The organism is Bacteroidales bacterium (assembly GCA_013141385.1).
GTDB lineage: Bacteria > Bacteroidota > Bacteroidia > Bacteroidales > Tenuifilaceae > UBA8529.
Genome location: JABFRB010000033.1, coordinates 1 through 46,822, shown reverse-complemented (window position 1 = coordinate 46,822; position 46,822 = coordinate 1). Strand labels below are relative to the sequence as shown.

General features: G+C 32.6%; 43 protein-coding genes and 1 pseudogene. 29 read left to right on the top strand and 15 right to left on the bottom strand.

The features are described from left to right. Window positions 1–47 precede the first annotated feature (47 nt). The 24 genes from HOO91_17380 to HOO91_17265 all read left to right on the top strand — a co-directional run bounded on the left by HOO91_17380 (window position 48) and on the right by HOO91_17265 (window position 25,117). A complete protein-coding gene (locus HOO91_17380) occupies window positions 48–293 on the top strand; it encodes a transposase (GenBank protein ID NOU19332.1) in 246 nt (81 codons plus the stop codon). An 11-nt stretch (window positions 294–304) separates the two neighbouring features. Beyond that, window positions 305–1,177, top strand: coding sequence for an MBL fold metallo-hydrolase (locus tag HOO91_17375; GenBank protein NOU19331.1), 873 nt, complete (start codon window positions 305–307; stop codon window positions 1,175–1,177). A gap of 24 nt (window positions 1,178–1,201) precedes the next feature. Beyond that, complete coding sequence (locus HOO91_17370) at window positions 1,202–2,119, top strand: ABC transporter ATP-binding protein (GenBank protein ID NOU19330.1); 918 nt, start codon at window positions 1,202–1,204, stop codon at window positions 2,117–2,119. A gap of 7 nt (window positions 2,120–2,126) precedes the next feature. Then, complete coding sequence (locus HOO91_17365) at window positions 2,127–3,209, top strand: ABC transporter permease (GenBank protein ID NOU19329.1); 1,083 nt, start codon at window positions 2,127–2,129, stop codon at window positions 3,207–3,209. 23 nt (window positions 3,210–3,232) lie between these two features. Continuing rightward, on the top strand, window positions 3,233–4,375 hold the full coding sequence (locus HOO91_17360; GenBank protein ID NOU19328.1) for a DUF4872 domain-containing protein: 1,143 nt from the start codon (window positions 3,233–3,235) through the stop codon (window positions 4,373–4,375). A gap of 12 nt (window positions 4,376–4,387) precedes the next feature. Then, on the top strand, window positions 4,388–5,404 hold the full coding sequence (locus tag HOO91_17355; GenBank protein ID NOU19327.1) for a DUF4872 domain-containing protein: 1,017 nt from the start codon (window positions 4,388–4,390) through the stop codon (window positions 5,402–5,404). 6 nt (window positions 5,405–5,410) lie between these two features. After that, a complete protein-coding gene (locus HOO91_17350) occupies window positions 5,411–5,875 on the top strand; it encodes a hypothetical protein (protein NOU19326.1) in 465 nt (154 codons plus the stop codon). 8 nt (window positions 5,876–5,883) lie between these two features. After that, window positions 5,884–6,810 carry a glycosyltransferase family 2 protein gene (locus HOO91_17345; protein NOU19325.1) on the top strand — a complete coding sequence of 309 codons (927 nt, stop codon included), beginning with the start codon at window positions 5,884–5,886 and terminating at the stop codon, window positions 6,808–6,810. Then, window positions 6,807–8,123: a radical SAM protein gene (locus HOO91_17340; protein NOU19324.1), complete on the top strand. Its 1,317-nt coding sequence runs from the start codon at window positions 6,807–6,809 to the stop codon at window positions 8,121–8,123. Before HOO91_17345 ends, HOO91_17340 begins: the two co-directional genes overlap by 4 nt. Before the next feature lie 190 nt (window positions 8,124–8,313). Beyond that, window positions 8,314–9,033: a hypothetical protein gene (locus HOO91_17335; GenBank protein NOU19323.1), complete on the top strand. Its 720-nt coding sequence runs from the start codon at window positions 8,314–8,316 to the stop codon at window positions 9,031–9,033. A gap of 122 nt (window positions 9,034–9,155) precedes the next feature. Then, window positions 9,156–10,235, top strand: coding sequence for a hypothetical protein (locus HOO91_17330; GenBank protein ID NOU19322.1), 1,080 nt, complete (start codon window positions 9,156–9,158; stop codon window positions 10,233–10,235). 11 nt (window positions 10,236–10,246) lie between these two features. After that, window positions 10,247–10,996 carry a 3-oxoacyl-ACP reductase FabG gene (locus HOO91_17325; protein NOU19321.1) on the top strand — a complete coding sequence of 250 codons (750 nt, stop codon included), beginning with the start codon at window positions 10,247–10,249 and terminating at the stop codon, window positions 10,994–10,996. A 22-nt stretch (window positions 10,997–11,018) separates the two neighbouring features. Next, window positions 11,019–12,251, top strand: a complete 1,233-nt coding sequence (locus tag HOO91_17320) for a beta-ketoacyl-[acyl-carrier-protein] synthase family protein (GenBank protein ID NOU19320.1) — start codon at window positions 11,019–11,021, stop codon at window positions 12,249–12,251. Window positions 12,252–12,278: 27 nt separating this feature from the next. Further along, window positions 12,279–13,307, top strand: coding sequence for a radical SAM protein (locus HOO91_17315; protein ID NOU19319.1), 1,029 nt, complete (start codon window positions 12,279–12,281; stop codon window positions 13,305–13,307). 1,342 nt (window positions 13,308–14,649) lie between these two features. Further along, window positions 14,650–15,087, top strand: a complete 438-nt coding sequence (locus tag HOO91_17310) for a hypothetical protein (protein ID NOU19318.1) — start codon at window positions 14,650–14,652, stop codon at window positions 15,085–15,087. A gap of 217 nt (window positions 15,088–15,304) precedes the next feature. After that, on the top strand, window positions 15,305–16,384 hold the full coding sequence (locus HOO91_17305) for a class I SAM-dependent methyltransferase (GenBank protein NOU19317.1): 1,080 nt from the start codon (window positions 15,305–15,307) through the stop codon (window positions 16,382–16,384). Continuing rightward, on the top strand, window positions 16,381–17,064 hold the full coding sequence (locus HOO91_17300) for a 4'-phosphopantetheinyl transferase superfamily protein (GenBank protein NOU19316.1): 684 nt from the start codon (window positions 16,381–16,383) through the stop codon (window positions 17,062–17,064). The genes HOO91_17305 and HOO91_17300 overlap by 4 nt, the downstream gene beginning before the upstream one ends. Window positions 17,065–17,099: 35 nt before the next feature. Further along, window positions 17,100–18,608: an NAD(P)/FAD-dependent oxidoreductase gene (locus tag HOO91_17295; protein ID NOU19315.1), complete on the top strand. Its 1,509-nt coding sequence runs from the start codon at window positions 17,100–17,102 to the stop codon at window positions 18,606–18,608. A 40-nt stretch (window positions 18,609–18,648) separates the two neighbouring features. Further along, window positions 18,649–19,509: a glycosyltransferase gene (locus HOO91_17290; protein ID NOU19314.1), complete on the top strand. Its 861-nt coding sequence runs from the start codon at window positions 18,649–18,651 to the stop codon at window positions 19,507–19,509. 178 nt (window positions 19,510–19,687) lie between these two features. Next, window positions 19,688–20,407, top strand: a complete 720-nt coding sequence (locus HOO91_17285; GenBank protein NOU19313.1) for an FkbM family methyltransferase — start codon at window positions 19,688–19,690, stop codon at window positions 20,405–20,407. A 296-nt stretch (window positions 20,408–20,703) separates the two neighbouring features. After that, window positions 20,704–21,420: an ABC transporter ATP-binding protein gene (locus HOO91_17280; protein ID NOU19312.1), complete on the top strand. Its 717-nt coding sequence runs from the start codon at window positions 20,704–20,706 to the stop codon at window positions 21,418–21,420. Further along, window positions 21,413–22,642, top strand: coding sequence for an ABC transporter permease (locus tag HOO91_17275; protein ID NOU19311.1), 1,230 nt, complete (start codon window positions 21,413–21,415; stop codon window positions 22,640–22,642). The genes HOO91_17280 and HOO91_17275 overlap by 8 nt, the downstream gene beginning before the upstream one ends. A gap of 41 nt (window positions 22,643–22,683) precedes the next feature. Then, on the top strand, window positions 22,684–23,949 hold the full coding sequence (locus HOO91_17270; protein ID NOU19310.1) for an ABC transporter permease: 1,266 nt from the start codon (window positions 22,684–22,686) through the stop codon (window positions 23,947–23,949). Between the two features lie 79 nt (window positions 23,950–24,028). Continuing rightward, on the top strand, window positions 24,029–25,117 hold the full coding sequence (locus HOO91_17265) for an efflux RND transporter periplasmic adaptor subunit (protein ID NOU19309.1): 1,089 nt from the start codon (window positions 24,029–24,031) through the stop codon (window positions 25,115–25,117). A 217-nt stretch (window positions 25,118–25,334) separates the two neighbouring features. Here the strand turns inward: HOO91_17265 and HOO91_17260 are convergent, their stop codons facing one another. From HOO91_17260 to HOO91_17240, 5 genes are all read right to left on the bottom strand, one after another. Then, a complete protein-coding gene (locus HOO91_17260) occupies window positions 25,335–25,619 on the bottom strand; it encodes a hypothetical protein (GenBank protein NOU19308.1) in 285 nt (94 codons plus the stop codon). Window positions 25,620–26,302: 683 nt separating this feature from the next. Beyond that, window positions 26,303–27,754, bottom strand: a complete 1,452-nt coding sequence (locus HOO91_17255) for a cation/H(+) antiporter (GenBank protein ID NOU19307.1) — start codon at window positions 27,752–27,754, stop codon at window positions 26,303–26,305. 73 nt (window positions 27,755–27,827) lie between these two features. Beyond that, entirely contained in the window at window positions 27,828–28,085 is a 258-nt protein-coding gene (locus HOO91_17250; GenBank protein NOU19306.1) for a hypothetical protein, read from the bottom strand. 460 nt (window positions 28,086–28,545) lie between these two features. Then, entirely contained in the window at window positions 28,546–29,061 is a 516-nt protein-coding gene (locus tag HOO91_17245; protein ID NOU19305.1) for a hypothetical protein, read from the bottom strand. Between the two features lie 3 nt (window positions 29,062–29,064). Then, a complete protein-coding gene (locus tag HOO91_17240; protein ID NOU19304.1) occupies window positions 29,065–29,934 on the bottom strand; it encodes a hypothetical protein in 870 nt (289 codons plus the stop codon). Window positions 29,935–30,286: 352 nt separating this feature from the next. Here HOO91_17240 and HOO91_17235 point away from each other — a divergent pair, with 352 nt between their 5' ends. Further along, entirely contained in the window at window positions 30,287–30,997 is a 711-nt protein-coding gene (locus HOO91_17235) for an ATP-binding cassette domain-containing protein (GenBank protein ID NOU19303.1), read from the top strand. A 188-nt stretch (window positions 30,998–31,185) separates the two neighbouring features. Here the strand turns inward: HOO91_17235 and HOO91_17230 are convergent, their stop codons facing one another. The 5 genes from HOO91_17230 to HOO91_17210 form a co-directional block, all read right to left on the bottom strand. Continuing rightward, on the bottom strand, window positions 31,186–32,289 hold the full coding sequence (locus HOO91_17230; GenBank protein ID NOU19302.1) for a GNAT family N-acetyltransferase: 1,104 nt from the start codon (window positions 32,287–32,289) through the stop codon (window positions 31,186–31,188). Beyond that, window positions 32,282–33,298: a polysaccharide deacetylase family protein gene (locus HOO91_17225; protein ID NOU19301.1), complete on the bottom strand. Its 1,017-nt coding sequence runs from the start codon at window positions 33,296–33,298 to the stop codon at window positions 32,282–32,284. The genes HOO91_17230 and HOO91_17225 overlap by 8 nt, the downstream gene beginning before the upstream one ends. Next, window positions 33,295–34,203: a hypothetical protein gene (locus HOO91_17220; GenBank protein ID NOU19300.1), complete on the bottom strand. Its 909-nt coding sequence runs from the start codon at window positions 34,201–34,203 to the stop codon at window positions 33,295–33,297. Before HOO91_17220 ends, HOO91_17225 begins: the two co-directional genes overlap by 4 nt. Window position 34,204: 1 nt before the next feature. Next, window positions 34,205–35,512 (bottom strand): hypothetical protein, encoded by a 1,308-nt coding sequence (locus tag HOO91_17215; GenBank protein NOU19299.1) that lies wholly within the window; start codon window positions 35,510–35,512, stop codon window positions 34,205–34,207. 130 nt (window positions 35,513–35,642) lie between these two features. After that, complete coding sequence (locus tag HOO91_17210) at window positions 35,643–38,138, bottom strand: endonuclease MutS2 (protein NOU19298.1); 2,496 nt, start codon at window positions 38,136–38,138, stop codon at window positions 35,643–35,645. Between the two features lie 211 nt (window positions 38,139–38,349). On the opposite strand from HOO91_17210, the pseudogene HOO91_17205 reads away from it, so the two are divergent. Continuing rightward, window positions 38,350–38,801: pseudogene (locus HOO91_17205) on the top strand (DUF3795 domain-containing protein). Window positions 38,802–38,903: 102 nt separating this feature from the next. Here the strand turns inward: HOO91_17205 and HOO91_17200 are convergent. Continuing rightward, a complete protein-coding gene (locus HOO91_17200; GenBank protein ID NOU19297.1) occupies window positions 38,904–39,482 on the bottom strand; it encodes a rubrerythrin family protein in 579 nt (192 codons plus the stop codon). A gap of 167 nt (window positions 39,483–39,649) precedes the next feature. On the opposite strand from HOO91_17200, the gene HOO91_17195 reads away from it, so the two are divergent. Further along, a complete protein-coding gene (locus HOO91_17195; GenBank protein NOU19296.1) occupies window positions 39,650–40,672 on the top strand; it encodes a hypothetical protein in 1,023 nt (340 codons plus the stop codon). 397 nt (window positions 40,673–41,069) lie between these two features. Further along, entirely contained in the window at window positions 41,070–41,483 is a 414-nt protein-coding gene (locus HOO91_17190) for a DUF4440 domain-containing protein (protein ID NOU19295.1), read from the top strand. Between the two features lie 37 nt (window positions 41,484–41,520). On the opposite strand, the gene HOO91_17185 is transcribed toward HOO91_17190, so the two are convergent. Then, window positions 41,521–41,922 carry a hypothetical protein gene (locus HOO91_17185; GenBank protein ID NOU19294.1) on the bottom strand — a complete coding sequence of 134 codons (402 nt, stop codon included), beginning with the start codon at window positions 41,920–41,922 and terminating at the stop codon, window positions 41,521–41,523. Window positions 41,923–42,336: 414 nt separating this feature from the next. On the opposite strand from HOO91_17185, the gene HOO91_17180 reads away from it, so the two are divergent. Continuing rightward, on the top strand, window positions 42,337–43,107 hold the full coding sequence (locus tag HOO91_17180; GenBank protein NOU19293.1) for a hypothetical protein: 771 nt from the start codon (window positions 42,337–42,339) through the stop codon (window positions 43,105–43,107). A 140-nt stretch (window positions 43,108–43,247) separates the two neighbouring features. Here HOO91_17180 and HOO91_17175 read toward each other — a convergent pair whose 3' ends face one another. The 3 genes from HOO91_17175 to dgt all read right to left on the bottom strand — a co-directional run bounded on the left by HOO91_17175 (window position 43,248) and on the right by dgt (window position 46,652). After that, complete coding sequence (locus HOO91_17175) at window positions 43,248–44,078, bottom strand: Bro-N domain-containing protein (GenBank protein ID NOU19292.1); 831 nt, start codon at window positions 44,076–44,078, stop codon at window positions 43,248–43,250. A 427-nt stretch (window positions 44,079–44,505) separates the two neighbouring features. Further along, window positions 44,506–45,279 (bottom strand): hypothetical protein, encoded by a 774-nt coding sequence (locus HOO91_17170; protein NOU19291.1) that lies wholly within the window; start codon window positions 45,277–45,279, stop codon window positions 44,506–44,508. Between the two features lie 2 nt (window positions 45,280–45,281). Beyond that, entirely contained in the window at window positions 45,282–46,652 is a 1,371-nt protein-coding gene (gene dgt / locus HOO91_17165) for a dNTP triphosphohydrolase (protein ID NOU19290.1), read from the bottom strand. Window positions 46,653–46,822: the final 170 nt, after the last annotated feature.

Sequence of the window (46,822 nt, the reverse complement as noted above, 5' to 3'; positions counted from 1 at the left end):
ACGATCCGAACTTCTTCAACCAACTCCTTGAAGAACGGCAATCCATCATGTACACTCCCGTTAAAGGGGTGAAAGGTCAAGCGGAATCCATAAAATACTTCGACAAGGCTGCTGCGGATCTATTCTCTACCGTTGTGTCTAGGGTACGTCAACCCATTGAGTCTTTCTTCAACTGGCTAGAGGAGAAGACTGGCATTCAAAGAGCGTCTAAAGTTCGATCGACAAACGGCTTGCTGGTTCATGTATTTGGTAGGCTAGCCGTTGCATTTATGTGCCTTTTTTTCAACCCTTAATTCGCATTACTATGGAGAAAGTAACTGTAGACGCTGAAACAAGTATAGAACTGCAAGAAAATACTTCATGTAATATCATCAGGCTTATAAAAGGTACAAGCGGACATGTTTTTGCATCATCATCATTATACATTCACGATAAAAATGCAAATCTCAATATTCTATTCGATACGAGTTTTCCATATAACTCAAAGAATCTACTAGACGCACTAAAGAAGTTGGAGATTGAACCGGATCAGATTAATTATATTATTCTATCTCACTGGCATTTCGATCACTGCGGATCAATAAATTTCTTTAAGAATGCAACAATAATCATGTCATATGAGACCTATCGTTCAATTGACTATTTTGATCAGGCAATAAAATATTCATTATCACAAGAAAAACCGATTGATTCTCTTACAAACATCTTGTTTCAAAAGATGAACGATCATAAAAGAAAAGCTGAATTTGAACCCACAATAAATGATAACTATAAATATTTTGATAATTATTCAAAAGTACGCGCAATTGCCAATATTATTATAAACAATAATAATATGTACTCACAAATAATTGATAAAGTTAATCAAGGCAAATTTTTAATAATTGAAAATAAAACCAAGAATTTATCTTCGAATTTAATTCTTTACAATTTAAATTTACATACTGAAGGCGATCTTATTCTGGAAATACAAAACAAGAATTTTTCCTCGTTTTGCGTAGGTGATATCTTAGAAGATAATAATTCAGAATCCTATGATAGTTTAATTAAAGACCGATTCATTTCAGATAATGACAATCAATTGATTAAGCATATTTTTAAACCAGGAAATATAATTATTAAAGGACATGGGAATGACTGCTTCATTAATGAAATGAAAAGAATATGCAACATATAAATCACAAACTAGATATAAATCAAGATGCCCGCTATTCGAGTTGAAAATATTCATAAATCATTCAAGAAAATCAAAATTTTACACGGAATATCATTTACCATAGAAAAAGGTACTGTGTTTGGTTTGCTTGGACCAAATGGAATGGGAAAATCTACACTAATTTATATTATGTGTGGATTAATGAAGCCTAATCAAGGAGAGGTTTACTTTAATTCGCTAAGCATTAAAAAAAATCGAAGAAAAATTATGCAAACCACTGGAGTTCAACTTCAGGAAAGCAATTTTTTCGAAAATCTTACGGTAAGCGAATCTATTGATTATATTAAGTCCTTATACCCCAAAACAGATGTTGATATTAACGAATTAATTGACATTCTTGAATTAAACAGCAAAAAGAGTACATTAATAAAGAACCTTTCTGGGGGACAAAAACAGAAACTTTATCTTATTATGTGTATAATGAATGACCCCGAAATATTGATATTGGATGAACCAACAACTGGACTTGATATTCAATCAAGAAGAAATGTCTGGCAATTAATCAAGCAAGATAAAGCTAAAAAAAAGACAATACTCATTACTACCCACTATATCGATGAAGCCGAAGCGTTGTGCGATGAAATAGCATTTATAGATTCGGGTCGGATTATTGCACATAATACCTTAGCCGGTTTCATGAAAAAATATGAAAACACTAAGGTTGTAGAGTTTATTATTGATAATGACATAGATATTCTAACAATTAAAAAAACACCCGGATATATTGATAATATTCGAATAAACTCAACCCTAATTATTTATATTGAAGATAAGAAGGAATATTTGGAGAAATTTATAGTTGAACTTCCTGAAATACTTAATTTACAGGTTAAGGACATAACCGTTAGGAAAGCAAATCTAGAAGATGTCTATTTAAACCTTACTGGTAAAAAATTTGATTAATTAAACAATGAATATACTTAAACTATTTAAATATAATCTGTTACTTTTTGTTAGGGAAAAACAAAATTTATTACTACTAACCCTCTTTCCCGTAATTATTTATCTAATCATTGGTGAATCATTTCGCTATTTGGTTCCGGCGATAATGAGTGGTGAAAACATAGTGATTATTTCAGAAGATGAACTTCCCACTGATTATAAGTCATATCTCAGCAGTAATTTTTCAATAAAATCATTCGAAACAGCACCCAAGAACAAAAATAATGTAGATGATATATACTATATATCAAAACAAATTAAAAAAGGATTTCAGGTTATAAATATAAACTATAAAAAGGATTATATTGATCTTAAACTTTATACGGTTAAAGGCTACGAGTTTATTTTTAATCCTTTAATCCAAAAAATAAATTTACAGGTTTCGACTTATAAAAAACAGGAAATGAGATTTAAGGAAGAAACCTTAAAAATTAAAATACCAAATTTTGCAATTTTTATCTTTCCAGGAATAATAATAATGTCAATTCTAAATACCTGTCTGTTTGGTATTGGAACCGAACTTGCTAACTTCAGGGAAAAAGGCATATTAAAGCGACTATTTATAACCCCAATACGTATTGATACATTTTTAACAAGTTATCTACTAAGCAGGTTTTTATTAATTATTCTACAGGTATTACTTATTTTCGTGGTAAATAAGTTTTTATTTAAAACGGGGCTAGCAGATATAAATATTTACTCTTTATGCTTAATGCTATTCTTGACTACTATTTTAGCAACACTAATGGGATTTTTGATCTTTAGTATTTCAAACTCTTTTAGTAGTGCTGTGAGTCTTTCGAATTACATAAGCATGCCAATGTTATTTTTCAGCGGGGCGTTTTTCCCTGTTGATAGTTCTCCAATATTTAGTAAACTATCATTAATTATTCCAATAACACCAACTGTTAACTTACTACGTTCCATTATGATTTATAATGATTCTTTTGGATCGTATGTGGGGCAATTTGCCCTAATAGTTTTCTGGATTTGCCTATTTTCAATCATATCATTATATAGTTGGAAAATTAAAAACAAACAATTAATATAAATTTTGTTATTTATAAATATAAAATGGAACCGAAAAGATTTGTGCTTGATTCGTTATATAAAACTCACCAAGCTTGGTTTGACTGTCATGTAACATCAATTAGAGACGTATTACATTATTATGGAACAAATATATCGCCCTATATGTGTTTTGGAATTGGGGGTGGAATAAATTTTAATTACATACCAGTTAATGTCACAGTTAAATGCAATAATCCTCCGGTAAAACTACCTTTTTGGGTTATTATGGGCTCAAACGTTACCTATGTAGATATTTGTCATGAATTTAATATCACGCCGCATGTCTACCGGTTCACAAATAAAGATGTAGCTTGGGAGCAAACAAAAAAATTTATTGATAACAAACAGCCTGTTTTAATAGATGTTGTAGATCTATTCCTATATAAGAAAGAAATTGGCCCCTTAAATGACATGCCTTTTCTTAAGAATCTATTTGATCAAATACAAGTTCCTGAATTTATAGATTTTATCACTTCTGGCTCAAAAAACCTAGTAATCGGATATGATGATATTAAGGAATCAGCAATAATAATTTATACCATTTTTTTAGCACCAATTGAAATACCAATCTCCCTCTTAAAGAAACTACGAAGTGAGGAGAAAGCTTGTCCTCCAGTATTTAATGAAACGGTTGTTTTTGATGTTCCCGAAAAATCTTTACCAATTGATTATCTCATAACTAAAGGAATAACCAAATGCTGCTTGCGTATGATGGATAACAATATGTATACACAGGATACTGATGGGCGAAAGTATAGCCAAGGTCTAAAAGGCATAAAACAGTTTTTTAGCGATTTGGAAACCATGTCAGATATAATCCCGGATAAGGATATGTTAAAAAAGACCTTTTTTGTATCCTCAATGCTATCACGCGGGTTTGCAAACAGATGGGGAGCATATCGATTTCCTTTTGGAAAATTCCTACAAGAATCAGCCAAGATAAATGGCAACAAAACTTTTAATTCAATAGGCGCTAATTATTTGGGATTGTCTGAAAAGTGGACATTACTTATGGACATAATTGGAGCAAAGGTCTTAGCTGAAAATTTTGATTTTGTAAATGATTCAGACACAAAAAAATTACTACAAAACATTATTGATGAGGAAGAAAGAAACATTTCTCTATTATACAAAGAAATACAATAGATGCTAAATGATATGAATAATTTAAATAAAATAGAAAAATGCCTTATTGGTTCATATTCATGTCCTGATATTGGAGCAATATATGATTATACAAGTTACTATTTAAAACTAGTGCCAGACATTGATAAAATAGAACTATCAGAATCAATGATCTTTGGTCTTGGTTGTGGATTATCATTTAACTTTGAGCAAACTAATGAATCCACCTTTAGAATTAGTACAGTTAATAATATATTTTTCAAAGACTTACTTGCTCACTTGAATATTAAAGCATGGTATAAAACAGAACCTGATCCTGAACTTTTTTTGCAATATATCGGTGATTTATTATTGAAATCTCAACCAATTGTAACCTTTAATTTGAAGGCTTTTGATTCATATTATGAACATCTCCCTATTCTACTTTATAGTTGCAATAATGAGAAGAATTCATTTAATGCATACGATTACTATTCCAATAAACATGTAAGTATTGGAGCTAAAGAACTAATTAAAGCATGCGATTTTTCTAAAACAAACGCTTCTCTTAGTAACTTTTGGTTTGATATTGCTTTACCTGAAAAAATATTTCCATTAGAAAAGTGCATAAAATGGGCTATCGTTAAAAACGTACAATCTATGCTTTATACTCCAGGAAATACGAGAGGTTTGGCTGGTTTAAAAGCATTCATTTCATTTCTGAAAAATATAAATAAATATCCAACAGAGGAATTTCAAAGTTTTATTGTGCATATTAAATCAGTAATTAAAAGAAATGATAACTCTTCAGTTGCAAATAGAGGCTTGTTTATTGATTTTCTCATACAATCAAAAGAAATTCTTAAGACCAACGAAATTAATAGTGTTATAGAAGACTTCAATAAGTCGCAACTGGAATGGGAATCTTTGTATAATTCAATTTTAGATATTGAGAAAAATTACACGCAAGATATAAGTAAAAAACTAGAAAAGGCATGCAAACATTGTGAAGCCATTATTGAAATTGAAGAGAAGGCTTTAAATATACTAGGAGGTATAATGCTATCCTAAAAAATCATGGAATTTACAGTTAATCCTAATCAAAACTCAATTGATTATCCGTTGGAAATTAAAAATTTTAACATTTACAAGATTATCAATCAAAGATACCCTTTCATTTTTGTTGATAAGGTATTAGACTTTGAAAAGGGCAAAAGCATTCATGGAATAAAAAATATTACACAAACTTGTCCTTATTATCTAACAGAAACAGGAACATTACCACTATTCGTCATTATTGAATTAATGGGACAGTTATCAGAGGTGCTACTACGTTTGTCTTTTGATCTGGCAGAAAGAAGAGGATTTTTAGCAGGGGTTCAGGGTTTTGAAATAAACAATAGCTATACACCTTATGATAATTTGAGCATCAAGAATGAAATGCTTATCAATACAACTGATATGTATAAAACAAAGTCAACAATTTTTACTAATAATCACCTTCTGTGCCAAGGAGTATTTATTCATGTTTTTAGAAAATAAATTTAAGTATGAAACCCAAAATCTCAGTAATTATTTCAACATTTAATAAACTTGATCGATTGATGATCACCATGTTCTGTCTGGGTTATCAAAATCTTGATAAATCCTTATTTGAAGTAATAGTAATTAATGATGGTTCAAATGATGGAACTAAAGAATTTCTTGATAGCACCAAGTTTAATTTTAATGTTCAGGTTCATCATCAGGAAAACAAAGGCCAAGCGTTTGCCCGTAACAAAGGTATAGAAATGTCTAATGGCAGTATTATAGTTTTTATTGATGACGATCTGATTGCAATTCCTGATTTTCTTGAATATCATTTAAAAGAGCATGAACAGGATAGTAATTGCGTTATTCTCGGAAGAATTTACAGAATAAATGTGGAAGATTTTAAAATTGTTACCAATCCAATTTATGCAAATTTCGAATCGGGTATGCAAAGTATTAAAACATACATAAAAAAAGATTTGTATCTGGATATGGTGGAACGAGTATTTGATAAAACTCTGAATAACATCGCATGGATTTGCTTTACAGGAGGAAATTCTTCAATAAGTAAAGAAAATTTGGTCAATGCAAGGGGATTCGATGCTAATTTTTATAGATGGGGACCCGAAGATATCGAATTGGGATACCGTATTTATAAAAACAAGTACGAATTCAAATATTGTCCTCACATCATTAATTACCACCTCGATGTTGAGAAAAACAGAAACCAAATGTTATCGGATACAGCACGAAATCTTAAATACTTGCAAAAAAAATATCCAGGAAACGAAGAAATATTAGGTTATATAAATTTTACCAGCGGTGGTGCTAGTTTAGAAGAATTTAGCTACAAAATGGCAGGAAAACTTTTTGAGGCTGAAAAACACCCAAATCAGTTTAAATTTCAACCCTTTGACTATATAAACTTAAAATCGGGGAAATTATGATAACGCTGAATAATACTGTAATTGGCAATGATAGTGTTATTTTCAATTTCATTATTAATAATAGAAGGCAATTAAATGATATACAATTGCTTTATAAATTTAGTAATAATGGAAGTTTATCCGAAACAAAAAAAATTACAGAATTTAATAACAATACCTTTAGTTTAACAATCCAACTAAAAGAAGAACTATTACCAGAAAAATCAAAAATTGAAATTGAATTTTCAAAAGATAATGAGAATGGCATTTTAGGGTCTTGGACATATAATAAAACTGGATTCGAAGCAGATAAATATATTGCCTCCTACCCAAGTAGAATGATAGGGCTTTCGCTTACAAACAACTGCAATTTAAAATGTAGCATGTGTTGGCAACGCGATAAATCAGCCATACACTATTTATCTGTTGATTCTATTAAAAAAATTGTTGATTCTATATCTATTTTTGGAAGACCACCAGTATATCTCTGGGGAGGAGAGCCTCTTCTTCATCCCAATATTTGGGAAATCATACAATACTTAAAGTCAAAGAATTTTTTTACAATTATTAATACCAATGGCTATCTTTTAAATGATAACATAAAGGCTATTCTGGACAATAAAGTTGATATGCTTATTATATCAATTGATGGTTTGGAAGAAACTCATAATACCGTCCGAGGAAATAATAAAGCGTTCTCCAAACTTATTAGTGCAATAAAAGAACTTCAAAAGATTAAAACACGAAGGCCAATTCTTACAATTAATTGTGTTATAAACGAAAATAATTACAATAAACTTACCGACCTTGTTGCATTAAAGAAAGAATTAAAAGCAGAATTTCTTGAGTTTCAATTTATGATGTTTTTTTCTGAAAAAGAAAAAGATGGCTACAAACAAATGCTCAATAAATTATTTAATGCAAAATCGACTTCAATCGATTACTATCCCGAAAATCAGGATAAAACTGACATGAATGTATTATTATCACAAATTAATACAATTAAAAAAGAAAATGATCCTAACATTCGATTCTTTCCATATCCAGTTAATACAGATGAAAAAGTTAGGGAATATTATTCAAATCCGAATCGAATAGGAATTAATAAATGCAAAAACATTGAAAATTCTATTTGGGTTGAATCTAACGGTGATATTGTACCTTGCTCCTGTTTTCCAGATTATACAATTGGAAATATCAACCAACAAGGTGTTTTTGATATTTGGAATAATCAAAAATTCCTTGATTTTAGAGAAAAATTAGACACAGCGTTATTCCCCATTTGCCGAAGATGCTGTGACTTATATAAAACAGACTTTTTTCAAAGCAAATAAAATCATTGTCAATTAAGTAACAAATCCATTATTCACTTTATTGATTAAGGTTTCTCTCGTAAAGGGAACAATGGTTTTATTAAATATATCATTTACAGAGCATTAATGTTAATAACTATATTATTAGATAATTATTCCATTTGCTCACAAAAGATCTTTATAATAATATCTGAATAAAACAATAAAAAACATGAATCTTGCCGGTAGACCTAACCTTCAGACACTTATACCTGCAAAAAGGGTGCTTGTTTTGGCACCTCACATGGACGATGAAATAATTGGATGTGGAGGGACTATTTATAAGTATGCCAAAAATAATATTCCAGTAAGCGTTGTATATACAACATTAAGCAATAAGGATCTCTTCAATAGAATTCCAGCAAGCGAGCTTAATAAAATTCGAGTTGAGGAAGCAAAAAGGTCTTCGAAAATTCTTGGCATTCAAAATTCTTATTACCTAAATAACGATGATAGTAGTGATGAACAATGGCACTATGACACAAGTGATATTTTGTCAATATTAAATAGTGAAAAGCCGGATCTCGTTTTATTGCCGTTTTATTCGGACTCACATAACGATCATATCAAGACCAATTATTTATTTAAAAATTGTGTTTTGAATGGATTTTCATCAAATGTAGCGGCCTATGAGGTATGGTCTCCAATGATTATGCCATCAATAATAATAAATATTACACAAGAAATGGAGCTTAAATTGATGGCTATAAGGGAGCATAAATCCCAACTTAAGTATCTTAATTATGATAGAATGTGCATAGGCCTCAATCAATATAGATCTGTTTTTTACCCATTCCCGGGAATAAACTTTGCTGAAGCTTTTTACTGTGATACAGCAGAATCATATGTTAATAAGTTTGATTTTGCAAAAGAAAAAGTTCATTCTATCTAGGTTCAAAACTGATATTTCTATTCTGTCTTTTTATTTCTTACAAAAAAAATATCAATCTAAATCGAATGTTTTTTTTAATCATATTTCACTCGGGTTTTTAAATTTATTAAAACATAATTATAATGGAAACAAAAAAAGTAGTTATTACAGGTATCGGAATTGCATCTTCAATAGGAATTGGAACAAAGAATTTTATTAGTGCATCAAAAAATGGTGTTGCAAAAATTGATGAAAAAGAATTAAACAACATTGCTTCAGACTATTTTGGGGCAAATATTATTCGCCGAATGGATTCTTTATCCAAATATGGAATACTCTCCTCAAAATTTGCTTATGATGATGCAAATCTCTCCTCCTTAAAGGATGTTGAAATTGGCGGTATTTTTTCTACTGTATGGGGCCCTTTTAACCGAACATATGATTACTATAAAAATGTGCTAAAAAGCGGGGTGGCAGGAACCTCACCATTATTATTCCCATCTACAGTTACAAATGCTGTAGTAGGTAGAATTGCAAAGCAATTGGACTTAAAGGGAGTTAGCAGCATGCTAGTTGGCACCTGTCCAATAAATTATGCTTATAATTTAATACTTGACGGGAAAGCAGACATTGTGCTTGCAGGAGGCATTGATGATGTAACAGAACATATATCATTATACCAAAACGAAACCACAAATCAGGATACACCATCCATTGAAGGAGGCTTTGTTGTTGTTCTTGAAGAAAAACAAAATGCATTAAGAAGAGGTGCATTTATATACGCTGAAATTGATAATTCAAAAACTGGGAATCTATTACTCCAGAATTATCAGCAAAAAAGGGATGTCAACAAACAAGTAGTTAAAAGAATTATAAAAGATGTAATTAATGGAACTGCATCTAATACAGCCCTATTGTCATCCTCAGTTCAAGAAATACTTGTCGATGCCGATTTAAAAACTTTAGAAAAGGAATGTTTTGAGGAATTGACCTGTAAGGTGATGTACCCTGATGATAATATCCGAAATAAATTTATTTTACCTTTTGGAGCCATCTCTGCTGTAAATACAATAATATCTTGCTTATTAATTCAAGACACCAAACCTGAATTAAATGAAATAGCATCTAAAAATATAATGTTGCCTGATTCGAAAGTTTTAATAAACTCATATTTTTATAAAGGTGGTGTTTCTTCAATCTTATTATCTAAAGCTAAAGTTTAACATTTATTCGTATGGAAACCAAACTGGCACTTATAACTGGTGGTTCGCGGGGCATTGGAAGAGAGCTATGTCTAAAGTTTGCTCAAAAAGGTTATGACATTGCTTTCTGTTATAGAACGAGTGATGAAAAGGCACAGGAAGTTGAGTCGGAGGTTATTAAAACAGGTGTGTCCTGTTTAAAATATAAATGCGATGTGCGAATCCTATCCGAAGTTAGTGAAATGGTGCGCGATATATTTGAAAAAAAACAAACCATAAATGTTCTAGTCAATAATGCAGGGATCTTAAAAGTTGGTGCTTTTGCTGGCATGCAAAAGCAGGATTGGGAAGATATGTTTGAAACAAATCTTTACGGTGCTTTTAATTTGTCAAAAACCTGCATCCCTTATTTGATGAAAAAGAAGGGAAATTCAATAATAAATGTCAGTTCATTTATGGCAATTCGCCCCTTAGGTCCGGCCCAAGCGATATATGCCGCATCAAAAGCTGCACTAATTGGTTTTACTCGTACATTATCAAAAGAATTAGCACCCGCTGGCATAAGAGTAAATGTGGTAGCGCCTGGCTTAATTGACACAGATATGTTAAAACCAATAGACGAAAAAACATTAAAATCCATGGTAGTAAATACTACCTCTAAACGACTTGGAACTCCAAAGGAAATTGCAGATAACATTGTTTATTTGACTTCAGATGAAGCACAATTCATAAATGGTCAAACTATTGTAATTGACGGAGGAGGAGTAACTTATCAATTTTAATAAAACAAAAGTGAACGATAATATGAATAATAAAAATAAAGTAGCAATAACCGGAATGGGCGTTATATGCGCAATTGCTAACAATAATGACGAATTTTTGGCAAGCCTTAAAAACGGTAATGATGGTATTAAAAAGATTACTATTTTTAGTACAGAAGGCTACAGGACGGATAATGCAGGAATGATTGATTTTGATCCTCTAAAGGAAGATAAAAAGAATAATCCAGAGCACGACAGGTGTCTATTCTTATTGGAGCATGCATCAAATTTGGCTATCAACGATTCTAAACTTCATTTAGAACCTGATACTGCCTACAATTATGGTGTCTCCTTCGCAACTTCCCTTGGCTGCGTCGATTTTCTTGAAAAATATATAATTGGAAAAGATTCAGGAATAAATGGAGAGAATAAAAAAGAGCAATTGAATAATCTACTGTTTATTCCTCACAACGTACCAACTGCATACCTGGCAGAAAAATATAATTTCACAGGACCTTCTTTTACAGTTGATACAGCTTGCGCCTCAGGAACAAATAGCATTGGCTATGCTTATGACAAAATAGCAAACAATGAATGTGAAATTATGGTAACAGGTGGAGTAGATGTAGTTAATCTACTTAGTTATAGCGGCTTTAGCTCCATGATGAACCTAACTCAAACCAAATGTGCACCATTCGATGTCAACCGAACAGGCCTAGTACTTGGAGAAGCAGCAGCAGTATTTATTTTTGAAAATTATGAATCAGCAAAAAAACGTGGCGCAAAAATATATGCCGAAGTCTGTGGTTATGGACTTAGCAACGATGCCTTTCATGAAACACAACCAGATCCAAATGCCGGAGGTGCAATTAGAGCAATAAGCAAAGCATTGAAAGAAAGTCAAGTTGCACCAGAAAAAATTGATTATATTAATGCTCACGGTACTGGTACAAAATTCAACGATTTGATGGAAGGTGTGGCCATAAAAGAGGTCTTTAAAAATGTACAAAATAAACCAAAAATAAGTTCCACCAAAGCCGCAATGGGACACGCCCTGGGAGCAGCTGGAGCTATTGAGTTTGCTGCATGTTTAATGGCAATAAAACACAGCTTTTTGCCTCCTACCCTTAATTTAGAAGAAAGCCATGAACTAATGTCTGAATATAATTTTGTTCCTCAAAAATCATTAGAATGTAACGTTGATTATGCAATGTCAAATTCTTTTGGTTTTGCGGGCAATTGTTCTTCTATTGTCCTTAAAAAAACTGAAGTATAAATATTTTATCTCTTAAAGCCACTACTCGTGAAACCTTCCGATATAAGTAAAATAAACTTACTATTTAATGATTTAGGTAGTAAACAAAAATTAGATAATAATTATGTAGATCTTGTTTCTAGAATTTCTAAGGGGGGAGATATTATTGGACCTCATCCAGTGAATGTTCAAATTCAAACCACATCGGCATGCAATGGTAAGTGTGCTTTTTGCCCATACGTGGGTTCTTGGCATCACAAGAACCCAGGACATATGGATGATGAAACATTTAAAAAAATAGTACAAGGGCTCAAAAACTATAAAATTCTAAAATTGTGCCCGTATCTTGAAAATGAACCCTTATTAGATAAAAAGATTTTTCAACGTCTTGAGTATATGGTTGAGGAATTAAAACCGATGTGGGTTGAGTTTTCAACAAACCTCTCCATTCTAACAGATGAAATGCTCACGCATATAGAAAATCTGTTTCCTAAGATAAAACATGTTTTTTGGATAAGTTTTCATGGAATAAATAAAGAAACTTACCAAGAAATTATGGGGTTGGATTACGATCAAACAATGGAAAATATTAGAAAATTGGTGGAACTATCGCAAGATCTTCCAATCTATCTTATGATCAATGGTTCGGGTGAACCTATTTTGAATGGCACATTAAAAACTTGGTTTAAAGAGGAAGAATATTATAGCTTCTGGGAAGAACAACTCAAAGATTATAGTAAAAAACCCAAAATACGCTTTTTTAATTACCACGACAGAGCAGGCCAAATACAACTCAAGGAAAAGAATTTAAGTTTTAATAAAATATTTAGATCTTCTTTACAAGATTTTTACTGTAATAGGTTCGACAGATGGGTGCATTTCTTGTATTCCGGCGAACCAATTTTATGCTGTATGGATTATAATAGGGAAACAGTAATTCCCTTGCCAGAAAATAAAATTGATGTCGAAAATATATTTAAGTCACCAGAATTTGTACAAATGATACGTAAAGGTTGTGGAATAGACGAGTCTGAAGATAATTTTATATGTAAAAGATGTATTAATCCAATTGGATAGAAAAATTTATCACTTTTAATAAGAGAAGAAATGGATTCATTTATTTTATGCGTTTTATTTTTAATCACTGCCTTAACGGGAATACTGTATTGTAGGCCTGTTAAAACATTTGAAATACAAAAAATTCCGAATATTATTATTTTTTTTGCATCCCGCACATCATCAATAATTTCTGGGCTCTACTATTTTTATATGGCTGCCTATATTTTATTGCTATTGGCACAAGAGCAAAATGTAATTCGGTTTAACCTTATCTTTTTTCTTCCCTTTGCCATAATAAATGGATTGTATGGAAGTGCCTGGGCAATAAATTTTTTCTTTATTAAAAAAAGAAAAATCATTGGTTGGCTTGCTTGTATGAACATTGTGTCAATGCTTCTCTCTCTCTTGTATCTCTACAAAATTTATAAATACAAAATAGATCTTATTTCATTTCATGTACCAAACTGGACATCTACTTCATTTGAGAATATATTAATGCTAATTTGTATTCTTTGTTTAATACCTTTAATACTGTGGCATTTTTATGCTCCGTTTGCAATGAATTGGAAAATGTGGCTTTCTAAACGTGAGTTAAATGTGCTTTCTGAGGCTTTTATTATTTTCTTTTATACTGGCTTTCCAATCTTTCATTTATTTTTTAATATCTATTATTATTCATTTTATAAAGAACAATATTTTGGCTATTACATATTTTTTATTACTTTATTTGCCATAATATTATCAATTAAACTGTTTCTTTGGTTAACATATACACCACAAACTAGATATTTTAAAAGTTTTAAATACAAACTATTACCAGTGCTTCTTTCGCTAATTACAATCTGCTGTATATTTCTATTTATCAACTTAATATAAACCTAATCATTATGGAAACTCTTTTTCAAAGAATCTGTTTCATTTCTGGCGGTGTCATTACACTTTGTTTTGGTATTTGGCATTTATTTGTACCAAGCATACATAAATGGTTTTATTATATTCCAGATACTCCATTAGAATTAAAAAATGCAATTACAGCAACCAATTTTTTCCTTTCACTTTCACTTATTTTGTTCGGCGTCCTATCCTTATGTTCCTATCATTTATTCAGAACTAACACTCCAGTTATGAGGTTAATTTGTTTATTACTAGTTGTTTTATGGACAGCTAGGTTAACCTATCAGATATTTATCCCGCAAGGACTAATGATTCCTTATTTAAGATACTATTTGCTTATTATGTTTATAATTCCCATGGTTTGTTTCGCAATCTCTTTTATAAGTTATTGGCAAAAAGCATAATAGATGCTGGGACTGTCTTATAAAATAGAGTTTTAATATTTTTATATTATAATGAAAAAATTATGATATCAAAAGATCAACTTATTAACATATTAATTACTACAGCTCTATGTATTACCTTACTTGTTGGTATTTTGCATTTTTTTATAATTGATATGTTCAAATGGTTTTCATATATTCCTGATGCTCCCAAAATAGTACTTGTTTCAATTCAATGGACAAATTTCTTTTTATCAGCATTGATAACTGTATACAGCCTATTTTTGCTTTATTACAAAAAACAGTTGATGAAAAAAAACAAAATTCTTCTTAATGCATATTTCCTATTTATGTTCACATGGTTTTTGCATTTACCTGTAACAATACTATTACCACATACAGGAAATTTTGACAAATCATTTGTATATGAAATTACTGGATTTACGGTCATCTTTATCCTTTTTTTAATACCTTATATACTTCTTTTGAGTAATAAGCAAAAACCCATCTCAAAGAGTTAATATTATTCTAAAAAGAGGTGAAATAGATTGGAGGTTTGCACCGTAAGTTAAAATTATAAAACTTATCAATCAAGCATCCTATCTGAAAAATAAAGAATATAAATTTGTCGATAAAAGTCTAATAATCTGAAATACACAAAACATTTATTTTCAAATATTTTTTATGCCAATCCTAATTCTTAGTCTGAATTCATTATAAAAATTAACAAGGGAAAAAATGAATATTGCAATCATCTATCAGGACACAACAATAAATCCAATGATTCTGTCAGTGCTTCAGTCGATTTTTAAAATGTTGGAGAATAAAAACCGTATCTATTCACTTATCACAAACAGTAATCAAATAAATGACACATCAACTTTTGATGTTGCTATCATAGTACTACTTAAGGGCAACGACGAAAATCTTAACGATAAAATTTCTTTGCTGAAAAAGAAGAATACCACCATTATCGTTGTTGCAACAAAGGAAATGCAAAATATCCTACCATCTGATTCATTTATTGATATAAGCCCCAATTTTATTAGTTTTATCAAGAATGGCAGTTTAATCTACACGTTAAATAAAGTATTAAATGATTTGGAGAGTGGCAAGAACAAAGAATACTATAGCCCAATATTAAGAAGAACCGTTATTCAACGAGCAATAAAGGCAATTAACGTCAACACTTATCTTGAAATTGGCGTATCAAACGGTGAGAATTTTGTAGAAATAGAAGCTCCCTTTGTAATTGGGATTGATCCAATTGAGCCCAATAAACAGGTTAAACAATCTCTATCTGAAAATCGATTTTATTTCCAACTAAAGAGTGATGAGTTTTTTAAAAACAACAAAAATATTTTTGAAAAAAGAAAAATAGATTTAGCATTTATCGATGGAGCCCATAATTATCATCAAGCATTAAGGGACGTTCAAAATTGCCTTAACTATTTAAGGCCTGATGGACTTATTATTATGCACGATTGCAATCCGATATCACCAATTATTGAAACACCTGCAACAGTCTATGAAGAGGCATGTGAGAAGGTAAAAGCAATTGGCATTAATCCTTATGGATATGCATGGACTGGTGACGTTTGGAAAACAATTTTAAATATTCGTTCAACACATAAGGATCTGAAAGTTATAACCCTTGACTGTGACTTTGGCTTGGGTATAATAAAGAAAGCTACTCCAGAAAGTTGCCTTAATTATTCCATCGATCAAATTGAGCAACTAACATATAATGAATTAGAAAAAGACAGGGTTATGTTATTAAACCTTACTGACCCTGAGGAATTTCTGAATAGTTTATGACAGGATACTTTCCATTAATCGTTCCACCAGATTTGATTTGTGAAGAGTCGCCAATAATGAGCTATTCTACGTTGATGGAATCAGGCTGCAATAATGAAATTCACCCTAAAGAGAGTGATTTGATTTCAGGGGAATCAACAAAAAGACAAAACGAATTTATCACAGGAAGAATTTGCGCAAGAAGGGCTCTTAAAAATTTGCAGATCTATAATTTTCCGATTCTTTTCAATGAGCATAAATTACCTTTATTCCCATCAACAGTAAAAGGCAGTATTGCTCATACAAGCAGCTATTGTGCAGTTGTTTTAGGCTTAAATTTTAAATATAAAAGCATTGGCATTGATATTGAGCATATAAGCAAAATGAAAAGTCGATATTTTAACACCTTATGCACAAACGAAGAATTATTATTTCTGAAAAAATACTCGGAACAAGAGCAAATGGAAAAAGCCACAATTCTTTTTAGTGCCAAAGAAGCTTTCTACAAATTGCAATTTCAAATTACACAAAAGATGCTTTTTTTCAAAGATGTATGTTGTTCGATATTGGATGACAACACCTTTTCAATAAGACTCTATAAACAATTGGACAAGCAATTTTATTATAATGCCACATTTGCTGGTCTATATTACATCTCAAACGAAATGATTTTTACCGCATTACATCTTGAAGTTGATTAAACAAATTATATGCATCACCTTAAAAAAAGAATTTAATGAAAAAGAAAGTAATTATTATAGGTGGAGGAATATCTGGACTGAGCACTGGTTCGTACCTTCAAATGAATGGATTTGATACTGAAATTTACGAACTTCACGATATACCAGGCGGAGTTTGTACAACCTGGAAAAGAAAAAACTACTTAGTTGATCTCTGTGTACATTGGTTTGTTGGATCGCGCAACGTTGTAGATTACTACAAAGTGTGGCAGGAACTGCTACCAATGGATAAACTAAAGTTTGTGGATCATGATGTATTTCTTAAAGTTAGCGATGAAAACAAAAACTTCATCAATATCTATTCAAATATCGATAAGCTAGAGAAAGAACTACTTGAAAAAGCGCCTGAAGATATTGAAGTCATCAACAAAATAATTTATTTTGCCAGAAAGTGTAAAAAACTTGACTTTGAAGTATTAAAAGCCCCAAATCTACTTTCCTTTTTTGAAAAAACAATTATGTTTTTGAAGTTGGCTCCTTTCGCTGTGCTCATGACAAAATACGGGGGAAAAACAATTCGTAATTTTGCTGATCAATGTAAAAACCCTCTACTGAAAAAAACCTTAATGAGTTTTTTCCTTCCCGACAGTTCAATCCTATTTCTTGCAATTACATTAGGTTGGATTGATAAAAGATGCGCTGGTTATCCAATTGGTGGCTCACAAAACATCTCAAATTTACTCGAAAAGCGGTTTACTGAACTTGAAGGTAAAATTTATTATAAATCTCGCGTAAATAAAATATTAGTAAAGGACAATAAGGCATATGGTATTATACTGGCAAATGGAACAGAAATAAATGCTGATATTGTAATCTCATGTGGCGATGGTTACGATACAATTTATAATATGCTTGAAGGAAAATACACAGATGAGAAAATCGATAAATTTTATAGAGAATTCCAACTATTCCCGTCACATGTATTTATTGCATATGGAGTTTCAAGAAAAATCGTAACAGAAGAAATAAATATGACACAGATTTTTGCAAAGAAACCCTTCACTGTAGATGATAAAACGGAATGTAACTCAATTATGGTGAGAGTATTTAATTTCGACCCTACCCTTAATGGTGAAGAGAATACAACCATATCGGTATCTGTTGGAACAGATAATTACGAATATTGGAATAATTTATATCAAAATGATAGAGAAAAGTATAATAAGGAAAAAACAAGAGTAAGTGATATTGTTTTAGATATTTTAGATGATTATTATGGAAATATAAAAGCTAATGTTAAAATGGTTGACATCTCTACACCAGTGACCGTTAAACGTTATACAAACAATTGGAAAGGGAGCTTTGAAGGATGGTATCCAACCCCACAGGTGATATTAACCCAATTCCCAAAAACACTTCCTGGGCTTGATAATTTTTATCTAATAAGCCAATGGACAAACCAGGGAGGTGGAATTTGCCAATGCGCAGTTTCAGGTAGAAATATCACACAAACACTATGTAAGAGCGAAAAAATAAAGTTTACAACAACTTTAATTTCAAGTTAGTCTAAATTATAAGTGTTTAATTTTTTTAAATTATTAGAATATGAGATTTTCCATAATAATAATAACTAATAATAGACTTGAGTTATTAAAAAATACATTATACTCCATTGAAAATCAAACATTCAAGGATTTTGAAGTAATAATAGTTGATGATGGAAGCGATTATATTGTTGAGGATGAACTTCAGTCTCTGCATTTCTCCTTTAATATCGTCCATCACCGTAATCCTGAGAAATCAGGTTTTTCAAAACCTCGAAATAAAGGTATAGCTAAGGCACAAGGAGAAATAATAGTATCTGTGGATTCGGATATGGTACTTACTCCCGATTATCTCAAATTATATGATGTAAAATACAAAGAGATGGGAAGAAATTTCGCCATATCGGGATATTCATATTACATGCAAGAGGATTCAGTACCCAAAAATTACAATATTGCAAAATTTTTAAACGATATTCAGGATGGAAAACACTCTTACACTGAATGCGATGTTCGTAAATGGTATAATATTATTGGCGAAGAAGACAGGTGGAAATGTTTCATTGGAAATAATTCCTCGTGTTATTTGGAGGATGCCCGTAGTATAAATGGGTACAATGAATGCTTTGCTACTTGGGGCCCTGATGATATTGAGTTTGCATATAGATTGCAGAAGCTATTAGGTCGTAGAATTATTATGGGCAAGGAACTATTATCATACCATCTTTGGCATCCAAAAGCAGACGAACAAAAGAAAATGGAGTCCTTCTTAGATAATAATAAAATATTTTCACAACACCATCCCGAAATAAAATGGTGTGGTATTTTACCAATTAAACATTATAGAAAATTTTTGGAGTTTTCGAATGTTCACGTTTCGGAGCATTATAGAGCCTTGTTGAAAGAAATTGAAGAGAGTTGATGAACGGTTGTTAATCAATTTTCTAAATAAATCGGAAGGTAAATCATTATTTAGCACTTAAGTGTTTGCCCTCATGAAACGTGAAAAATACAATCGATTATTTCAACTATTAAATGTGTTTAAAACATTTTAATTTTTACATGTATTTTGGCTTGCGAATTTCGATTAAAAGGAAAATATGAAAACTGAAATTATTAAAAATATAGAAATTCCAGGGATACCGTATTCTGGCTGCCGTGTAAATGTACCTGAAATATTTTATCCTATTTATCTTCGAAATGGAACAACCGATTTGCATACTTTCCATCAAATTTTTAATTTAAAAGAGTACGAAATAAAGTTAGATTTTTATCCAACAACTATTATCGATGCAGGGGCAAACATCGGCCTAGCTGCAACATATTTTATAAATAAATACCCTGATAGTAAAATTATATGTATTGAGCCGGAGGACTCTAACTTCAGTTTACTTGAAATAAATATTAGCAACTATTCTAATGTACATTGCTATCAAAGAGCGTTATCTAATCTTCCTAATCAATCTTTTAATATTATTGACAGCGGTTTAGGTCATTGGGGTTTCATGACTGAAACCACAGAAAATTCTCAAAATAAAAACATCAAAGGGTCTGTAAAATCAATTACACCCGATGAAATAATAAAAGAAAACAATTTAAATATAATAGATATATTTAAAATTGATATTGAAGGTGCTGAAAAGGAGCTATTTGAAAGCAATTTTGAGAATTGGATTCCTAAAACACGTTGCATTATTATTGAACTCCATGAACGATATAAAAAAGATTCCTCGAAGAGTTTTCTAGAGGTAATTAGCAAATATGATTTTTCATATTTTAAGAGTGGGGAAAACGAAGTTTATATAAACAATGCAATATAGATAAATTATAAAAATATATACGCCCATACAAAATCAAACACATAAAGAATTCTTGTGTTTGATTTTATTTTTTATAAAATATTAAAATTCAATGTTTTAGAAATTATTTTAATTTTCACAACTAGATATTTAAAAAAATAAACTTCACAAAACACAAGTTTTTCAAAATATATAATATCGCAATGTTGTAATTCTTGAACTGAACGAATAGTTATATCATCTTTTTAGTGTATTTTCATCCCTTTCGATAATAATATATTTATCAAAGGCATTTTTATTTAACATTTTGAATACCCATGATTCGAATTGAAAATATCCACAAATCGTATGTAACCGGCCTGAATAAATTGCATGTTTTAAAAGGATTCGATTTAAACATTGCCGAGGGCGAATTGGTGTCCATTATGGGCTCCTCTGGTTCGGGGAAGTCCACATTACTAAACATTTTGGGTATTCTGGATAATTACGATGAGGGGAAATACTATCTCGACAATATGTTGATTAGTAATATGTCCGAAACAAAAGCAGCAATGCTACGCAACAAGTACATTGGTTTTGTATTCCAATCGTTCAACCTTATTTCTTTTAAAAATGCAATGGAAAATGTTGCCCTGCCTCTTTATTACCAAAATGTAGGGCGAAAAAAAAGGAATATGATAGCCTTAGAATATATAGAGAAAATGGGGTTGATGGAATGGGCGGAACATCTTCCAAATGAATTATCAGGAGGACAAAAACAACGAATTGCTATTGCCAGAGCATTGATAACCAAACCAAGAGTTATTTTGGCGGATGAACCAACCGGGGCACTGGATTCTGCAACTTCAATTGAGGTAATGAAAATATTTAAAGAGATAAATGACTCTGGAGTAACCGTACTAATTGTGACCCATGAAAAGGATATTTCAGAAATGACAAATAAGATAATCAGACTGAAAGATGGATTGATTGAATCAATTGAGGACAGAAAGGTAATATCAGAAAATCTTTCAAATAGCTTGAGTTATGTTTGATTTGGATAAGTGGCAAGAAATAATCAGTACCATTAAAAAAAATAGACTTCGGACAGCACTAACGGCATTTAGTGTTGCTTGGGGAATATTTATGTTAATTGTTTTACTTGGTACTGGAAGCGGATTTCAAAAAGGTGTTGAAACTGAATTTAAAAACGATGCTGCAAATAGTATTTCCATTTTCCCTGGTCAAACAAGCATGACTCATAACGGTTTATCAGTTGGCCGAAGCATCAACTTTACTAACGAGGATTACGATCAGGTTAATCAAAAAATCGCTGGGATAGAATATATCTCATCAAGGTATTATACAAGCGGAAGCGGTACAACTTCCTATAAAAAGGAATACGGAAAATTTGAAATTGTTAGCTGCCATCCAAACAATCAGAAAATTGAAAATGCCTCAATGGTTGAGGGTCGGTTTATAAACGATGTAGATATTATCAAATTTAGAAAAATTGCTTGCATAGGAACAAAAATAGTTGAAGCGTTGTTCAAGAACAGAGAAAACCCTATAGATAAGTATATAAAAATAAATGGCATACCATTTCAAGTAGTTGGCGTTTTTACTGACCCGAACGAAAGAGACCGAAATCGAATTTATATTCCAATTTCCACAGCACAAAAAGTGTTTAATGGCGGGAATACCATCCACCGTTTGACTTTTACATCTACAAAAAACGAGGAAGAAAGCGAACTAATGATTGCTGAGCTAAAACGTGATTTTGCCAAACGTCACAATTTCAACAGTGAGGATGAAAAAGCGCTCTACGTCAACAACACCTTAAAGATATTTAAAAAATATCAGAACCTATTTGCCGGAATTCGCATGTTTGTTTGGATTATAGGTATTGGAACTATTATTGCTGGAATTGTAGGGGTGAGCAATATTATGATGATTGTTGTAAAAGAGCGAACCAAGGAGATTGGGATCAGAAAAGCCATAGGTGCAAGTCCAGGCTCAATAGTCTCCTTAATTCTTTTGGAAAGCATTTTAATAACCAGTGTTGCAGGCTATATTGGGCTGGTGCTTGGGGTTGGTTTATTGGAATTACTCAAACCAGTGTTTGAAACTGTACCATATATGAAAGATCCTCAAGCTAATTTTTCAGTTGCACTCTATGCAACTCTACTTTTGATTATTTCGGGTGCTTTAGCAGGTTTTGTTCCTGCCAATAGGGCTGCAAAAATAAAACCAATTATCGCATTACGCGATGAGTAACTTTTAATACCAAAGAATAAACTTACTATACATAAAATCGCATGTTTGACCTCGATCGTTGGCAGGAGATATATACCGCTTTAAAAAGTAACAAGTTGCGTACTTTCCTAACTGCTTTTGGCGTGTTTTGGGGTATATTCATGCTCATTGTAATGTTGGGCTCGGGCAAGGGTCTTGAGAACTCAGCATTTGAGGATATGGGAGATTATGCCACCAATAGCGCCTTTATTTGGGCTGGAAGAACATCAATGCCATACGATGGTTATCCGCGTGGAAGGAGATACAACTTTACCAATGAGGATATGAAAGCCCTCAAAGAGAGTATCCCTGAAATTGCTATCCTAGCACCACGCTTGCAAGGAGGAGGAAACGGTGATGGGGAGAATAACGTAACTAGAGGGTTGAAAACGGGAGCATTTACTATACAGGGTGATTATCCTGAAATTAATACTATTGATCCAAACAAATTGCTTAAGGGGCGGTTTGTAAACTATAAAGATATTGATGAGAACCGAAAAGTATGTGTAATTGGAACAAGGGTTTGTGAGATTCTTTTCGAAAAGGATGAGGAACCGTTGGGAAAGTATATCAGAATCAAAGGTGTTTATTTTCAGGTTGTAGGGGTATTTGAGCCTAAGAATAAAATTGCTTTTGCTGGCGAAAAGGAGCAAACTATCTTTCTCCCATTCACAACCCTACAAAAAGTATATAATTTTGGCGATGAGGTTCATTACTTTTCAGTAACGGCAAAAGCCAATATCCCTGTTTCATTAGTTGATAAAAAATGTCGTAGCCTGATTCGGGAGCGACATCATATACATCCAGAAGATATGCAGGCCGTAGAAGGGTTTAACCTTGAGGAGCGATTCAATAGTATGCGTGGATTATTTGCAGGAATTGCAACTTTGATGTGGATAGTTGGCATTGGAACCCTAATGGCTGGAGTAATAGGGGTTAGCAACATTATGCTGATTATTGTAAATGAAAGAACAAAAGAAATTGGAATTCAAAGGGCAATTGGAGCTACTCCTGTTAAAATTATCAGCCAAATAATAATGGAATCGGTTATCTTAACCGCAGTAGCCGGATATACTGGATTGGTAGCAGGTATTAGTATTGTTGAGATTGTAAATTATTCAATGGAATCGTCGGGGATGAAAGTTGAAATGTTCAAACATCCCGAGGTGGATCTAAATGTTGCCCTTTTATCTCTTGCAATACTTGTTGTTTCAGGAGTTTTTGCAGGGATGATACCTGCAAAACGTGCAATAAGTATTAAACCAATTGATGCGTTGCGGAATGAATAAGAAAATTTGAAGTTTTTAGTTCGAAAACCAAATATTAATTAGAAGCCAGAATAATAACTTATCATAAAAAAAGACAAAAATGAAGAGAGTACTTAGAATATTATTACTAGCAACAATTATTATAGTATTTATTTCTACCATTGTTTTTCTTTATAAGAAATCTGAAAAGAAGCCAAAAATTTATAAGACTGAGAAAGCCTTTATTGGCAATATCATAAAAAAGACAGTTGCAACTGGTTCTGTTGTTCCACGTAAACAAATTGAAATAAAACCGCAAGTATCTGGAATTGTCGAAACCATTTTTGTTGTTCCTGGAAAACAAGTCAAAAAAGGCGATTTAATTGCTAAAATCCGAATAATTCCCGATATGCTTAACCTGAATAATGCTGAATCGAGGTTAAAACAAGCAAAAATCAAATTAGAAGATGCCGAATTAGCTTTTAATAGGTTAAAAGAACTCTTTGAGAAAGGGGTTGTTGCTAAAGCTGAATTTCAAAAAAACGAAAATGAGTATAATATTATAAAGGAAGAACGCGAAGCTGCAGAAAACAACCTTGAATTAATTAAAGAAGGTGCAATTAAAAAAGCAGGAACAACTACAAACACTTTAATACGATCTACAACCGATGGAATGGTGCTTGATTTACCTGTAGAGGAGGGCAATTCGGTAATAGAAAGCAATACCTTTAACAATGGAACAACCATTGCTACTATTGCCAATATGAACGATATTATTTTTAAAGGAAAGGTAGATGAAACTGAGGTTGGAAAAATTAAACAGGGAATGGAATTAATGCTCAAAATAGGAGCAATTGAAAACGACATTTTCTATGCAAGTCTAGAATATATTGCCCCAAAAGGTGTTGAAGAAAATGGTGCTATTCAATTCGAAATTAAAGCCGATGTGAAATTAAAACCAACCCAGTTTATAAGAGCTGGATACAGTGCCAATGCTGATATTGTTCTTGATAAAATTGAAAACGTGCTAACAATAAAAGAAAGCCTTATTAATTTTGTAGGAGATTCAGCATTTGTTGAGATAGAAACCAGCCCTCAGGTATTCAAAAAGATTAGAATAAAGACAGGCCTTTCAGATGGTATAAACATTCACGTATTAGAAGGCTTAGATACTACAAATGTAATTAAAGCTGGCCTAAAAGAGGATTAATTTGATATAGAGAAATGAAATATAACGTATTACATTTGAGGTAACTGAAAGTTGTTATTTCTACTTTGAAAACGGATCTGATTTTGCCATAAAATCGTTTCCGTTTTTTTTGAAACTATTTCAAAATAGCTGATAATAGCGATTAGAAACATTTACTTGATCTTTCCTTAATTCGCTCTACTGTTTTAAATAAGTAGCCTATGAACAGAACAAGATATTATTTTTCAAATTGTACAGTTGCACCATCCGAAACAGGTTTTAACCCCTTAGCCTTCATTTTTTCAACAATTTCATCAACTGTCAAATGAGTATTTGGTAAAATATTTTGGGGGCAAACTCCCATAATTTTGGCAACCTGATAGCGCCTACACATATTTTTACCATCACTCCCGCTCTCGCAAAATAATTTCCTGTAAGTTTGGATTATTATGCCATTTGATATTAAAATGCCTAAATACACTGGGCATTTTGCGGTTCTTTCGCAATTCTTATTATCTATCATATTGCTTTTTATTTAATGGTACAACATTTTTAGATTTTATGCTGTTTCTACATGCACTAAAAACTTGACTTAAAGTATTTATCTACAAAAAAGACACTTGTATTGGCGAACAGAGCACTCCTTTTTATATTGATATTTAAATCTATATTATTGCAACTTTTTATTTCATTATTGCAATTTTCATAACTCACAAAATAATTGATACAACATAACAACCTAAATTTATACAATATTTATTGCCAATAATAATATAATAGTTTTCTTTTAATATGTTAGGAAGTATATTTGGCATTATATAAATAGCTATTAAAAACTTAATGTAAATCGAACAAGATGATGTTATAATATATTGATTTTCAATATATGTATGGAAAACAATTTTATCTTGTTGAGATTTTTTCAATTCGAAGAATTAATTGAAAGAAGCAATCTATTTTTTGATAATTAAAACGGTTGTTTTACACTATGATAAAAACAAACCCCTACAAGCATTTTATTCCTGTGTATCAGTACATTATCTTTTTAAGTCAAGGATTATTCAGCTAGCAATTTTATGAGAGCACTTAGTAACGGCTATCTTATGCCGAACACCGTGATAATTCCTTTTTGATTACAACCATAGGCAAACAGTGGTGCAAATTTTTGCTAATAAAATACTAGAATTCTTCTGATTTTTTCAACTATTATGAAGATTCATAAACAGTGCCTTTTTTAAAAGAATAATTTATTAAGTCGAGCAAGGGGCCTGTCATAAAAGTAGTGCTGAGTGCCATTAACACCATGATTGCAAATATTTCAGGACTTAAAATCCCTAAATCGAAACCAATATTTAAAACAACAAGTTCCATCAGCCCCCTTGTGTTCATTAATGCACCTATTGAAAGAGAATCTTTCCATGAACGACCAACAATTCTGGCAGTAAATGTACTACCTCCTAATTTCCCGATTACTGCTATTAAGATAATAATTCCGCATAAAGACCATAAATGAACTGCATTTAATAACCCGATTTGTGTTCTCAGACCTGTAAATGCAAAAAATATTGGCAATAACAGCACAGTGCTAACATCTTCAATTTTATCCGTTAATATCTCTTTAAATCTAATATTATTGGGCATAATAACACCGGCTATAAACGAACCAAATAGAGCATGAATTCCGATAATTTCAGTAAAATATGCCGAAAGCAAAAGAACAAAGAATGAGATTGCTATAATAGTTTTACTAATATCCACACCATTAATTCGCTTATCACTAATTCTTTGCAACCATGGTTTAATCACCTTAAGCATAATCAAAATGTAAAAAATCGCTAATACAATTGTAAATAAGGCGTTCACAATACTTCCTGCTTTGACAATGGCAACAACAGCAGCAAGAATGCACCATGCAGTTACATCATCAGCGGCAGCACAAGTAATAGCCAATACCCCTAATGGGCTTCGGGTTAATTCACGCTCTTTAAGAATACGGGCTAAAACAGGAAAAGCAGTTATGCTTAATGCAATTCCCATAAATAAAGCAAAAGAAATAAAGTTAACATTTCTAGGGGCTAATTCCTTATATATGAAATATGATAGGCATGTGCCAAGGAAAAATGGGAAAATTATACTTACATGGCTAATAAGAATTGCATCATGAGCTTTATTCTTGATTTTACCAAAGTCCAACTCCATTCCAACAACAAACATAAAGAAAGCAAGTCCTATTTGACTTAAGAATTGAAGTGATATAAACGAGTCATGCGGGAATATAAAGGCTGATAAACTAGGGAACAACCAGCCCAATAATGATGGGCCAAGAAATATTCCTGCTATTATTTCGCCTATTACCGTTTGCTGACCTAGTTTTTTTGTAATTAACCCGAATATTTTTGATGTAATTAGAATTACTATTACTTGCAGCAGTAAAATACTAATAGGATATTTAATATTATTTGATAATTGTTGCAATATACTCTCTTGAGAGTCAACAACTACTAGTTTTGCCTTATTAGGTAAAGCGTTATTATCTATATTCTGAATAAGTACAGAGTTCTCTGTTCGAACAATTTGATTTCCTTTATCTATAATAACCCAAATGAGTGAAACAAACACCCCGATAATTGTAAGATAAGTAAAAATGTTTTTAGTCATAACTATTTATCTTGTGTCTAGTATTTATGCGTTATCAACACAATGCTTACTAACGTTAAATACTAAATTAAAGCTAGTGGTTCGAAGTGTCAAGTCTATATATCGTTAACGCCGAAACGAAGATAGGAATAACTTTTTTATCGGCAAATCTTACTGGTTGGAGTATTTGAGGTACACCTTGCGGGCTGAGTTTTGCTATATCTTCAGCTTTTCTACTTCTTCTTTTGTTAAGCCACAACTCGTGCAAATCACCGCTACTCACCTTACGCAGTTGTTCTGGGAAGTACCCATTACCCAGAAGTGCTCCTTCTGTTGTCGATTTAACCCTCACGCAGGAGAATCTCCTTCATTACTTTGAAGGCATCATCGGAGCTTCGGATTATTATGCGCTGCTTGCGGGTGAGCTTTATGGTCATGGATTGCGTTTTGTTCCGTGGAAACAAATGTAGGAATTTTTTGGATTGGGTGGAGGGGTGATGTTTTTGGCTGAGTAATTGGTATGGTTATGGTAACGGTTGTTTGCTATATGTTTCTTTTAAATTATTTGGACAGGAATAGGAGACAAAAACAAACCGATGTAGATAGGTTTGGCTAGTCAATGTAGAACCTAGATATAATCGCCTTTGGATTTTTGGTTTTGAGAAACGGGGAAATACGCTCCTTATTGAACCACTCTTTAAAATTCAATTCTACTCTTATAGTCCATTTATTTTAGTTCATTTTAGCACTATTGTCAATATCACAAATGATATTCAGCATATTTTTAATCAAACCTTTATAATATCTAAAAATTACTTATCTGTTTTTTTCCCTAAAATGACAAAATAAAAATCCAGAGTTAGTCTAATATTTGTAAGAAGTATATGAAGTAACCAGAAAATATTAATTATAAAAAAAACTGAATGTGATTTCGGAGAATCATTAATAATAAATGGATAGGCTATGTTGAAAATTAAAAGAAATACTTCATTTATTAGAATGTATCCAATGCTTACAACTAATAAATCATATAGGGTTGCATCATTTTGCCCATCAATCTTTTTTCCAATTTTATGACTTTTAATTCCTTCAACATTTGTATTAGAACTAGTTGTAAGAATTGTGAAAACTGTAATTGAAAATCCAATTAAAACACCTAATAATGGAATAAGATTTGACTCTATTTTAATTAAAGTATCTGAAAACCAAGATTTATCGATAAAAAAGAGTGTGCTTGATGCCAATAATGCAGGAATTAAAATATTATAAACTATTATTTTAATCTTTTGCAATCTAAAGTAATCAATTAATACCAGAATATGTTCCATAAATTATAATGATTGAGCTAATTTCCTTAATTCTCTTAACAACTCTGTAGAATTTAAAACACCTGTATCAGAATCTACATTGGCACTAATATAATCAATTTTTTCAACAAAACTTGTATCTATCTTAGTGTCATTATCATCCTGATCTGTGCCATAAATTCTAATTTTGTGAATATCGCTACCTCTATTAAAAACATTCCATAAATCAATTAATGTTTCTTTGATACTTTCAGATCTTTCCGCCTTAATTGTAAGAGTCATTTCTTGCTTTACAGGAAAAATTCTATCAGAAAATCTTAATGAACTACTACCAAGTAATTGGCGATCAATTACAACATCAGCGACAACAGCTCTATTCATTGTATTTAAGGCAGTAAAAAAATCAGATCTTGCATCTGTATAATGTAATAAATTATAACTAGGTCGTTCATCTGTTTCATCTTTTATTCTTATTTCATTATATTTTTTAAGATATAATAAGAACTGGTTTATTGTAATACCAACAAAATTCCGTTCAAGTATAAGATGAATCTCTCCACCACTTTCTTTAATTGCAAAATGAGTAGTTTCTCTATCACCTTCACTTAAAGTTTTCGGATTATCCCTCTCATCACCAGTACTTCTATTCATTAAAGGAGGTCGATAACTATGCTTCGCACTCTTAATAAAACCAGAATATATATCTTGATGTTTTGAAAAAGCACCTAAATAGCAAGACTTACTATCCCGTCCAAATTCGAACAATCTTTCTTCTATTGGTAACTCTTTCACATAGTTAAAAAGATTAACAATATCCAAAAAGGGCTTAATTTCACCAGATTCAATTTCCTTTGTACATACTGTATAATACGTAACTTTTCTTTGTTTATTCATTGATTGAAATAATTAAGTTTGATTATTATGTATTGTCTTAACCATTATTAAAATAAATAAAAAACGACTTGAATTAGATAAATTGTTAAAATTTACCAACCTAAATTTATACAAAATAATCCTGAATAAAAAAATTGTGCGAGGTGCTTTTTTGAAATTATATTAAAAATGTATCTGTTACGAGCCACTTAGCCTTAATTATTTTTATTAAACATCATAATAATCCTGCCATATCTTAGAAAACACAGATGGAATAAATCTGTTAATAATTAAAAATCCTTTTCTCCCTTTTATAGATTATTCAACAAAAAAATGCCCCTATCTTTATAGCAAATTAGTAAAAGGTAAAAGCATGGCTCTTGATACGATTATAGAATTCGCTAATGCCTCGTTATACCAAGAGGGGCAACTTATACTCTCGGAGGTAAATTTTTCGGTTGAGAAGGGGGAATTTGTCTATTTAATAGGCAAGGTAGGAAGTGGGAAAACCAGCGTAATTAAAACAATTACCGCTGAGATTGAACTTAAGGAGGGTGAGGTTCGTGTATCGGAGTTTGATCTTCGTAAATTAAAACGTAAACAAGTACCATACCTACGAAGGAAGATTGGCACAGTTTTCCAGGATTTTCAACTGCTAACGGATCGTTCGGTGCATGATAATCTTCTTTTTGTGCTTCGTGCTACGGGGTGGAAGAATAAAGCCGAGATTGAGCAGCGTATTAAGGATGTTCTTGAGAAGGTTGGATTACAGAATAAGGAGCATAAGATGCCGCATCAGCTATCGGGCGGTGAGCAGCAAAGGGTGGTAATAGCCAGAGCATTGCTAAACGATCCTGAGATTATCCTTGCCGATGAGCCTACCGGCAACCTCGACCCTGAAACCTCGGAAGAGATTATGCGCTTGCTTCATGATATCCCTGCAACAGGAAGGGCGGTAATAATGGCAACTCATAATTATGCTTTGCTAAAAAAGTACCCTGCAAGAACGCTTAAGTGCGAAAGGGGAAGTGTCTCCGAATCGGAGCAAATGTCAGAAATCGATTTTGAAAGTTTGATGGAGTAAACGCGCCTTCGGCGGTTGCTATGCAATTTAAAGTTCACGCAAAGACAGCAAAGAAATTGCGCCAAGTTCGCAAAGAGAAGATATTTCAAAAATGACTTAAAAGTCATTTTCCCTCTGTTTATATCTGTGTTCTAACTCTTTTTTCCTCTGTGCTAATTTTTTTTGTTGTTACAAGAAAATCTGAATAGTTAAATAAAGGCACAATCGCCATCCCCATCGTTAAAGGTTTTGAATTTACCTGTAAGCGTGCTTACTATTTCTTTTGTTGCAAAGTAGATTTGGGTACGTTTTCTTGAGAAAAGATTAAATAAGAATTTTTGTTTGATTTCTTTTATAAGATCCGACTGGTAAATGGTAACCATCGAGGCTCTATATTTAAAGGCATGTAGCATTATTATCCTTGCCATTAGATCAGAGTCCTCATCCTTGAATAAGCAGTAGGGAACAGAAAGTTTAACATCAGTAAGGTTAAAAAATAAAAAACCTATCAACAAATCACTTTTATATACTTTAACAATTGATTGGCTGAACCGTTGAGGATTGGACGAGAAGTAATATTTCCTGCCAATCCTATCACCTAGAGGAGATGATACCAACCAAGGGAAACGCAAAATCCATTGTAACTCAACCCTCGATCTTCGAGTTGGTGTTGAACTGCAAACTTTCTCAAACATCTCCGAAATCTCAGTGTCGGGTCTTTCCAGATACTCAAACTCAACCTCTTTATCTAATCGTAATGTTTTTCCATATAGGGGCATCGGGTTAAAAATGCGTAAGAAGGTATCTGCTAGTTTTAGCATCCAGCTATTCCTTTTAAAAAACGGAGATTTGTTTGGGACTAGACTATAAAGGCAGGGTCTTAGGTAAAACCTACGCCCTTTTTTGGTTAATAATTCTTCGAACTTATCGGATTTATCGTATACAAATTTCGATTCCAAAGCGTAGTTAGTATACATTAAACGTGAACCCCAATCTTTAAGAGCCTCATCGAGTAGAAGTGTGGCTATACCCTGCCTACGGCAATCACAATGAACCCAATTACCACTTAGCCAGGCTACTTTCATTTCTTTTCCATCAACAAAAATTAAATCGGGCATTATAGTACGATACCCAATTAGGGTATCATCTTTATATGCTAGATAAAGAACGGTATCGTTTGGATTTGCCCTTGGGTTAACGGAATAGGACATTGCCCTTAACCGGCTGATAGGGATATGTTCTCTTTCAGAAAGTTGAGGATCTTGCGAATATAGCTGAATATCGTTGGTATTTATTCTATAAATTTTAATCATACTTTATTCGATAATATCCTAGTTTCTTTTTTGCAAGGTAATAAATTATCTCGCTACTCAAAAGTCGAATACCTGAGATGCCATTTACTTCCATTGGAATACGCTGTAAATGTTTTGGAAATCGAACAGGCTGAATGCCAGAAGTGCCAAAGGTTATATCGCAAGGGCTATCCGGGGTTAAATGAAGTTGTTTTATCAAATCATCAGAAACCCCAAAATCGGTAAATGGGAAAGCAAAAAGTTTTGGTTGATCTGGGAAGTTTGAACCTACCCAATTCATGCAACTTAAAACCTCTGAAATCTGTTCCTCAAAACTAATCTCGTTAAAATACGGATGATTATAGCCATGACCCCCTATTGTAAGACCTGATTTTGCCAAAACCAGTAGATCATCCAATGAGAGGTAAGGGTGATTGATGCTTAAATATTCACTTATATCAACACCAATAAGCTCAACAATCCTATTCAGGAGTTTACTCTGATTATGTTTTACTTGAAAAATGGCATTTACAATAATGCGGGAATCACAGTTTACACCTAGTAATTTAGCTATCTCATTATAGGTAACTGCTGAAATATTTGTGGTTTTTAATCTATCGACAATCAAACTAATCTTACACCTATACATTAAATCTTGATTGCCAATATATGCTGGGTTCACAAAGAATGTGGCTGGAATACCTTTCCTTAAAAGAATTGGAGTGATAATATCCTTAACCTCCCTAAAACCGTCATCGAAACTAAGAAAAATATGGGGTTTCTGAGTTTTAATATTGTTTGAGAGGGTATCTACTAAGGTTCTACTATCAATTGGTGTAAAGTACTTAAGGAAAAAGTCTAAATCACGCTCAAATTCATTTACAGAAAGCACATTGTAAAGATGCTTGACATGGGAAGGTGGGTTATTGGATACCAAATGGTAAAATGGGGAGATGGTTTTATTACCAATTCCCTTAGTTACCATTCCTGTTGGTAATACTCTTGAAATTGACCTAAAAAACCTTCTCATCGCTTAAAAAGTTTCAAATACCAAGGTAATCTATTTACAACTAACTGCAGGTAAGTACATTTCTTAGCGCCAAAACCTGCATAAAATCTTGCAACACTTTCAATCGATGAGCCCTCAAAGTCTAATACTAGCTGTGATTCAGAGTAATTGTTAATGAATTGATCAACAAGGGTAAACATTGCCCTATTCGTTCGCCCTAATTCGTTTGAAGCGGCTGATAGGTATATTACTTTCTCATTGGAACAAATAAAAAATGCTGCTGCGCACAATTCCCGATGATCAGTAAATGCTGCATATATTTCACCAACACCCTTTTCAAGCGCTTGAAGCATTATTCTATTTAACAGTTCAATTTGATCGTCTTTAAGAGGAACCATCAAGTTTTGACGTTTAAAATGAATATAATCAGCAACTGATAGCATCTTATTAACGCTAACACCCATTGCTATTGATTTTGATATGTTCCTTTTGGTGTTATCGTTATAATTTGATGATAAATCGAAGTAGGATTGAACTAAATCGAGCTGATAGGTAACCCTCTCGAATATCTCACCCTTATCATTTTTAAGGTAATTAAAGGTGTTAAAATTGATAATCTGGTGCTGAAATTTCTTGGGAATTGAATCTAAAAACAATTTAATGTTTTGGCTATCAATTTTAATAGATGAAAACACACCTAACTGCTGAGTAAATAAGGGTTGATAAAGATATGACACTCCATATTTCTTCCCCTTAACTAAAGGGAAAACAACTTTATAGTCATCCCCAACCAACGCGTCCCACTCCCCTGCTACAATATTCAGATACCATGAATATGCATAAACAATTCCATTAAGAGAACGATTTATGCAATCATCCCACTTTAAGAAATCAATATCATTATGTTTTACGTAGCTGATTTTCACATTAGGGCTTCTTTACTTTTTCAAGCACTAATGGCATTAGTAACTCCCACCCTTTCCAAGGTGATTGTCCCGATAGATACTCGTTATGCCAAATAGAAATGAATGTTCCATTCACCGCTTTTACTTTATTTACAAGAGCCATAGTTCTTTCGTAAGCCGCTAATGGCGTCAATTTCATCTGAGAGCAAAGGGTAAAATCCATAGTTTGAAATGGGAAGATTTTTAAATCTATTACCCGCTCCTCTTTAAGATTATAAAAATAAAAAGGAGTACATGTGCTGGCTCGAAACCCAATACGATCAGAGTATCCCATTGAATAATCTTCGTTTATCCCAAGGGCCAGAAGATTGCTATACGTTGTAGGAAGAAAAATTCTTAGATAATGCTGTCTGCTTGCAAAAACTTCGGTTTCAATTGCTCTAACGATATTAGAAATTTCCTCTCTTACTATTTCGACATTAGCACCAGAACGATATGAAGGATGGATTCCAACTTTGAATTTTTTTCTGATTCTAAATAACAGATTCCGCATCTCACTATTCTGAATGGAAATGTTTCTATCGTAGCGATTATATTTCCCAACTAAAGCAAACCAAATAGTATTCGGCCAATCAATTAGTATTGAAAAAACGCTTTCGTAAATATCAAAAGGATCTTTTCTCAATTTGGAATAAACAACAATCCTGTCTACTACATCCTTAAAATGAAAAGTTACAAGTGATTTTAATGTGCCTAAAATGGCTCTTCCAGAACCTTTATTCTTGTAGGCAAAGGCACTATCTATATCAATGGTAGGAATGAATTCAAATTTTTTTGGGTTGATCTCAAAACTGGGAAACTTATCCCTAATCTTATCGACTAATTTATATGCCCACTGGTCAACAATTGGGTCTTCCAAAAAACCACCAATTGAAGCAATGCTTTGCCCAGATGTAAAACGATTATGCTTATCGGGCTCAAAAAGCAGGTATTCTTCGTATCGGGAAATAAGATAGAATGATGCTGCAAATATATCGAACGGAATGTCAGCCTCTTTTGAGGTTTGGAAAAAAGCAGGCAACTCCTCCCATCTAAAAAAATCTATTTTCTGGCGAGCAATTGAATCCTCAATCATGAGACTATGAGGGACAATATGAATCCCCTCCTTAACCTTTGATCTACAATAGGATATCAGTACCCCGCTATACTGCTTAGCTTCTGAATAGGATGATGTAACCCTAATCTTCACCCCAAGAATCTCCTCGAAAATAAACCTAATCGCATAATCAACACGCGGTGTAAGTCTTTGAGTATAAATAAGTACCTCCATCCAGAAAAAGAAATTTTTAAACTATTACGAATATATGGTTTTTTTTAAGAAACAAGCAAATAATACAAGTGTAAGAATAGAGCCATATTCTATTAATAACAAATTACAAATACTAAGCAAATTGCAAGATTTATAAGTCTAGCGTAACATTAGTAATTCCAGTACCTCCAAATTCAATATGCTCATCGGCAAATGATTTAATACCGGGGTGAGTTGCAAGGTATTCCCTAATCAGCTGACGTAAAATACCATTCCCCTTACCATGTAGGATGCGAACCTGACCAATACCAAGCATCAAAGCCTCATCTACTAATTCCTGAGTTGCACGAATTGCTTCATCAGCACGGAATCCTCGAATATCAATATTCGATTTAAAATTTAGCCTTCGCTTATGTGTATCGACACTCGCTCCTGTTCTGGGCTGAGAAACCTCCCGATTCGCCTTCCTATACTCATTAGCCGATATCAGCTCTAACTTATCGATATCAACACTTGTCATCATATTCCCAAAAGCAACAACGGCATTCTTTTGCCCAACCTCAACAATTTCTCCTACTATATCTTGTTCCTTCATTCTAACCTTATCGCCCTTCTCCATTGCTTTGGGAGCAAGATCTTCGGAAAAACCAGCATCTTCTATTTGTCCTTTTTCTCTATTTTTCTCCTCCCTACGCTTCTGTTTCTCCTTGATTTGCAATATCTTTTTCTCAATATCCTCATCATTTGAATTAATCTTGCTCTCAAAATCTTCCTTAAAATCTTCCAACTCGGAACGTACCTCTTTGGTCTTCTCCTTTTGGGCGTTTGTTTCCTTAATAACTCGAATTGTATTCTCTATTTGACGGTTCGTATCCAAGAGTAAAGCCCCTGCCTCCTTCTTTGCCTTAGCAAGAATCTCCTTGCGCTGCTCCTTAATGGATAGAAGTTCCTGTTCTAACTTCTTTTCCATCTCCTCAACTTTCCGATTTGTTAAACGAATATTATCCCGTTTTTTCTCCCAATACCGCTTATCGCGCGATATCTCTCTTAGATGCTTCTCGAAACTAACATGATCTTCACCCACCTTTGATGATGCTGATTGAAGAACATCTTCTGGCAGTCCAATTTTTCTGGCAATCTCAAAAGCGAAACTACTTCCTGGTTTCCCAATTTCGAGTTTGAAAAGCGGTTGAATCTTACTAACATCAAATAGCATTGCACCATTTACAATGCCATGTGTACCCGATGCAAAATGCTTAAGGTTTGTATAGTGAGTTGTAATAATTCCAAATGTTCCCTGCTCGCAGAATCGCTGAAGTATAGATTCGGCGATGGCTCCACCGACCATTGGCTCTGTTCCCGCACCAAACTCATCGATAAGAATCAACGACTTTGAATCCGCATTGCGGAGAAAATGCTTCATATTCAACAAGTGCGAGCTGTATGTACTTAAATCGTTTTCAATTGATTGCTCATCACCAATATCAATAAAAATTTTATCGAATATCCCAATCTCAGAATTCTCTAGCAATGAAGGTAAAAACCCACATTGAAGCATATACTGAAGCAATCCAACGGTTTTAAGGCAAACCGATTTCCCACCCGCATTGGGTCCAGAAATAAGAAGAACTCTCTCATTTACATTAAGTTCAACATCCAGAGGAACTATCTCTTTCCCCTCACGTTTAAGGGTTAAGAAAAGTAATGGGTGCTTGGCCTGACGAATAAATATATGTGGCTTAGAGGTTAGTATTGGCTTTGCACCTCCAACATCTATTGCAAAGAGTGCTTTTGCTCTAATAAAATCGATAGTTCCAAGGAAATCGTACGCTAAAATCAGTTCAGGAAGGTATGGTCGAATTGTATCGGTAAATTCAACCAGAATACGAATCACCTCACGACGTTCAGCGTATTCCAACTCCCGAATCTCGTTGTTCAACTCAACTACCTCAACGGGTTCAATATAAACTGTTTTCCCAGATGCCGATTCATCGTGAACAAATCCTTTTATTTTGCGCTTATTTGCTGCCGCAACGGGGATTACAATCCTACCATCGCGAACAGCGGGTGATGCATCGGATTCAACAAAACCTTCGGATTGTCCTTGCTTAAGTATGCTCTGAATGCGCTTTGAAACCGAGGCCTGTTTAGCCGATACCTCAGAGCGAATTCGAGCTAACTCAGGTGATGCATTATCCTTTATCTTCCCAAATTTATTAAGAATTGAATCAATCCTATCGGTTACATAAGGGTAATATGATAAACCTTTTGTAAGGTTTGTAAGGTTTGGGTATCGGGGTTCTTCGCCTCGACGGAAAAAGGAAAGTAACGATTTTATGGAATCGAGTGATTTGCGCAGATCGTATAATTCGCGTTCATCGAGCCAAGTTCCAACAACCTTTATGCGTTCAAGGAATGGAGTGGAATCGATATAATTATCAACAGGAAAAGAGTCATCCATCAAACAGATGGTTTTCATCTCATCGGTTTCGGCAATATAACGAAGAATTGTTTCAAAATCGGTGCAATACGAAATTTCACCAACCTTTCTAACTCCCAGATTACAAAGGCAACGAGAGGAAACTAGCGCACGAATTCGGTCAAACCCGACTTTCTCTTCAAAATTTTTTGGATAGATGTAATCCATATTGCTTTAAATTCAGCACAAAGGTAAGAAAATAACAAGAAGTGCCTAGAGTACTTAAAATGCCTAGAGTGACTAAAGTTAATGCACTTAAAATACAAATAATTAGTTTCTTTCTCTTGCTTGGCATTCTTAGATAAAATCAAATAAAAAGTAATTATTCTTCTTTTCAATAAAATAGAACAATCTTTGAAAAATTAAAATTTACATACGTATGAACCACCCGAATATTCTCAACACACTTGGTCCATGTGGTATAAACTGCCAAAAATGCTTTGCTTTTAATAATGGTAGTATTAAGAAAAACAGCGAAGCATTAAAAAATGATCTTGGAAATTTCGAAGTTTACGCTAAACGATTTTCAGAACTACTAGATGCTCCGATTTTCAACAAATACCAAGAGTTTAAGGTGATGCTCGATTATTTTGCCTCTTCCAACTGCTTGGGATGTAGGAAACAGGAATGTCATCTATTTAAATCATGTAATGTACGGGTTTGTCACAAAACCAAATCGGTTGATTTCTGCTTCCAATGCAATGAGTTTCCGTGCAATCATACTGGTTTTGATAGCCATCTTGAGCAAAGGTGGATAAAATAAACCAGAGGATGAAAGAGATTGGAGTTGAAAACTACTATAATGAGATAAAAGATAAGCCGAGGTATTAACTTGAAGTGCCTTGAGTACTTGAAATGCCTAGAGTGCCTAAAGTTACGTGTTGAAAAAACTTTAGGCACTCTAAACTCTAGGCACTTTAAGTACTTTTCTTACTAATAATTAGTTCCCTTTTCTTCGAAATAAGCCTCTGGATGATTACAAACTGGGCAATTTTTTAATGCTTTCTTTCCCTTATGAACATGTCCGCACTTACGACACACCCATTCTACATCCTCTTCGCGTTCAAACACTTTACCAGACTCCACTCTTTCAAGCAACTTTTTATACCTCTCCTCGTGCTCTTTTTCAATTTTAGCAATAAGTTTAAATGCGGTAGCAATTTTCTTAAAACCTTCTTGCTCGGCTATCTCTGCAAAATGTGGATACAAATCAGTCCACTCCTCATGCTCGCCCATTGCTGAGGCTTTTAGGTTCTCTGCGGTTGTTCCAATTGAGCCCGCGGGGTATGTTGCGGTAATTTCAACAGGACCTCCTTCTAAAAATCTAAAAAATATCTTAGCATGTGCTTCTTCTTGTAATGCAGTGGTCATAAATAGTTCAGCAATTTGCTCAAAACCTTCTTCCTTGGCCTTCTTTGAAAAAAAGGTATAGCGGTTTTTAGCCTGTGATTCGCCAGCAAATGCTTTAAGTAGATTTTTCTCGGTTTGAGTTCCTTTTATACTTTTATCCATGTCAGTATTGTTTAATTTAGATTTGAATCAAAATTAGTAAAAAGATGTTTCGAACACTTTTTATACGGTATTAATTATTGATACTATTTATTTCCTTTTTGAGTTTTGGTATAGGGTATAAAGGTTAATGCGTATCTTTAAAAAATAAAACGCTCTAAACTCCTACCATGAAAACCTCAAAATTATTTTTATTCATTTTATTAGCAATCACACTAATTGCTTATAATGAATTATCAGCTCAAAATAGTTTTCCAACTCTCAAAGGAGATTTTCTTGGTCAAAAACTTACTGGGTCGAAACCAGAAATATTTGCACCGGGAATAATATCAACAGGTTTGTACGAAAGAGATTTTGCAATATCACCCGATGGAAACGAAATTTACTATTCTCTTTTTCAGGGTGATTGGAATACAATTATGACAACTAAAAGGATCAATGGAGTTTGGCAAGAAGCAGTAGTTGCCTCGTTTGCAAGGGATACATCTTTTTTCTTTGCTGAACCTGCTTTGTCTGCTGATGGCAAGAAGATCTTTTTCCTCTCAACAAAACCAAGAGCCAATGAGGTTGCTAAAGCAGGCTGGGCGAACCAAAACATATGGGTGGCTGAAATGCAAGCAGATAATAGCTGGGGCGAAGCCAAACCGTTACCCGAATTTATAAATGCTTTCGATGAGTTCTACCCCTCGCTTACAAAGGATGGAACACTTTACTTCTGCCGTACAGATTCAAAAACAAAAGTATCGCAAATACTTCGCGCAAAACTGGTGAATGGTGAATACCAAAATCCAACTGTTCTTCCTGCTCCAGTTAACGAAAAAGGAACTATTTATAATGCCTGTATTGCTCCTGATGATAGCTACCTTATAGGTTGTGTGGCTGGAAGGGATTCAAGTAACTTGAAAAAATCTACCTACATGCTATTTTTTCATAACGTAGATGATACTTGGAGTAACGGAATAGATCTTATTAAAGAGCTAAACCTTCCCTGCCTAGATGCCATAAGCATTTCAGTTACTCCAGATGGAAAATATTTGTTTTTTGCCTCATCAACAAAAACCATAAAATTTAAAGATATACTGCCAGATTGGAAACTTAGCTCAATTTCAAAAAGGAGGTTAGTCCCCGGCAATGGAAACTCAGATATTTACTGGATGCCTATAGATGAAGGGTTTAAGAAATTTCGAAAATAAACTATCCTCATTTAGAGTTTTATAACTACTTAGGTGCATGATTTGATAGCTATTTTTTTAAAAGAAAATAAAAAAAGTCAATTACCATGATATTCTTGCACTAATAATTCTCGCAAAGCCGCCAAGTTCGCAAAGAAGAAAAAACTAAAAGTTTTTCCCTTTGCGCTGATTAATTGTTGTCATTATAAATTTCTTAGTTTTTTCGATAAACCTACATTAGTGTGTTTTTTCTGTTTTTTTTCTTATAACGATTCCACCTTCATTGTCTTTTATTTATCCTCTACGGATTAATTTCTCTGTGACTTTGCGTGCGATTTTTTGTATGCTGAATAGTTACATAGTTTTGTATATCTTTACTTCATATCCTTATCGTATCACTATGAAAACACTCTTACCTATCATCCTATTTGTTTTTGTTGTTATTGGCTGCTCAAGAAGTAACTTTGATAAAGATAAAACTGAAATCAAAGCGGTAATGGACAAACAATCCCAGTGCTGGAGCAATGGCGATATTGATGGGTTTATGGATGGTTATTGGAAATCCGATAGTTTAAGGTTTTTAGGTAGACGAGGCCTTACAAAGGGCTGGCAGACAACATTAGATAATTACAAAAAATCGTACCCCGATAAACAAACCATGGGAAGGCTTAAATTCACCCACATATCATTTGAACCATTGAATGATAAACAAATGTTTGTTGTTGGCAAATGGGCTCTTGAAAGGGAAAAAGACACCCTAAAAGGATTCTATTCTTTGCTTTGGAAAAAAATTGATGGTCGATGGAAGGTAATCTTCGACCATACAAATTAGTATTAAAATGCTACTGTTTTAATTCAAAAACCTATTGTTAAGGAATAATTACTATTGAATCTCTTCTAAATATTCCTTCCCTTAAGAAATAGAAATAGTACTTACCTGCACTATTAATAGTGACGTTAATTGTAGTATCCTTGTATTCTTGCATGTCGTAGCAAGCCTCACCATGATTCTCGAAAAGTGCATGTGCATAACCCCTATAGGTGAAATTATCGTACTTATCCACTACAAATCGTAAGTTCTTTAGGCAAGAATTATCAATTACTGAATTTAAAGATGTACTAAAAGGAACTGAGACCTTTGCTGTATCGGGCAAACTCCAACTTGTTAGATTTAATACTATTTCATATTTTGCATACGTCCCTCCATCCATACATCTAGACATAGTAATTATCAATGTTAGGACTCCAATATAAAACAATAGTTTTTTCATGATAAAAATATTTAATTCGATTATTTACTCAGCCTTTATTTGTAATTGTGATACCCTTTTATGAGTTGTAAAAATAAATCTTTTTTCCACTCTTTGAACATCTTTTATTGCAACTTTTAAAATTTAGCTTTTACAGGAGGTTTAATAGCTTTGCAAACTATCTTAAATCATTGAAAAACTATCCAAAAGATAACTCAAACAAGGAATTTTGAGTGTTCAAATCCAGATAAGTGATTTATTATTTATCATGCCAACGAGTCCTTGAATATTGAACTAGCTAAATGATGAACCCTACATGTGAAATGCAACGCTTAAAATGCTCAAACAATACACGCAATTTGATTGCTTCCTTAATTTTAACTGAATAGATGTTTTTGTAAATTAGACGAATAATTAATTTCAAACAATACCACAATGTGCTACTGGATTGGAACAAAGAAAGTCCGTAAGGCTATGGAACAAAGATCTAAAAATCAGTATCCAAGTGAATTTAATCAACAAGTTAATGAAGCAATTGTTGCTATGAAGGACGAGTTCATGGAGTATTACGTTGCTATTGGCAAAGGGAAACCGCAAATAACCGCCTTAGTAAAGGAGAATGGGAAGCTGCAATTCCATAATATGCAATGGACTCTTCCATATTCATACTATGATAAAAAAACGAGTAAAGTTGTTACACGAGAATTGCTGAACTCAACCTGTGAACGAGTATTCTACCAGCATAAGGATATTATATTTAATCATCGATGCTTAATTCCAATTGATGGTTACTTTGAGTATTATCACTTTAGAAAGGAAACCTACCCATATTTTATTCAACCTAAAAATGGAGACCTTTTTTATGCAGGTGGAATTTGGAATAAAAAGGTTGACGAGCAAACTGGAGAGATTTCTGAGTCGTTCTCAATTATTACAACTCCCCCAAACCCCTTAGTTGAAAAGATTCACAATAATCCCGATGCACCAAATGGATCGCGGATGCTTTTGCTCATAAAAGAGGATGAAGCACTGAACTACTTGAATGAAAACTTAACCATCGAAGAGGTAAAGCAATTCTTTAAGCCATATGACGAAAAGGAGATGACAGCACATTCTGTTTTAAGATTTCAAAGGAAAGAGAACTCTCAATTTCTTAATTCCTCCAAGGTTCAGGAATACTTTGAATATCCTGAATTGGTGGCTTAGAAACAATATCATATTGAAAAGAACTTAAGGTTTCTAATTTTGCATGTATATATGCTAAAATAAATACGCTCTGCAAATCTCCGCTAGGCTAAAGAAAATTTCGTTTTGCTTACAGACTAGGGCGAACGCTAGGAGTGTAACTATTTAATTCGTTTATTCTCCTTTGACTCTTTCAATAATTTAGCATTTTGTGGGCTGACAATTTTCTTCCCTGTTTGTTGTTCAATTTTCTTTCTGGTATCTCCTGCTATTTCACCGCCTTTTTTGGCAATTCTTTTATTATCATCAAAAGTTTTGGGGTTATTTTCCTTGCTTATTTCTGTAGTTGTTGCTTCTGCCAACATATTTAGCACAAGTTCAAGATTAGTCATATTATCTCGTAGATTTTCCTTTTTTAACCCTTTAAACTTCTTATACTGCCCAACCGTATTTCCACTCCAGGCTTGTGTAATAATATCTGTAAGTGTGGCAAAATCTTGTCCTTTTTTAACACCTCTTTTTTCCCATTCATCGGTTAATTCTTTTCTAACCTCTATACTTTTTAATCGTTGATTTATCCAAGCCGAGCTATACCCTAAAGCCAAATAATTCTCCATAGCCCTATCAATTGACTTTTCCGGATCTTGACTTTCTTCTATTCTCTCGTACCCAACTTTTGCCAACCATTGTTTAAATGGCTCTGCCTTCGGAGAAGGGATTGATTGTATTAATCGAAATAATTGTTCAGTATCAGCCACATCTGTTAAGTAAAACTTTCCATCTTCAGATTGCATTTTCAGTTGTCCCAAATTTTGGGACAACTCACTCCCTTCCAGTTTTAACTTAGATTTTAAAGCACTCCAATATTTTCGTGGTCTTGGACTATCAGTTAAAATTTCAATAATATCAACAACAGAAAAGTACCATTTCTCCTGTTCACTATCCCAATTTGAACGTATCTTTTTACTTTCAAATATTTTAATATCCTTCATTGTTACGAGTTATTTCTTTCTGCAAAATTTCATATTAACGATATTGTAAAAATATCACATTTAGCAAATATCGTTAGGGAAGTAAAAATAAACCTTTTTCAACCTAATTAAATAACTTTTATCTCAACTTTTAAATTTAACTGTTTTAATAGTAGAATAGTTTACAAATTATTTTAAATCATGGTAATATTAAAGTGATTTTAGAATACAGTAAGTTCATTTACAGAGATATAACTCGCATAAAACAACCTATACCCAGTCCAATGACAATTTCTCTTTATTTACAGCCTCCAGCAAACGGGGTTTTCGTTGGTAGGTCAGTAGACTATTATTTAAATATGACGAAGATACGCTTCGCTAATCTACTGCGAACTGGGGATTAATGGAATTTCAATAGTATAAAAATTCAAAAATAATCCGCTCATATTTATAGTTTCAATAAAAATTGATTATTTATCTCATTGCTATTAATTAATTCATTAATATAAAAATACAAATCATCATTTGATAAAGTATTATCATACTTTGGATATTTAAGCTTTGTTTCTAAGAGTTTATTTATAGAGTTTTTGTTTCTATCTCTAATATTACCAATTTTTTTTATAAGATATTGTTTAGTGTTTGAGGAATAATCAATATTATACAATTTTCTTAAATAGAAAGCCCTTAGAATATTTGCTTCTGTTGTTGGATTTAAATTTTTATAAAGGGGAGATGATTGGAGTATTTCAAGACAATTATTTTTAATAAAGTCATTGTAATACTTTATATCTAAATTGCTTGTGTGTAAATTAATTACTAGTGCATCAAAATTATAAAAGCATCCTTTAGCAATACTATTCAATTTTTTTTCATCATTCAATTTCACTAAATTATTTTTAAATGCCCAATTATTCTCAATACTCCACATATCAACTTCAACGTTTTTATACTGTATTTTAATACCATTATGCCTATTAATTGCATATATTGAATTTGAATCCCTCAATAATTCTAAAAGCTTTTCATGTTTTAAATCAATTATAATATCTATATCTCTGGATGACTTATCATTTATTAAATCTCTCAAATAACCTCCAACAATATAAGCCGAACCATAAACAAAGATTTCATATAGCAAATATTTTAGTGAAGAATTATTATTTAATAACTCACTAAATGATAAATTAAATTTGTCCTTTATTTCCTTATATTCTAGCATTATTAATTATATTTAATACCCGTCAATTCCTGGAAAAGTGTAATTGCATATGAATCTGTCATGCCGCTTATAAAATCCACAACTAATTGAAGTTTCTTATATTCTTTATTTTCATACTTTTCAATGTCTTGATATACTTTTCTATGACTTGCTGCTATTATTTTATATAAACGTGATTCATAATTATTACCAGTTGCATTAAAATTCTCACTTCTAGATGCTGTAACAAATATTTTCAACAAACCATATATTGCCTCCCAGCCAGCCATTTCTTTTTTCAAAATAGATTTATTATCAAAAAGAATATTTTGTAATTTCTTATAAGCTATTCTAATATCCTTTGCATTTGAAATATTAATGATCTCATCTTCTAATTCTCCATTCATAATAGAATCATAATTTTCTTCAAATGCATTTATTATGCATTCGATCATTAACTTCTGAGTATGAATTCTAAATTTTTGAACGATTAATGATTTGCTGACATCTGTATTATCAAAATATGTTTTTCTTAATTCTTTCAAGTAATTTAAAACTTCTTCTTTGTTTTCAGTTAAATATTTGTCAAATAAAACGTAAATGTCATCAATATTAACTATGCCTAATTTTACACCATCTTCGATATCTGCTGCACTATATGCAATATCATCTGCAGCTTCTAATAAGTATACGACAGGATGTCTTCTGTTTTTTAACTTTAAGTAATCATTTATCGTCTTATAAGTTTCTGTTTCAGAAACAAAATATCCAAATTTCTTTTTAGCAATTTCAAGAGTAGGTTTTTTGTTTCCATCTAATGAATTAGAAGGATATTTCACTATAGATGCGAGACTTGAGTAATTTAAATTATAACCCCTGTCGTCTCCAAAATAATATAACTTAGATAGTATTCTGAATGTCTGAACATTTCCATCAAAGTTTATGAAATCTGCCTTTTCTAATTCACTTAAGGTAGTAGTGTTATTTAAGAAATAATCTTTAAAGAATTTCTTAATAGCTTCTTCCCCAAAATGACCAAAAGGAGGATTGCCTAAGTCATGTACTAACCCAGCAACTCTTAATAATGAACTTAAATTACCTTTTAAAGTAATATCAATATCTTTCTTTTTTAACAACTTATTTTCTACACTTTGACCAATTGAACTAGCAATATATGATACCTCAAGAGAGTGTGTCAATCTTGTTCTTATATAGTCACTTTTTTCTAAAGGGAATACTTGAGTCTTATCTTGAAGTCTTCTAATTGGGGAACTTGAAATAAGTCTTCCATAATCGTTTTCAAATGGGTTTCTTCCATCTGATTTATTTGTTTTGGACTTTTGTCTAAATCTTTTGTCTCTTAAAAGTAAGATCCATTTATCTCTATGATTCATTATGTCGAAGTTGTTTATTAGTCTTTTATATAACGAATGTATATTTAATATTTCATTAACCATGTTTTAATCAAAAGGTCATTCATATAAAATAATTCTTCTTTTAGCCAAAACTAGTAAAAAAATATTGCTTTTAAGAGTAAGATACTGAAAAACATTCCCATAATAAG

Bases quoted from the DNA above. Each gene is read 5' to 3' on its own strand.
- HOO91_17380 (NOU19332.1), top strand. From the start codon at position 48: ATGTACACTCCCGTTAAAGGGGTGAAAGGTCAAGCGGAATCCATAAAA.
- HOO91_17375 (NOU19331.1), top strand. From the start codon at position 305: ATGGAGAAAGTAACTGTAGACGCTGAAACAAGTATAGAACTGCAAGAA.
- HOO91_17370 (NOU19330.1), top strand. From the start codon at position 1,202: ATGCCCGCTATTCGAGTTGAAAATATTCATAAATCATTCAAGAAAATC.
- HOO91_17365 (NOU19329.1), top strand. From the start codon at position 2,127: ATGAATATACTTAAACTATTTAAATATAATCTGTTACTTTTTGTTAGG.
- HOO91_17360 (NOU19328.1), top strand. From the start codon at position 3,233: ATGGAACCGAAAAGATTTGTGCTTGATTCGTTATATAAAACTCACCAA.
- HOO91_17355 (NOU19327.1), top strand. From the start codon at position 4,388: ATGAATAATTTAAATAAAATAGAAAAATGCCTTATTGGTTCATATTCA.
- HOO91_17350 (NOU19326.1), top strand. From the start codon at position 5,411: ATGGAATTTACAGTTAATCCTAATCAAAACTCAATTGATTATCCGTTG.
- HOO91_17345 (NOU19325.1), top strand. From the start codon at position 5,884: ATGAAACCCAAAATCTCAGTAATTATTTCAACATTTAATAAACTTGAT.
- HOO91_17340 (NOU19324.1), top strand. From the start codon at position 6,807: ATGATAACGCTGAATAATACTGTAATTGGCAATGATAGTGTTATTTTC.
- HOO91_17335 (NOU19323.1), top strand. From the start codon at position 8,314: ATGAATCTTGCCGGTAGACCTAACCTTCAGACACTTATACCTGCAAAA.
- HOO91_17330 (NOU19322.1), top strand. From the start codon at position 9,156: ATGGAAACAAAAAAAGTAGTTATTACAGGTATCGGAATTGCATCTTCA.
- HOO91_17325 (NOU19321.1), top strand. From the start codon at position 10,247: ATGGAAACCAAACTGGCACTTATAACTGGTGGTTCGCGGGGCATTGGA.
- HOO91_17320 (NOU19320.1), top strand. From the start codon at position 11,019: ATGAATAATAAAAATAAAGTAGCAATAACCGGAATGGGCGTTATATGC.
- HOO91_17310 (NOU19318.1), top strand. From the start codon at position 14,650: ATGATATCAAAAGATCAACTTATTAACATATTAATTACTACAGCTCTA.
- HOO91_17305 (NOU19317.1), top strand. From the start codon at position 15,305: ATGAATATTGCAATCATCTATCAGGACACAACAATAAATCCAATGATT.
- HOO91_17300 (NOU19316.1), top strand. From the start codon at position 16,381: ATGACAGGATACTTTCCATTAATCGTTCCACCAGATTTGATTTGTGAA.
- HOO91_17295 (NOU19315.1), top strand. From the start codon at position 17,100: ATGAAAAAGAAAGTAATTATTATAGGTGGAGGAATATCTGGACTGAGC.
- HOO91_17290 (NOU19314.1), top strand. From the start codon at position 18,649: ATGAGATTTTCCATAATAATAATAACTAATAATAGACTTGAGTTATTA.
- HOO91_17285 (NOU19313.1), top strand. From the start codon at position 19,688: ATGAAAACTGAAATTATTAAAAATATAGAAATTCCAGGGATACCGTAT.
- HOO91_17280 (NOU19312.1), top strand. From the start codon at position 20,704: ATGATTCGAATTGAAAATATCCACAAATCGTATGTAACCGGCCTGAAT.
- HOO91_17275 (NOU19311.1), top strand. From the start codon at position 21,413: ATGTTTGATTTGGATAAGTGGCAAGAAATAATCAGTACCATTAAAAAA.
- HOO91_17270 (NOU19310.1), top strand. From the start codon at position 22,684: ATGTTTGACCTCGATCGTTGGCAGGAGATATATACCGCTTTAAAAAGT.
- HOO91_17265 (NOU19309.1), top strand. From the start codon at position 24,029: ATGAAGAGAGTACTTAGAATATTATTACTAGCAACAATTATTATAGTA.
- HOO91_17260 (NOU19308.1), bottom strand. From the start codon at position 25,619: ATGATAGATAATAAGAATTGCGAAAGAACCGCAAAATGCCCAGTGTAT.
- HOO91_17255 (NOU19307.1), bottom strand. From the start codon at position 27,754: ATGACTAAAAACATTTTTACTTATCTTACAATTATCGGGGTGTTTGTT.
- HOO91_17245 (NOU19305.1), bottom strand. From the start codon at position 29,061: ATGGAACATATTCTGGTATTAATTGATTACTTTAGATTGCAAAAGATT.
- HOO91_17240 (NOU19304.1), bottom strand. From the start codon at position 29,934: ATGAATAAACAAAGAAAAGTTACGTATTATACAGTATGTACAAAGGAA.
- HOO91_17235 (NOU19303.1), top strand. From the start codon at position 30,287: ATGGCTCTTGATACGATTATAGAATTCGCTAATGCCTCGTTATACCAA.
- HOO91_17230 (NOU19302.1), bottom strand. From the start codon at position 32,289: ATGATTAAAATTTATAGAATAAATACCAACGATATTCAGCTATATTCG.
- HOO91_17225 (NOU19301.1), bottom strand. From the start codon at position 33,298: ATGAGAAGGTTTTTTAGGTCAATTTCAAGAGTATTACCAACAGGAATG.
- HOO91_17215 (NOU19299.1), bottom strand. From the start codon at position 35,512: ATGGAGGTACTTATTTATACTCAAAGACTTACACCGCGTGTTGATTAT.
- HOO91_17210 (NOU19298.1), bottom strand. From the start codon at position 38,138: ATGGATTACATCTATCCAAAAAATTTTGAAGAGAAAGTCGGGTTTGAC.
- HOO91_17200 (NOU19297.1), bottom strand. From the start codon at position 39,482: ATGGATAAAAGTATAAAAGGAACTCAAACCGAGAAAAATCTACTTAAA.
- HOO91_17195 (NOU19296.1), top strand. From the start codon at position 39,650: ATGAAAACCTCAAAATTATTTTTATTCATTTTATTAGCAATCACACTA.
- HOO91_17185 (NOU19294.1), bottom strand. From the start codon at position 41,922: ATGAAAAAACTATTGTTTTATATTGGAGTCCTAACATTGATAATTACT.
- HOO91_17180 (NOU19293.1), top strand. From the start codon at position 42,337: ATGTGCTACTGGATTGGAACAAAGAAAGTCCGTAAGGCTATGGAACAA.
- HOO91_17175 (NOU19292.1), bottom strand. From the start codon at position 44,078: ATGAAGGATATTAAAATATTTGAAAGTAAAAAGATACGTTCAAATTGG.
- HOO91_17170 (NOU19291.1), bottom strand. From the start codon at position 45,279: ATGCTAGAATATAAGGAAATAAAGGACAAATTTAATTTATCATTTAGT.
- dgt (NOU19290.1), bottom strand. From the start codon at position 46,652: ATGAATCATAGAGATAAATGGATCTTACTTTTAAGAGACAAAAGATTT.